Consider the following 53,351-nt stretch of genomic DNA (forward strand, 5'->3'; position numbering starts at 1 on the left):
AAAAGCACTGTCATGGTCGAACTTTGTTTTGCTCGCGTTTGCGAGATGCGCGCGGACGCTTAGCGGCATTACCTCACGGTAACTTTTTTGCGACTCAAAGTCCAATGGCTTATCGGCTGCGGAGGCACGTCTCTGTCAGCATGGATGGTTCATTCTCGCCACCCTGGTAGATATCCGAAGCTTAGAAGCCTCACACTGTCTCATCCGGCGTTTGAACCGCTGACAGAGCATCACGCTTTTTCCACGGGCTTGTTGACGGCAGCTCCGAAAAGCCGCGTCTGCCCTCGGGGAAGGATCGATGTTGTCAGTGTGCCGCTTGCGCAGCGTTGACAAGCCAATGCGGGCCCTAAGCTTCGGACGTCTTTGATTCTATCTCAGTTTCTTGTCGCACTCCAAGTCGAACAAGTAGCGGAATCAACAAGTCTCCAATCGAGGTTGTCCCGCGACGTTTCATGCGGGCCAACTCCGCGAGCGGTTTTGCTTCGCCAGAATAAACTGCCGTGGGAAGCCGCTTGAATGCTTCGTTCATGTCGGCGACGGTTATGTCCAATGGTGTTCGATGTGTGCGATGGAATTCATGCAACTTGAACAGGAGATAGTCGCGGTCAATCCCTTTACCACGCCAGACCTGCCTTCCACTGACGATCTGAAATACCATTCGGTTGGCACGGTTTGCCATTCGGCAGTTTCGGTCTTGCGTCGAGATCTTTCTCCTAGACCAAACGGCGGACAATCCGCGATAGTAGGGATGGCACTTGATCAAGTTTTTTGCCAGCAGAATGCAGGCGGCGCGCAGACGCCGATTACAACTCTTGGCGACAGAATCAGACCGATCCACTTCGTCACTTTGGTAGCGTGAAGGGTACAAACCGGCGCGACCATTGATCGCCGTTGCCGATGCGTAGTGCTCGATGGGGCCTGCCTCACCGGCGTACTCGGCCGCCGAAACAACATTAATGCCCTTGACCGACAACAGTAAGATATACGGCGTTTTAGCGAGAAAATGAGCAGACTTGCGTTCCGTCTGGATGATCTGATCGGAGAGTACCTCGCGTAGTTGAAGCAACAGTTTCCACTGCTGGGTCAGCAAGTTCGCGAGCGGATCGGGCTCGGCTGCTTGGAGACTCCATGCAACGATCTTATCAAGAGTGCGTTCTTGAAATCGAATCTTGTTCCTTCGGAGGTGCTTTGCCAATCCAGCCTGCTTAGCCTTTTTGATCGATTCGGCGGATGAAAAATGTTTTGCGATTGGCAACGCGACAGAATGATGAAACAACTTGTCGTCTTCCCAAAGGTCAGCGTATCCTGGCATTGCTTGATGTAGGAGAACTCTGATCTGCACATTGAGTCTCGCGCGTTGCTTGACAAGATTGCGGCGGAACCGGGAGAGTCTCTGCAGTGATCGGTAGGTCTCGTTGATCGGCAAGACGGAAAGACCATACCCGTTGATTGCAGCGTGAAAAATCGCTTCCAGATCATTATCATCGGTCTTACTGTCGGGATGGAGTGTTTCACGATAGTGAGATGACGCGAATGGATGAATGATTCGTGTGTCGTATCCCGCTTCCCGGAAGGCACGCTGAACAGGCTTGTGATACACACCGGTCATCTCCACGGCGACAATCGAGTCGACGAGCCCCTCTGCTTGGCATGCGGAGTCAACTTGCTGCACCATCGCGTCGAGCGTTCCACGATGGTGCTCAACATCCGCCGGTTCGATGATGACCCTACCGAAAAAGTCACAAAGCATCCATTTTGAACGCCGCTTTGCGCAGTCGACCGAGATGACTCCAAAGTGCGTCGGTCCGGCATTCTCGACTCGCTCCTGAATGATGCCATTGGGCTTACCGATGTACCGGCGTTTAGACGAACTTTTTGTTCTTTTTCGTGTAGACTTGGCTTTGGTGACCATCTGAATGTCTCCTTGATTGGAAGTGGGTTAAGTTCTTCCAGTTGAGCATTTGGATGGTCCCTTCTGTTGGTTTTATTGAACCTGGGGGACATACCAGGGGAAAGGGGTTTTATTGGTCAGTGTCGCGCCCCTTCGTGTGCGTTCCGCATTGGGGTGGCTGTGATCACGCACTGCTGGGCTTCGCTTCCCAAAAGAAACCATTCGCCATACGGTCCCAGCCTCTGACGGACCGAGGTCGCCAGAGATGATCTGGTTGCGGTCACTGGGAAATGTTTTGCAAAAATCGACAAAAGGTTGGTCATAAATCAAGTTGCTCGGATAAGTAACAACGTGAGGCATTCCTTTTGTGGAGAGATGAGTGGACGAGACAGTTCGACAGGCGGCACGACATTGGACACTGGCCCAGCCAGCAGTCTCGGCTTTCATCGCCTCGGTGGTCCGTGATTTCCGCGACCGAGACGACGTACTACAAAACGTAGCTGTCGCCGTCATCGAGTCTTTTGATTCCTACGATAGAAATTCGCCATTCATTCCGTGGGCGATCGGAATCGCCCGGCGGCAGGTGGGTCTGTATTTGCGGCGTCGAGGCCGAGATCCGCTGGTGTTCGATGACGATGCGGTCGCTTGCCTTGCTGTCGCATTCAATGAACAGGCACAAGTTCGATCGACGGCGTTCGACTTCCTGCAAGACTGCCTGGGGTCGCTGGATGGTCGTGCCAAGAATTTGATTGGACTGCGGTATCGAGAAGACTTGAAACCGGCCGCGATTGCTTCCCAAACTGACATGAATCCCAACTCGGTTGCGAAAGCGTTGCAGCGAATTCGAGATCAACTCCGACAGTGCATCGAACGCAAAGCACTGGAGGCGAATGTCTCGTGAATCCTGACGATCAAGCACTGATTCACGGACACCTCGACGGCACTCTCACACGTGAGCAGCAAACACAGTTCAACGAGTGGATCAAAGCAGATCCAACGAACGCCCGGCAATTTGCTTCTTACATGATGCTGCATGACCGTTTACGCAGCGAATTCGTCGCATCCGAAAATAGCGAGTTGCACGCGGTGCTACCCGGCAAACCACAATCAAACCGGTGGAACCGACGTTCGTTCGCCTTGGTGTGCACCGCCTGTGCTGTGCTGCTGACCGTTTCGCTCCTGTTGCAATCCGTCGATGCACCTTTGGCTTCTGCCGCGATGATTGAGTTGAATCGAATCATCAAGGCAAATGATCTGCCAGGGGATCGTTCGTTCGTGATCTCAGTCCTGAACGTAGTGATCCCGCCAAAGCATCAAGACCCGAATTCGCCTGAACGGCGCAGACCGCCCAAGCCATCGCTGGACGGAGCGGTACTCGATGTTCGCGGGTCGGACCAGTTCGTGCTCAAACGCAACACCTCACCAGGTGAATTCTTCGTCACCGGCAGAAACGAAACGACAAGTTGGGCCGTGCGACCGGACGGTCCGGTTCGATATAGCGATGATCTGACTCGATTTGCTCGAGACCTTCCTGGCCACGAAGACGGGTTGCCAATCAACAATCTGCACGACGGACTCGAAGCGTTGCGCACCGCTTATCACGTTGAATTGTTGCCACGCAAAAATCCCGATCCAACAACCGATCGAGACGGTGAAACCTACCGACGCATGGTCGCCGTCAAGAAACCGGGCTTCCGTGGCGCAAGCCGAGTGCAGATTCGTTACGCCGAATCGAGCGGCAAGATTCATGAAATGCGGTTTGAAAAAATGTCATACGGCCCCGAGCAAATCACGTTGACGATGACCGCGACACATGAGCAGACGCTTCCCAACAACCATTTCGACCATTCAGCCCATCACGGCCCCGAGCGGGTCGTGGATTTTGAGTAAAGACCGATGAAACGTTTTCTTTGGATTGTGATCGGTGTCGCCGTATGCCTGAGCACGACGCATATCGCATTGCAGGTGTGGGCGCAGTCGCCGAACGACCGGCAGCCACGCATGAATCGAGTCGGCAAACCAAAAATCAGCGACACAGTCAAAGCGAATGTGTATGCCGACAACTGGTTTACGTTGTACATCAATGGCGAGCATGTCGCGGTCGATTCGATCAAGTTCATGCCGCACAACGTGGTCAGCGTTGATATTCTGCCTGCATATCCGATGACGATCGCCGTGATGGCAAAAGACAACGCCAATTCGCAAACCGGCATGGAATACGCCAACACCAATATTGGCGACGCCGGATTCATCTTGAAGTTTGGCGACGGCACGGTGACCGATGCGACTTGGAAAGCCAAATCATTTTCGCACGGCCCGATCAATCGTGACACCAAGAATCCGAAAGTGAGAAACCTGGCGATCCCCGAAAACTGGAACGCGATCGATTTCGACGACAAGACCTGGGGCCATGCGAAGGAATATTCGCATCAGCAGGTTGGCCCAAAAGAACCCTTCTTTCAGCATGATTTCAGCGGCGCGCGTTTCATTTGGACCGATGACATCGAACTCGACAACACGGTCATCTTCCGCCATTTCGTCGCCGCCCCGCCCGATGGCGTGTCTCGACCCGACTTCTCCAACCTGAACAACATTGTCCCGAATTCTCCGACACGATGGCCACAATGATGAAACCAAGAAACACGCATAGGATCAACCAAGCTCCATGCCGCTGCATACTTGCAATCGCGATGATGTTGGCGATGCCCAGCATACTCTTGGCTCACGATGGCCCGCACCAGGGCGATGCAGAAACGGACAATGAATCAAGGACTTGGACCGTTGGTGACTCCGGTGCTCACTTGCATGGCACGTTTGTCGCCACGTTCGGTGATCAGGTCCAACTTCGCAGCGATGACAACCGTTTGATCACGCTCAAGATGGATCGGTTGAACGCCGCAGACCGAGCCTGGGTCACAAACCGTTTAGGAGCAATCAAGACCCTCAACCAACCGCGTCAACTGCGCCTGGTGATACAGAACACGCCTAACAACAACGCACTTCACTCGAAGGGTGGAGCCAAGCTCGTGCCATCGATCCGCGAACACTTCCAGCCATTTTCAGACTCGTTGAAACTGCGTTGGGACGATGACTACTTGTATGTCGGTTCCAGCGGAATGCCCGACCACCTGATGATGATCGGCATCCGTTCCTGGCAACAACAGGTTCCGATTCCTCAACAGTACTTCGGTCAGAACGCCTGGCGAATTCCATTGAACCCGGTTCCGGCGAAGCAGCCGATGTCAACGAGGAACGATTTCCTGCGCGGAGCGATCGCACTTGCCGTCAACGGCGTCCCCATCTTCAACCCGCTGAACAACCGAGGCGACGATGCCCTGCTGTTCGGTGAACTAGATCAGTACGGAGGTCACTGCGGGCGGGCGGACGATTATCACTACCACATCGCTCCTGTTCATCTCGAGAAAACAACGGGCAAGGGGCAACCAATTGCGTACGCCTTGGACGGCTATCCGATTTTCGGATACCAAGACGAAACGTCGAATGATTTCGCCCCGCTCGATTCGCTCGGTGGCCACAAAGATGCAAGCGGCAAATACCACTATCACGCGACCAAGACCTACCCTTATCTCAACGGTGGGTTCTACGGCGAAGTGACAAAGCGAGGTGGTCAGGTCGATCCGCAACCGCGAGCCGAACCGATCCGGCCAGATTTGCGTCCAATGCGCGACGCAACGATCACCGACTTTACGCAGCCGACACCGGGAAGTTATCGCCTAGTCTACGAAGTGGGCGGCAAGCAAGGCTCCGTTTCCTACACACTCGCCGACGACGGTTCAGCTGAGTTCACGTTCGTCGGCACCAACGGCCGCGAAACTTCCCAGAAGTACCCACCGCGTAATCGCCAACGCGACGGACCACCGCCGCGCAATGATGGCCCGCAAGAACGTGCCCCACGACGGCCGCCCCCACCACCGCGTGACGGGCCGGAAGCAGGCAACAGGTGAATCGTTGACCCGCCGGTCATGCTTGACGCGAAATCACCGGGGACAGACCTCAACGAAATCACCGGGGACAGACCTCAAACGCGAAATCACCGGGGACAGACCTCAAACGCGTGGGGTTTGACGCGGGATGCGATAGGGGCTCTACTGGGGGTCTGTCGACTGAGGTTGCAGGGTAAGCGCCTTTTCTGTGGGCTGGGTCGCGGACGCAAGAGCTCCGCTCTCGGCAAATGCCCGAAATGGGTTTTGCAGGAGAAGTGCGCTATGGCCAGACTCTCTCGCGGTGAAGTGATCGATCCCAGTGAAGTTTCGATCGTGCACGTCATCAATCGCACCGTCCGTCGCTGTTTCTTGTTCGGCGATGATCCCATCAGCGGCAAGAACTTTGACCACCGCAAGGTCTGGATCGAAGAACTGCTCGAGCACTTTTCGGCCTGCTTTGGCATCGATCTGCTGTGCTTTGCGATCCTGTCGAACCACTACCACCTGATCCTCCGCTCGCGGCCGGATGTTGTCGCGAGTTGGGATGACAGCGAAGTCGCACGCCGCTGGCTATTGATCTGTCCCCTGCGCAAGGTTGATGGCAAGCCCGCAGTGCCGACCGAGCCCGAATTGAATTCGATTCGCAACTGCCCGGTGAAATTGGCAGAGGCGCGGCAGCGGCTGAGCAACATCTCTTGGTGGATGCGGTTGCTGAACCAACGCATCGCACAACGGGCGAACCGCCAAGAAGAGGAGATGGGTCGATTCTGGCAGGATCGCTTTCGCGCGATCCGAATCATTGATGAAGAATCTCTGATGGCGTGCGCGGCTTATGTGGATTTGAATCCGATTCGCGCCGGACTGGCCGAAACCATCGAAGCCAGCGATCACACCTCGGTGCAACGTCGCATCGAAACGCGCCAGCAACTCGCGGCAGCCTCGCAGGACACAAGCGTTGAAACCAATTCAACAGTTTCCCAATCCGACTCAGCGCTTCCGACCCTCACTCCCGAGCAACGGCGGGACAGATTCCTTGCTCAGCTCACAATTGACGAAGCCAAAGATCCAACCGGTCCGGTCGCTAGTCAAACGTCATTTCGCTGTAGCGACAAAGGATTTTTGTCGATCAGCACCGATGCCTACTTCGAACTACTCGATTGGACAGCACGCCAGCTCCGCCCCGACAAACCCGGATCGACTCCGGCGGACGCACCACCGGTGTTGAAGCGGTTGGGGTTGGGGAAACCGGCCTGGCTAGCGCTGGTCGCCAGTTTTGAAGAGCTGTTCTGTCATCTGGCCGGCCGCTGCGATCGAATTGACGCCGAGCGAAGTTATCGCACCGGACGTCGATTTCGAGTTCGCCCCAGCGCCCGCAAGTTGCTGACGTCAGCTGCATAGAACGTCGCGACATTCTTTCGGCGGAAAACTCAGCCCACTAAGCCGAGCTAACGCGGGTACCGGTACGCGCCGCGGGTGCGCAGTGCTCGAATTTGCGGGACCATCTCGCCTTCAATCAGGTAAGACGTCCCAGAGATCGCGTCTGTCGTCCTGGATTCTCCGAGCGGGGAACGACAACTGCTCGCCAATGGGCCCTGTCCCCAGTTGAACACTGTCCCCAGTTGAACAAATGGGCTCTGTCCCGGGTCGTGAACAAGAACCGGATTGCCGATACGCTTGGCAGCGAAATCTCACTTTCCGAACTAGGCCTGCAGTTGCTACAAGTGGATAGGCCGTCGTTTGTTGACGCGGCATTCGAACCGCCCCTTCTCAGAAACACGATTGACTTGGGAGCTCCAGCGATTGCCAACCGTCACTCAATCATGCTGGTCACCGTGTTGCTGTTTTCCATAGCCGACTTCGGCGGTTCAGGCGCAGGTGACTGCCAGGGGCAGGACCAGGCGTTGTATTCAGCGGGCGGTCTCGATCCATACGCTTTCCCTTCGGAATACGGCCCGTCATCAACAATCCCGTCAACTGCCACCTACACTGCAACTGATCCCACGGTTAAGTCCGCCTCGCACACCTTCAGTTCGGCATCGAGTCAGCGTTGGTGTGTCGACCTGTTGCCTGAGGGGTTGATTTATCGCCCCTACTTGGCTGGGCCCAAAGAGCCGCGAACGGGGATTCAGTTTGCCAATGTGGATGACGACTGGCAGTTTGATTCGTCGATTGGTGGACAGTGGGGTTTACTGCGAATCGGGAACCAGGACCCGGCGTTCCCGCTCGGCTGGCAATTGGACATCGAAGGTGCAGCTCAATTCCGCCACGACAGTTTTGCATCACAAGACATTTTGACGACCGATATCCGATTTGGCTTGCCGTTGACGTACAGCCGCAACAATCACAAAACCAAATTGTCGGTTTACTTTTTGCGTTCCGATCCGAGTCGCGAATTCTGGGACACGATCGGTGCAATTAGCGACGACGAATTTTTCGAACGCAAGGCAATCGTGCTTGGACACTCGATCTACCTGTCCGAAAAATTCCGGATCTACGGTGAAGGAGGCTATGCGTTTTCTTCTCAAGTCAGTGACAAATGGGAGTTCCAGTTTGGTGCCGAGTGTGCACCGGTGCTCCAAACTGGGATTTTAGGTGCCCCGTTTTTGGCGGCTAACGCATTGCTACGCGAAGAAGTCGACTTTGGCGGGATCTTTACTCTGCAAGCCGGCTGGGCTTGGCGAAAGCGTGCTGGCCGACTGATGCGGATCGGGCTTCAATACGCCAATGGCAAAAGCAATCATTTCGCCATTCAAGATTGGCATGAACAACAGGTCGGATTTGGGATCTGGTTCGATCCTTAAAAATCAGCGACGAATATCGAATATAGCGCCTTTACGCAATGACCGGCGCAATGACCGGGGACAGACCTCAAACCGTTGGGATTTGACGTCAACGCCCGCTGTGACGGGAAAGACTCAATCCTGCTCGGCCCAGCGATTGCGATGAAACGGGATACAACAGCCGGTTTGGGATTGAAGAGCCGATTGCTTTGCATTCTTAGTTGAGGTCTGTCCCCAGGCATCTTCCACCCAAGCGTTCATCCTTTTGCACGGGTGTGTCGAACCCGGGGGCATGGGTTGAAGTAAGCCCGATTGAGGGACAGAAAAATGAGGGCAGAAAAATTGGCCTGCAAAAGGCGAGGGGGGGACAGAGCACTTTGACCGACGAGTAGATACCTTGACGATGCTAGCATTTGCTTTCACTGCCGCTCGTGATGCTCTGTCCCTGATGTGATGGAAATTCTGTTTTGGTTGGGATTGGGCTGACGGTCTCGCCCGACGCCTGCCCGGTTGTCGTCACCGGCGCTGGCGATCTACAGTTTCCAGCTGGAACACTTGCGTGTGATGAACTGCGAACGATCAAGCATCAGGAACAATGACGATGGCGATTCGATGGGGACTATTGGGCTGTGGCGACATTGCCAACAAACGGGTTGCCGATGCGATCTTGGCCGACCCGAACAGTGAATTGGTGGCCGCCTGTCGCCGCGACGAATCACGGCTGAAAGAATTTGGCCGGCAATTCGGCATCACTCAACTGACCACCTCCGCAGAGGAACTGATTGCCCGAACGGATGTCGACGCAATCTACGTGGCGACGCCGGTGAACCTGCATTGCCAGCAAACCATCGCCGCCGCCAACGCTGGCAAGCACGTGCTGGTCGAAAAACCGATGGCACTCGACCCGGTTGAATGCCAGCAAATGATCGACGCTTGTGAGACCGCCGGAGTGACGCTGGGTGTTGCTTACTACCGCCGATTTTACCCCGTCGTGCTACGAATCGCCGAATTGATCTCGGCGGGAACACTGGGCCGGCCGCTTTCAGTTCTGGCAACCACCGGCAACCCCAACCGCTTTCCAGCTGATGACTGGCGGGTGATCAAATCGCTTGGCGGCGGCGGCCCGTTGATGGACATCGGCAGCCATCGACTGGATCTGTTTTTGCAGCTGTTTGGCGAGGTCAAAAACGTGCAGGCCTGTTGTGCCGATTCACCCGATTACGAAGCCGAAGACGTGGCGACGCTGCTGGTCCAGTTTGCCAATGGTTGCCACGGCGTTTTGCAGTCCTATTTTGGCACCAGCGAAACGCCGGACCGCTTGGAAGTGATCGGTACCGAGGGCTACGCGAGTACGGAATCATTGAACGAGGGCGAATTGAAAATCGTCACCGTCCAGGGGGCTCGCAGCGAGTCTCATCCTCCCCACGCCAACTTCCACGCGCCGCTGATCAGCGATTTCAGCCAAGCCATCCTCAGCGGCAGACCGCCAGCGGTTTCGGGTCCGACGGGCAAGCAAACCAACGACATCATCGCCGCAGCCTACGCGATCTAGAGTTTTCCGGGGCTCGGCCAGGCAGTTGCGATTTTGCGTGAGACATTCGGGTTTTCCAATCCCGAAGCGTCCGTTATTGCATCAACGGCCCGTGACAGGTCGCGTTTGCGATAAGAACACAGCGTCAAAATGCGCGCGCGTGGCAGGGTGTTTGAGGAAAGTCTGCATTCAGCCTTGCCATCGCTGGGTGGTTTCGACTATTTCGCAATAGCTTGAAAAAAGGCTCTCACCGTGCCCCAACGCGGAACCTCGCTGCGGAATATCACTGATGGATCAGGAACGAGACACAATCGGCAACTCGCAAAATCAACAGCGCGGGCGATTTCGACCTCAATTGGGCGAATCTGGACCGCCGTATCGCCGTCCACCCACACCACCACAGGGGACGCGGCCTGCCGCCGAACCTTTGCCTACCCTGTTTGAGCTTCCGGATCGAACTCCTGAAGCACTGCTGCGACGACGCGGCGGCCAAGCCAGTGTGCACCACGCTCATAGCGGGCCACCTGCCAGCCACGTCGATCCTCCGTCGGGTGATCGTAGCGAATTGCAGACGAGCGGCCCCAACAGCCCCACACGTTCGGACGCACACGCGTCACGGTTCGATTTCCGTGCTTTGGATGACGAAGCGGCACTGCCCGCCACTGCGGAATCTGTCGAGCCCACCGAATCAAAACGGCCTGCGTTTTTCGACGGCGCGTTGCAGGAAGTCACCAACAATGTCAAATCCTGGGGTGCCTGGTCGGCGATGATTTTTCTGTCGTTGATGATGGCAACGTTGGCCTTTCTATCTGGACGCGGAATGCGATCCGCCGATAGCCCCGAGCCTCGGTCTCAAGTCAGCCAAGTCGCCCCAAGTGACAGCGGCGAACTGTCCGAATTCGTGGTGGAAATCACCGACGACGTCGAGGGTACGCTCGAAAAGATTCAGATTGGAACCGGCGAAGCCGAAGCGGCTCGCATGGCGGCACAGCAAGCCGACAGCGACACGGAAGCCCTCGCCCAAGTACCGGGCTTCGACAACGCCGCAACCAAGACCAACGACGACATCGCCCCCGGCGCACCGCTTGACGGCTTGGCCGACCAACCCGTGCCGCCGGTTGCAAAAGCGACCAACAGCGTGGTCGGCTATCGCAGTCAAGACAGTTCAGCGGCAGAGGCCGAGCAATCGCTGGCCGACAGCTTGCCGCCGGCAACGCTCAGCGAATCGGAATCGCCATCCCACGAATTCCGTTACAGCAATACACCTCACCCGATCGGGAATTTTCTCGAGATCTTGAAGTCCTGGGAAGCCGCCGAGTAGCCAACTCGAATCGCCAACTCGCGGATACGACACCTCAATTGATCACGCACGAATAGATCCATGAAATCCAATCAGTCGTTCATCGGCGCTTACGCGCGCAGTCGTCGTACCACCAACGCTCCTGAAATCGCCAGCGACATTTCGCCGGTCGAAACCAGCGAATCGTCGATCCCCGTGAGCCCGCTCAGCCCGTGGAATGATCCAAGTGCGGAGCAAGCGATCTTGGTGACCGGATCGGTCGGCCAGCAGACACAGCAGTGGCTCGAACAAGCCGAAGGCCAAATGCTGCGGATCGACACTCCGGTCGTCCCCTTCCCGGTCCCTGCGGTAGACAGTGCTCCTGAAGCCAGTGCTCCTGAAGTAACGCTGGAGCCTGACGCAACGGTGCAGCCAGAGATCACGATCAAGCGAGACACGGCGACCGCAGGACCACCGGCCGAGCGTTCTACCGAGCGCGTTCCTGGCCGTTTTAGCGAGCCAACGCCGGATGCGACGAAACATCAACACTCCGGCCCGCCGGCGCCCACGCAGCGGACTCTGCCGGCTGAGCCCGCGGTCACGAAAAAATCACCCGCGCCGCCTCAACCGATGTCGACTGCGACGGCTGCTGTGAACGAGATGCCGCGCCAGCCTGTCAAAACACCGCCCTTGAAAATGCCGGCGGTTGAAACCTCCGTCTCGGAAACACCGGCTGTCAAATCCCATCCGGCGCCTTTGCCGCATTCCCAACCCACACGCCCACCCGAACCGACTCCTCCGGTCCGCCGCTGGTCCGGCGCGGCTTGGGAAGTCGACGCGTTTGACATTCCCCAAAACGTGGTCGATCTGTTCTTTAACGAAGCCTTCTTCCGCACCATCGCTCAACACATGGGCCAATCAGTCCGCGCGGGTCTGGGCAGCGTGTTGGTGACCAGCATGACCGGCGGCGAAGGACGCACAACGGTTGCGATCGGCACTGCGATTGCCGCTGCCGCATCCGGTTTACGTGTGGCGCTGATCGACCTGGATTTAGAATCACCCAGTTTGGCAGACCAATTACGAATTGAAATTGAAGGCGATTGGGTTTCGGCAATCCGCAACGGCGAGACGCTAGAAAGCGTCGCGGTCGCGTCGCTGGAAGACAATTTAACCTTGCTTCCGCTGACCGAATTAGGCCAGCGCGAGTTGCCGATCACGGCGATGGAAGTCGATCGCCTGCTCGGCCGTTTGGACGGTTGCTTTGACTTGGTGATGTTTGACGGCCCGGTGTTCAATTCCTGGGCCACGGCACGAATCGTCAGTGCTGCCGATTCAGGATTGATCGTCCGCGACGCACGCAACACCGACCCACAGGCCGTCGCCGACGCCGCCGAACAATTGCGACGTCATGGCATTCAAGGCATCGGCGTTGTCGACAATTTTGTCGACCTGCCTAACGAAACCATTTCCAAAGCATGAGCGAACATTGACTGGCGGATCGTCGTGGATCGCTCCGCCGATCCAACGTTGGTTCGCGGAGCGAACCACGACATTCAGTGACGGCTCGGTCCAAAGTGATCATCGCTGATACACATCCATCGACTCGCGACCATCGCGGGTGATCATTGCTCGCCACTGGTGGGGATCGAATTTGTCGGCGGTACGCACCGATCCATCCACCATCGCGTAGATCAGCGGGTCAACCGTCAAAGGCTTTAGCAATTCGGATTGCTCATGCATGTCTTCGGGCTTTGTCCACGGCACACTTTCTTTACAGCCGACTAACAAAATCGTGTTCGCTGTGCCGTCCGCAAACTCTTTTAACTTGACACCACCGTTGGTACCCAACGCCCCCTGCTCTGTCGCGTAGCCCATGTAGTTGGTGTTGCCGACGGGTTGATCGGCGTCGGCAAAGGGACTGCGATAGATCCCTGGCATCTTCTCCAGCAATTGCAAATTGCTTTGGCTATCCCAGGGCTGGTCGAACTTGTACTGCTCGAACAATTCGTTCTGATCGATGAACGGCAGGATGGCAACACGCCAGCTGAAGGGCTGGACGTCTTCCTGTTTGTTGACGCCAATGTATCCAGCCGACTTGTTGACCGATCCTGGAAAGGTCTTGTAGGTGTCATTGAAGTTGTGAAATGCAATCGCCAGCTGTTTCAGATTGTTTCTGGAACGCGTTGCTGCGGCCGAGTTTTTGACAGTTTCCATTTGTTCCAGGTAATACTTGGGCCCCATCGTCTTGGCTTGAAAGATCATTAGCCACGCCTGCATCAGCGGTGAATTGGGGTCTGACATTTGGTCACCCAGCACCTCGCGCATCTCCGCGATGTCGGTCGGAATTTTGCCCAGTCGCTTGAGCAGAAAATGAGAGGGCACACGCACGTTCGGATCCTGTGAGAGCCCGGCGTGGAAAGGTGGCGTTTTCGCGAAGGGATCAAACCGAAACTCGGCTTGGTCTTTTTCGGGAAACTCCAAATACAGCGTCCTCCGTTGTTCGCTCGATTCATCATTGAGAGTCAATGACAGACTGTCATTCTTCACCATCAGTCCCACGAATTCACCGTAGGACAGTTTTGGGTCCTCTCCGTTGCGAACCACTGCACAGTAGAACTTCATCTTGTCAACCACAAACAGCATCGCCGGTCCATCCGCAGACGCTGGGATCGAACCTCTGTCCGACACTTGTCCTTGAGCGTCTAACGGGATTTGCCAAACGCCTTGCAACCGCTCCATCGTCGCGGCGGAATGCTCCGCCGCGCGTTGCTGCCGCGCCGCTGCAGACCGCGCTGGCGATTCATCGACCGTCTTCGGTTGATCGACCTGCTCGAGTTCATCGGCGGGCTGTGAGGAGGTGTCTTGGGTGACTTCTAACTTGGCTCCGTCGATCGGCACTTTGACAACCGTGCCATCGGGATAGGTGATCGTCAGGAACATGCCCAACATCAAACCGACGAGCGTCCCCAGCAGCCCCAATCCGATCGCAACGGTGATCGGCACCGTGCGTTGATGCCAAGCCTTGGGACGCGTGCTGGTTGATATCAGCAAAGGTCGCGTTTGCACTTCGGCGACCGTTGCGGTTTCGACAAGCTTCACTAGGTCATGACCCGCGGTCCAGTTGGCCAAGCTAGCGGCCACGTCACTCGGATGCGGCGGCCGTCGATCGGGATTTTTGGCCAACATCGAATCGACCAAGCGAACCAATCCGGCCGGGCAGTCCGCTAACGAGCCCGCCAAGCTGGGCGGTTGGTCGGAAACGTGCGCCGTCATCTTGGAGAACGCGGTTTGATGATCCGCGTCGGCAAACGGCGCCTGCCCGGTTAACAAATGAAACAACGTGCACCCGAGCGAGTAGATGTCCGAGCGACAATCGACGGAGCGACCATCGGTGACCTGTTCGGGCGACACAAAGTCGGCGGTTCCGATCGCTTGGCCGGTCCCCGTTAATTCTGCGGCGGCGAATGAGGACTCGGGCGTGGTGTGGTATTTGGCGAGCCCCAGATCCAATAGTTTCACTTCGCCATTGCGGCTGAGCATGATGTTGGACGGTTTGACGTCGCGGTGCACAAACCCTTGGTCGCTGGTGTACTGCAACGCCGCAGCGACTTTACAACCGATCTCGCAGGCATTCGCAATCGACAGCGGACCGACGCGAGCGACTAAGTTGCCCAGATCCAAACCGTCGATGTATTCGGTCACCAGCACCGCCGTCCCCTCGACTTCGCGGGCATCGTGGGCGGTGACGATATTGGGATGACTGAGACGACCAATGGCCTGCATTTCGGCATCGAATCGATCACGCATTCGCTGGTCAGCCAAGCGATGGTTGGCCAACAATTTGACAGCGACCGGGCGACCGAGTTTGGTGTGCCGTGCCAAGTAGACTTTGCCCATCCCGCCGCGTCCGATCGGGCGCACGATTTCATACTCGCCGATTTGTTGTGGAAACGTGTCGATGCCCGAGCGGGTGACGCTGCCATCGGCATCATGGGCTGACGAGCCCGCCAGCGCGGCCAGCGCATTGGCCATCGCCCGTCTGTATTGCGGTTCGTTGACCAGGTCGGCGTGCTCGTCGCCAGCGCGTAGATCCGCGATCAGGGAGTCGTCGGCGTCATCGACGGTTTCCAGATCTGCCATACAGGCCTGGCACTCGCTGAGGTGCTGGAACAATTCCTGACCTTCCTCGTCCGGCAATCTGCCTTGGGAAAACGCACGCAATCGTTCATGGCTGGGGCACTCGGTGGCTGTCATCATCGTATTCTCCGCGGCATTGGGTTGCGATTCAAGCATCGGTTGATGCGGCTAACTGATGAACGCAGGGGTCTGACACGACTTTTTGAGAAACTTCGCCGCCGGGAGCGGAATGGTTAGACTGGTGCACATGAACAATGCCCAGCCCGATCGCCGACCGCCTGAACATCCGACGCTGTCGTCGCTGTTTTTGCAGGGGATCCAACAACAGGATCCCCAGCAGTGGAGTCGGCTGGTTTCGGTTTTTGGACCGATCGTTTATCGCTGGTGCCGAACGTCGGGAATCTCAGAAGCCGACAGCCCTGACGTCGTGCAGGACGTGTTTGCCTCGGTCGCGCGGGGGATCAGCCAATTCGAACGACAAAAGGAATCCGGAAGTTTTCGGTCTTGGCTGGCGACGATCACCCGCAATCGAGTGCGCGATTATTTTCGCCGACTGGGGCAACGCGAATTAGCCGAAGGCGGGACGGAAGCTTGGCAACGCATCGAGCAACACGCCGAATCGTTGGATGAATCGATTCAAGGCGATTCAATCCACAGCCCGCTGGTCCGCCAGGTCTTGCAATCGGTCAAAACAGAATTCGAAAGCAAAACCTGGGACGCGTTTTGGCTGACCACGATCGAAAATCGAACGGCGGGATGGGTCGCCGAGTCGACCGGGTTGTCCGTTGCGAGCGTCTATCAAGCGAAATCACGCGTGCTGCGACGTCTGCGCTCACGAATCGCAGAATTACCCTGATTTTGTCTCAAGTTGTCGCCCTCTGCGGTCGCTTTGACATTGCCGATCGCCACCGGTTTCCTGTATTCCCGGAGATCAGTATTCCCAGAGTCAGTGCTGTGTCCCATCCAGAATTTTGGATGACGACGCAAACCGATCAGTTTTTGACCCGATATTGGACCTGCGAGGCACGGATGCGCTCGGCGAAACCGTTTATCGACTCCCGAATTTCTCAAATCTTGATCCGCCGCTGCGCCGTGGGACTGGCAACCGCCTCGATCGTGTTGGTGGGCTGTCGAACCAATCGCCCACTCGGATCGATGGTCCAAGTGACCGAGGATCCGGCGGCGGTGTTTGCCGACGTGCCCGCACCCAAACAACGCCTCGCGACAGCAACAACCGGCAAGCAAGCCGACGCTGACACCCAGACCAAATCCGCCGCGCCGGCGACCACCGCTGCAGCCGGCCTGATGGGGACATTGAAGCAGTCCCATTCGAGTCAAGTCAGACAAACCGCTGCGGTCGGAATGCCCGAGGTGTTCCGCGAGGAATCACAGCAAACCTCGGCCGAACCCTCTGCCCCGGCCAAGCCCTCTGCCGCGACCGCATCCACCGCCAAAACTACCGCGACCGAAACCACAACTCAAACGGTGGCTCGCCCGCGCTCGAGCGGCATCTCCACTTCCCTCTCGGATCTGAAACCGGTTGTCGTTGACGATCCCGACCCAGCGGACCTGGAATCAGACGCCATCACCGGTTCGCTAGACCCGTCTTCCAAACAGACCGTCGGCAGCCTGGTCTCGGCTTCGCTGACCGACCTGAGTTCAGCGGACGGAGCCCCGACCGCACCGTCCCATCTTGCTGCCACGACTGATGTCGTTGCCACGGCTGACCCATCCGACCAAGGACGATCCACGGCACAGCCACACGCCTTGACCGCTGCCCTGCAACAGTCACTGGCAACATTGCCGGCACTGCCTGACACGCAAACAGACCCCAACGGTCCCGCTCCCACGCGGATCGGTTCCAAGTCGGACTCCGATCACCTCTCCCACGTCGGCGACTTGGATGATACCCAGCCGAGTGTCGCGATGAATGCCGACCTGGTTCGACCGGTATCCCATGACACCGATCCTGCACCCGAAAACGTCGACGGTTTGAAAGCCGATCCCCCCGCCCCAGAACTCAGCAACGATGCCCTGTACGCTCAATTGATTGAACGGCTGGTTCGTCCGGTGGACGGTGAAACACCGGTCGAAAAAGAGCGTCGACAAATCACGGCGCGGCACTTGATGGTGCTGGCCGGAGACCCGAATGCTGCCACACAACAAATCGACGGGCTAAATGAAACGGAACAACGGTATTTGAAAAACCAATTGTTAGGATTGTGGACCATCGTCGATCCCGAGGGACATCCATCGTCTAGCCGGCGCATTACCGAAGCTCTTCCCATGTTCCGCGAAGCAACGCGTCACATGGCTGCTGCCACGGATTCATTGGCACTGAACCATCTGGAGTTCTGCACCGAGATTGAAGATTACGGCCAAATCAAACCGTTCGCCGGAAACCGCTTCATTGCCGGCCAGCAAGTGATTCTGTACTGCGAAGTCGAGAACTTTGCCGCCGCGCCGAAAGACGACCAATTCGAAACACAGCTCCGCGGATCGTACGACATCTACGATGATGCAGGCACTAAAGTGATCGGGCAACTGCTGCCGGTCGACCAGCAACGCTCGCGCAATCGACTGCGAGACTACTTTGTTGCCTACAAGATGAACCTGCCCAAACAGTTGCCCCAAGGCACGTACCGGTTAGAACTGACGTTGGAAGATGTGGTTGGCAAAAAGTACGGCCAATCCAACATCCCATTCGAGATCAAACCCTAGCGGCCAGGCCGTCGGTTGGCGCGGAATTTTTCGAACACGTCGACTAGCGCCCAATCGAAACTCATCCGATTTTCGGCGGCATGGCGCAGCGCTTCTTGATTGGCTTGCTCGGCCGTTGCTGGCCCCGGCGGCTCTATGCGTGTCAGCACCCCGATCAACGGCGATACGACCAACAGTAACAGCGACATCACCACCACGATCTGCGCGGACCGGCGTTTGCTGCGGGTTCGTACCGAGGCATCGGATGCCCGCCGCAGGACTTTGTCACGGTGATTCGAACTGGGCGTGATCGACCGTCCCAATGCGGCGATCTGCTGCTCCACTCGCAGCAGATCGGCATCTTCACCATGGGGTCGGCCCGCTGGATTTGGATGAGTCATCGGCTGCTCCCAGTGAGTGTCGCACCGGATTGAGAGCGTGTCGGATGGCTCGGGCCAAGTTTGCACGACAGTTTTTCGAGTGCATATCGATAGCGACTGGCTGCCGTCGACGGCGTGATTTCGAGCACCTGGGCAATTTCGACAAACGTCATCTGTTCCCAGATCTTCAACACCACAACCTCGCTTTGCGCACCGGGCAATGATGCAAGTGCTTTCCAGACCTGTCGTTTTTGGTCATCCGATTCGACCACGTCACAGCTACGCCCGATCAGCCGTTCGGCGATCGAACCGATCGAGGACCAGCGAGAACGAGTCCGCAAGATCACCAGGGCCTCGTTCCGCACCATTCGCAACAGGTAATGCCAAGGCCGGTCGGCTGCGACCAACAGTTTGGGCCGGGAAGCAATTTTGACCATCGCGGCGCTGACGACATCTTCGGCGTCATGTTGACGACGGGTGATCGACGCCGCAAACCGGATCAGACGATCGGCTGTCAAATCATAAAGCGTCGCCAACGCCAGCGAGCGCTCAGACGAACTCTGTCCGGCTGCGATCTCGCGAGCGGATTGTCGAATTTGAGCGTTTAGCGGGGCATCGTTTGGCATGACACAGGCCATGATGCGCCCCAACGCGTGATTTGTCTAGAAAATCATTGTGAATTCCAGAATTTGGCAATTTACCAGGGCTAATTGCCAAACGGCTGGTCGCCGGAAGCATCCTTTGACGACGCAACAGGCGGTTTCGCGTCCTGATCGGCCTTCAATTTGACAATCAGATATTGCGTGCTGCCAGTGCCAAGTACCTTGATCTCCGCGGGGATCGGATCCGACCCCTCGCGGGTGAACGTGAACTTGCGAACCCCCTCGGGCAAGACAAACACGGGTTTAACGTCCCAATTGCCAACCAACGCATGCCCGACGAAATCGCCATCGATTCGAATCTCGATCGGACGCACGTCCTTGCCAGGGAGGATGGTGTCGCCGACTCGCACCATCGACTCGGTCCCTGTCATCAATCCGCCTCGCATCGCTTGCTGCGACAGCGGAGCGACAAAGACGACATGAACGGTGGAGTGCCGTGAAGGAACAACATCGTCAGCCATACTAATCGCTGGCGAAAACGAAAGCAGGGTCAGTGCGACGGCAAGCAAGCGAATCATAGTCAACTCCGGTGAGAGGGCACAGGCAACACGTTCGACCGACACGTGCCGCTGAATGAACCAGCAGTTTAGACCGAGTTCAAATCGATCTGCAAATTCACGATGCTCATCTGGATCGGCCATGCGTTTTGAAGCCAGCGCCTTTCCTCACAACCCGAAGCGTGAGCGAGGGATTTCGGGTGTTGGCGGGATCGGCTACGGAGCACGCCGCTTAGACCGACAGCAATGTGTCGCCTAGGAACGCGGCGGTTTGAGGTTGATAGAAATAGTTCAGGTGGTGAACGGTTTCCGAGTCGCCAAAATCACACAGACGCGGCGCCGAAATCTTGATCTCGTCAGACAGATCGATCATTGATGGGGTGTCAACGACCAGATCATTGGCGCCGTCGAACAGCACACCGGCTGCGGCATCCACGATGCGATCTTTGCGAAACCGCTGCCAAAATTTCCAACCGGGATCACTGGGCTGAAAATTGGATCGAATCGCGTAGTAGCGATCACCAGCGGGCGCCGAACTCTCCAGCAATCGTCGCAGTTCTGGATTGTTGCCGACACGTGACATGGCAAATAGACCGGGGATCATCGCCATCGCTGCATCCGCGACCGGTGTTCGTGCCGCCAATCCGGTGATCGACGTCAGCACACGCAATAACACTTCGACCACGGAAAACACGGGGATCGCGATCGCGGTGAGACCGGCTACCGTTTGCAGTGCTTTGGAAACCTGAGTCAGCAGGTGAATCGAATCACGAATGTTTGGCCCCGCGGCCAGCCCGGTTCCCGATAGCGGTGATCCGACAAAGACGGCTTTGTCGCAGCGATCGGCAAAGGGATCAAATGTTTCGCACCACCAACGGGTCACCAATCCGCCGCGACTGTGACCGACCAAATCAATCTTGGCGCGACTGCCGGCGATCAATCGCTGAAAATCCATCGCGTTCAAGATCGGGCCGACCGCCAGTGTCGGATGGTCAAAGGTGAACACGTTGCCGGCATAACGCCGATCCGCCCGCTGCAAAAATTCGACCCCATGATCGGTCGTCGATAGACCGGCAATCATGTTTTCGCTGTTGCTGAATGTTCCATGCACAAACACCAATGCGTGGCCATCCTCGGGGAAGTCAGATGGCAGCAACGATCGCGTTTGAAAATCAAACCGACGCAAACCTCGCTGCGGGGTCAGCTTGTCGTCACGACGGCTTAGAAACCGTGTGATCTTGGACGGCGGCAAGCGTTCGAATTCCATTTCGATGGCATCCAACGAGCCGCCGGTTCGCACCGCCCCTGACGAGCGATAGTCGCCCAGTTCCAGTACGGACCCTGCCGTTTCTTCCCATTCCAACACCCCCTCGTCGTCGGTCAGTTGCAGACGAACGATCGGTGAAAATTCGGACGGGCGTGATTCTGTCGCTCCGCGGACGCGTGAGCCATCGGCCAAGTCGCTGATCGCACGAATTTGACTGCTCCCTGCGGTCGCGGCACGAGCCATTTCAAAAAAGCGAGCATCCATAACTATCCATGGGGGCCAGAGGTCGCATCGGAAACAAACAGCGGCAGCGGCGTGACTCCGTTCCGCTGGCGTGCGCTGACCAGATCGATCATGGCACGAAAGGAGCGGTTGCGTCGCTTGTAGAAGTGTTCACGGCCGGAGTCAATCGCGGCGGTAAATCCTTGGCCGCTGGTCAGACCAACACTCTCCAGCGGCACCAACTGTCCGCGGTCAACGAAACCTTTTAGCTCGGCATAGGTCTTGCGCCCCGACACCCAGCGCTGCGTCAATTGATCGTCGGCCACTTCGCCGGCATCGCGCTGGGCAGGTAAGTCGTCGGTCAAAACGTCAACAAACTCGCGATGGGCTTTCAAGTCTTTCCAGTACCCTGGGAACACGTGTCCGTGTAACAGAAACAAAACCGGATGAATCTCGATCCATTCCAAACAGGATGCCAACAAAATGGCCAGATCAACACAGGTCCCAAATCCACCGACCACGGTTTCACTGGGCGTGCGCAGTCGCTGAGTGAATTCGCTGTACGATGGGGGTGGATTGATGTAACGCAGTTTGGATTCTAACAACAGCGCCGACCAAATCGCCTGGACTTGGCGGTCGACACCGACCCAACATGCATCCCCGCTGGCCAATCCGTCATAGCTTTGATAGCCGTCAAACCCGACCGTGGTTCGGTCGACCAAACAACGCAGGTAGTTGTGCGCGACATCGATCGTTTTTGCCACCGCCGGATCACGCGGCTGAACAAACGAGGGCAACCAACCGAGCTGTGCGTCATCCAGCGTCCATTGATCGACCGGGGCCAACCAGACCGAATGCGTGTGCCGGTACAACACTTGGTCGTGCCAACTGACGTTAACGAACAGACTGGTTTGGATGCGTTCGCTAAGACTGCGAAACAAACGACTGGTCAGTGGCAGTCGGACACCGGATGCCGCTGCGTCAGCGTGCTGGTTGGAACGGTGCCGATGGCGATTCCCGGCATCGCATCCCGCCAAATCGTATCGCATCGAATCGCCACCCAGACTCAATCGTGTGCGAAAGGGAAAGGTTTCGGATCCGACATGCAATTCGACGTCGACATCAATGTCATGAATCTGTGACAACGTGCCCCTGGCCGTTTCGGTTGCATCACTGTCGGCCTCTGGCGCTGCGCAGAACCATTCAGGGTCCAACCGAAACGTGAATTCGTCAAACACGGTTTCGCCGTTGTGCAACGATGAATAGTTCAACTGGGGTTTGGGCCGCACCGTCACCTGCATCAAATCGGCGGCGCGATCAAGCGCCGGGTCGGCAATCCTGGCAACGTCCGCAACGGCGCAGCGAGTCTTGGTACCAATCGTTGATTGCTCGCTCCGCCATGACTGGAACGCGTCAAATCCGCCGGCGGCGACCAACGAATCGGCGGACCACAGAATGATGCTGCTGCCACGGATCCGGCGTCGATAGCCGGCGACCGACTGCCAGGCACTCCAAAATCCGCTCAATCGGTTCCAATCCGTTTCGATACAAGTGCGGTAAAAATTCAGAAAGAACAGTTCTGCCACGGCGTCGTCAAAGGTGTGCTGAAATCCGATCGCCGAACCCGCCCCGCGGCGGATCGTCATCGGCGCTAAACGCGCGCCTGAATTCCAACAATTGAAGCCGACAAACAATGGACTGGGAGATCCCTGATTGAGTGCCTCGGCGATCGTCTCGGCGCGAACCTCGGAAGCCTCGCCCGAGGGGTCGGCCAAAAACAGTCCATCGCGCACCCCCGCCATTTCGCTGCGCAGCATCCGCCGACCCGAACGAGTGTCGACTCCGGTCACATGGATGACATCGGGGGCCTGTGATTGCAACTGCTGGCGCAACTGAAGGTCCGTGGGATTTTCCAACACGCCACCGGTTGAGTGCGGCATCGCTTGCAAACTGCCGGTGACCAACGACCGTTCGGCTGAGAAATCAAAGTGACGCCCGAGTTCGCCGGGTGCGGTTTCAATGATCTGGTAGTTGCGCGGTCGACGGGTTCGTTTGCGGCGCCGGACCGCTAGATGACGAACAATCAGAATCGGGTCGTCGTCACGATAGGGCTTTGTCGCCGCGGCCAGGACATATTCCCAAGGCAGAATCCGGGCTTCCCAATGCTGGTCGGTCGGCGAGTCGGGAACGGACACCTCGACGATCCCACGCAGTCGTTTAAGTGCCCGAGCGTTGATCCCCAGACCCCTCAGATCACGTTGCAAGCGGACGGTTTGACGCTGGCGAGATGCTGGGTCATCGGCCCAGCGATGGCGTTGGCGTACGACATAACTCCAGCGCATGGCAAACGCCTGCAATGGTGTCCCACATGCAATGCGGCACACTTCACTGTCGCCGGTGCGCAAGACAACGTCAGCCATGGGTTCCCAGCGGTCGGTGGAGGTTTGGATTGCGATCGCATTCAACGTAGCTGGACCGGCCAAGGTTCAGACCGTCTGCACTCCGGACCGACGGAACCAGGGCGGGATCCGCTACGATCGCACCCAACTGTAGCTGGACCGGCCACGGTTCAGACCGTCTGCACTTCGGACCGACGGAACCCGGGCGGGATCCGCTACGGGAAGCAACGCGATGGAATGATTCACGACTCCCGCGGGCGAGAGCGTGAAACAACTATAGGTTGGGGGAAGCAGATCCCCTGAGCGATCGGCGAAATCGACGGCGTTTTTTTGCCGATCCGCGTGGCACATTCGCTACGACCCGGCGCTGGATGTGCCAGGCCGGGCCGATGATTGATGAAATCATCGAGCGATGACAGAGACTGCGCCAGGTTGCACCTGGCCTACTGGATTAGCGGAGACGTTGCTGCAGTTCGCTGGTCAGGTCGTCGATTTTGACGCGTGTTTGTTCCAGTGAATCACGATCCCGGATGGTCACCGTTCGATCGCTTAGCGATTCACCATCGACGGTGATGCAGTACGGCGTGCCGGCTTCGTCTTGACGGCGATAACGTCGCCCCACCGCACCTTTGTCGTCGTAGAAGACGTTCATGTGCTGTTTCAGCTCGCCGTAGATCTCCTGAGCAACCTCGGGCATACCATCTTTTTTCACCAGCGGGAACACCGCGGCTTTGATCGGCGCCAGCCGTGGGTGCAGCTTCATCACCGTGCGTGTTTGCAGATTGCCTTTATCATCGGGCGCCTCGTCTTCGGTGTAGGCTTCGCACAGGAATGCCAGCACGCCGCGATCGGCACCGGCAGACGGTTCGATGACGTGCGGCACATATTTTTCATTGGTCGCTTCGTCTCGATACGACAGGTCTTTGCCGCTGCCGCGGTACTTTGGTTTCCCGTGCTCGTTCAATTCGACCTGCATCGGCTGGCCCTCGGGCGCATCGGGATTCAGCTTGCCTTCCATGTGGCTGCGCAAATCAAAATCGCCGCGGTGCGCGATGCCCTCGAGTTCGCCATACTCACCCGGCGGCAAAAACGGAAACGCGTACTCGATGTCCGCGGTGCCGACACTGTAGTGGGCCAGTTCCTCGGTGTGATGCTCGCGCATGATCAACGACTCGCTGGACAATCCCAGTGCGGTGTACCAAGCCAGACGACGATCACGCCAGTATCGGTACCACTTCTGGGACTGATCGGGAGGACAGAAAAATTCGATTTCCATCTGCTCAAATTCGCGCGAGCGGAACGTGAAGTTACGCGGCGTGATTTCGTTGCGAAAACTTTTGCCGATCTGGCCGATCCCGAACGGGACTTTCACCCGTGAGGAATCCAGCACGTTTTTAAAGTTGACAAAAATTCCTTGGGCCGTTTCCGGCCGCAGGAACGTCGTGTCGTCCTCTCCACCGAGAGCGCCCAAGGTGGTTTTGAACATCAGATTGAATTCACGCGGCTCGGTCAGCGTGTCCAGCGATTTGGCATCGGGTGCCAATACCATGGTGGTGTCATCCAACCGATCCAGGGTCAATGATTCGTCCGCGATGGTCAGTTCATCTGCGTTTTTCGGACGCAATTTAAAGAACTTCATCGCCCGCCGGCGGACTTCGTCCAACTCCTGCTCGGCTTCGGCAAGCGTCGTGACGAATACTTTTTGATCGCCACGCTCGCACCAACGACCGCGAACTTGATCAAATCGATAACGTTTTTTCGACTCCCGGCAGTCCACCATGTGGTCGTGGAATAGATCGTAGTGCCCGCTGCACTTCCAAACTTGGGGGTGCATGATGATCGTGCAATCCAGGCCGACCATCTCGAATGGCGAAGGGGCATCGGCGGGAGCGACCAAATCATTGTGGCCACTGATCATGTCGTGCCACCACGCATCTTTTAGATTGCGTTTGAGCTCCACGCCCAGTGGGCCGTAGTCCCAAAATCCCTGGACACCACCGTAAATCTCGCTGGATTGGAATAGGAATCCACGTCGCTTGCAGAGCGACACGATTTTGTCCATCGATTTCATGGGAGACGTCGTCAAACAGATTTGGGAGGGCGTGACCGGGAAAGAAACGGGGAATGTACCCGATCACCCGCCGCTGTTAATAGCGTGACGTGTTTCCATAGGGCAACGGCTGGGCAATTTGCGTCGCGGCAGCGTGGTGGGCCGCGTCCAGGTCCGAATTCAGTTTCTGGCTGATCGCGGCAACGCGTTCGGCAATCATCGGTTGGGAATTGTTCAGCGCCAACGCGTGCTGGTAGTTCTGCAGGGCCTGAGGCAGGTCGCCGGTGGATTCACGCAGGCGTGCCAACGCCAGCCAGGCGCGAGAATTGTTTGCATCTTGCTGCACAGCGTCCTCCAAGTATTTCAGAGCGGTCTGCGGCTCGCCGGCCTCCTCGTACAATCGCGCCAATTCCACCCGAGGCTGCGAATCCATCGGATTTTGTGACGCCCAGTTTTTGACCAGTGCAAAGGCTTTGTCCGGGCGCCCGGTGTCCATCAGCAACACTGCCAGACCGCGGTGGCACTCGATATGGTTGGGATCATGGTCCAGACATTGGTTGTAAAGTGCTTCGGCGTTGGCATACAACGCTTCGTCGTTTCGCTGCTTGGCCAACTGGTGGGTTGTAGCGGCTAGGTTGTAATAACCGTCTGGGTTGGTGGGATCGTCAGCCACCACCTGCTGAAATTGCTGAAGAGCCGCTGTGTACTGCCCTTGTTCGTGCAGCTGGGCCCCTAACGCGTTTTTTCCGCTAGCGCTCCAATGACATCCGGCCGATGAAAGAAACGGTGCGGTCGCGACCAGCAGAACCGCTGCGCGCAAACGAAAGCTAGAATTGCGGTGAAAAAGCAATTTGCCACCTGTTTGGGTGGTCTTGTGATTAACTGCTGGGAGCATTGGGCTGCCATCCTGACATTTGTCGGCCGCTGACCCGGTTGGGATCCGAAAAGAATCCCAACGGAGTTGGCAACGTGAGTAGAAGGTCGCATCGTGCAACCGAACCGTATCAACCCGGGTTGAAACTACGCAAGAGAGGAACTTTCGTGTCGCCAAAATCGTCGAATGAGTCCTGTGCGGACGATTGCCGTGATATCGAGCGCGGTGCAAGCCGATTAGGATCTGCCTCTGGACCGCGCAAACCCCGCGAAAAACGTGTTTTTCATTGCGGATCAGCTCGCTCCAACTACACTTCGTGCCAGGTACCACCGCGCAACAGCGCAGACCCCCTAGCTTATCGATTTTAAAATATTTGACCCCAAATGGGTCACCTTCCGGCGGCCCAAGCATTGTCGCCGGAATCCCCCAATAAGTGCTGCCCTTACAGACTGACTGCCTAGTTTGACAGGCATAATGACGAGGCCTCTGGATGACCTTTCGTAAACCATCTCGCTCCCTTCGCACGCATCTCGGCCGCCAACCGGAGGTGCATTCTGATGACTTAGCGTCGTCGGCCGGTTCCAATCGGATCGGTAAGGGTCGGCGCAGCCGTAAACGTCGCGATGAAAAACGACGTTCGCTCATGGAGAATCTGGAAACGCGGCAATTGCTGGCCGGACCAGAGTTGATTGGTATTCAACCCAATGAGGGCGATTTGTTGGTCAACGGTGACACGTTGACGTTTTCGCCAAAGGAATTGGTGTTTCGATTTGACGACAACACGCAAATCGACGAGAGCACGCTAGATGCGATTCGCATCACCCGCGCGGGGGAAGACCGAACCTTTGAATCGGCATCGGTCACTAGCGATTTGGGGACCGCCGGCCAGGCGCTGTTCGAATTCCGTGCTCGGCAATCGGGCAGCCTTGGAAACGGCATCACGCTGGAATTCACCGCGACCAACCGCGCCGGATCGTCCGCCCCGATCATCACCACCAGCGACCGCAGCGTCACGATTGATATCAACACCAACCCGCTGCAGCCCACTTTGGCGCGCGATTTGGTCTCGGCAATCAACAATGACCCGAACGCCAGCAGCCTGATCGAAGCGATCCAGGTCAGCGGCCCCTCGGGCCAACGCGTCGGCATCAATGACATCGATGGAACAACGCTGGTCTTGGACGGCGCCAACGCGGCCCAAGCGGTGACCGATTTTGGCACCAACGGCGATGTCCGCGTACGGTTGATCTCGCAACTACCCGGTATCGACGGTCGTGGCACCAGTGTGGTGGTCGAGCAACGGAACTTTGGTGGCACCGCCAACCCGGTCGTCGTGGTCAGCGGCCAAACGGTCCGCGTTCAACTGAACAGCTTCGTTGGCGACCCTTCGACGGCCAACGACTTTGTCCAAGCGCTCAACTCGAATCCCCAAGCATCGCGACTGGTTCAGGCCACGGTGCAAGAGGGTGATGGGCAGACCGTGATCGGTAGCCGCGCGATCAATTATTCGCCGATCACCTTGAGCGGTGTTAGCGATGTGCTGGTCCAGCCCGGGTTTGTCGGCCTAGGGGATTCCTCGCGCGAAGTGGTCTTCCGCTTCGCCGAACCGCTGCCCGACGACATCTATCAAATTGACATTTTGGGATCAGGCACGTTTGCGCTGCGCGGCGAAGACGGCGAGGCGTTCCAAGATGGCGAAGACCTGACCCGGATGTTCAACATCAATTTGGGTCCCCAAGTGGTCGCCGTGGTGCCTGAGCCGGTGCGTCGGCAGAGTGATGGCACATTGAGCGCCAACACTGGAATCGTGGAAGTCCATTTCAACGATGACAATCTGTCGCAGACCCAGGCCCAGAACGTCAACTTCTACCAGTTGATCTTCACGCGTGATTCGGTCGACAACCGCGACGATGAAGTGATCCGTCCGGTATCGGTCAGCTACAACAATATTACCAACATCGCCACGTTGGATTTCCAGCGTCCGCTGTCGCGTATTCCCGACCCGGACAACCCTGGGGAAATGCTTAGCGGCAGCGCCCGTTTGCGTATCGGCACCAGCGAAAATTTGCCCTCGGCGCCAACAGCGATCAACCTGCCGGCCGTCGGCACCAATGGTCCCGACGCGGCGGGCGACAACTTCCAAGACGCGTACAACCTGAACGCGACCTGGTCGCTAAACAATGCCTCGACCACTCGTTCGGCCACGCTGACGACCGAGATCAAGAACGAAACGGCGTTCGATTTGGATCTGCCGGGTCCCGACGTGCCAGGCACACGAACCATTCGCCCGGACGATCCGAGCCGCCTGGATCGCGTGGTGCCATTGGATTACGTGCGTCAGTTCGCCGACACCGTCGATGGCATCTCGGTCATCGAATATGACTTTGTAGCCAGTTGGTTGGGTGACGACCCGAACCGCCCCGGCATCAACGCCGACACCAACTACTTCAACATCATCAGCGAGCAGCAACAGCAGCGTGTCCGCGAAGTGATGTCGTTGTTCAGCGAATACTTGGGTGTAACGTTCATCGAAGTCGCCGATCGCGACCCGGCCGACATCGGTGGTTTTTCAATCGCCGTCGGTGACCTGTACGGTGGTGATGAACGCGAAGCCAGCGCCCAAGGCGGACTGGCGGTGGTCACCCGCGACCGTGATGGCGATGGCAACGACGATTTGGTCGTGATGGACTTCCAAGATTTTGATGAGTCCACCGATGACCAATTCGGTGGCGAATTCTTTCGCGGGGCGATGTTCGGTGTCGGGCAACTATTGGGCTATGGATACGCCGATGATCTGCCGCAACCGACCACGCAAAGCACGGACTTTATTTTCCAACCGGGAACCGATAACGAACCGGCGTTCCCCAGCCCCGCCGACATCGTTCACGGCCAGTATCTGTACCGGCCCGACAGCACCGATGTGGACATGTACCGTTTCCAGATCGACCAAGCCGGTTCGGTCAGCATTGAAACGATCGCCGAGCGATTGGCGGACGCCAGTTTGCTGGACACGCAACTGCGGATGTATCGCCAGCTGCCCAGCGGACAGTACGAACTGATCGCTCAGAACGACGATTACTTCAGCAACGACTCGTTGATTCGAATCGAAGATCTGAATCCGGGCACCTACATGATCGGTGTCAGTGCAGCGGGCAATGACTCCTATGACCCCGAGATTCCCGGCACCGGATTTGGTGGGCTCAGCCAAGGCACCTACGAACTTCGCGTCGACTTTTCGCCGGCTGCGGTCAGCTCGCTGACCGACACCACCGGGGTCGCGCTTGATGGCGATGCCGATGGCACGCCGGGCGGCACGTTCAACTATTGGTTCACGCCATCGGATCCCTCGGAGACGTTGTATGTCGACAAGGGCAACGTCACGCTGAATCAACCCACCGGTGCGATCCCATCGAACTTGGGCGACATCGCATTTGTCCAAGCGTTCCAAACGCGGACCATCGGCTACGTCAACAATGGCTATGCGGAAATTGACAAAGCCGTCGCGGACGCCCGACGGATTTCGGAACTGCGTCAACAAACGCTCAACGGCACGTTCAATGAATTGAATCAACTGCGGCGTTCGACCAACCCGGCCGACGTACAACGCGCCGCGGCGATCACGACCTACCTGACGGAATTGGACCTGACGGTTCGGGTGCTCGGCAACGGCGGACGTGACGGATTGGTCGAAACGTTTGGCGATAACTTTAGCTACAACATCGGCTTCGGCAGCAACGGTCTGCCGCTGGAAGACGGTTCGGATCTGGAAGTCCCTGCCGGCGTTCAATTGATTTTGGACTCCGGTTCGATCATCAAATTCAGTGACGCCCGACTGGCTGTCGGTAGTGTGGCCCCGACGATCGACTTGAGCGGTGCCAACCTGCAGGTTTTGGGCACGCCAACGATTGTCAACAGCAACGGGCTTCCGGCGCGTGATGTGGCCGGCGCGATCATCCCCGGCAGCGTGATCCTGACCAGTATCAACGATAGCTCGGTCGGCACCGGCAACCTGACCGGCGTCCGCCCCGCACCGCTGCCCGGTGACTGGGGTGGCATCGATTTCCGTGGCGATTTGGACGCGGCCGATGAACTGCGGATCAATCCGGAAGACGAAGGGATCTTTGCCAACCACATTCAATTTGCCGACATGCGCTACGGCGGCGGTGCGGTGTCAATCGGTGGCCGCGACGTGGTCGTTTCGCCGATCGACATGGCAATCACTCGCCCGACGATCATCAACAGCTCGATCACCAACAGCGCCGATGCCGCCATCGCGGCCTCGCCGGATTCTTTCCGCGAAGACCGATTCACCGATCCCAAATACCAACAATCGGGACGCTTTACGCCCGACTATGAACGTGTCGGTCCGGAAATTCACGGCAACACGGTTATCGACAACAGCATCAACGGTCTGTTTATACGACTGAGTACGCGGAGCGGCCAGGAACTGGAAACGGTTTCTACCAGCACGCGTTTTGACGACAGCGACATCACGCACGTGTTGACCGAAAACCTGGTGATCTCCGGAACGCCCGGTGGTCCCATCCTGCAATCCGGTGCGCCTTCGTCGTTCCTGATTCGCTTGACCCCGGTTCTCGGCGATGGCGCCGTTCCGGCCGGTTCCTACGTGTACCGACTGACCAATGTGACCGATTCGAATTTGGAATCGGCCGCCAGCGATGCGACCGTCGCGGTGACCACCACGGGCACCGGTGGAATTCGATTGCAACAATTGCCGACTGTCGCCCCGGGTAGCGCGACCGTCTCGCGTCGTCTGTATCGGGCCACGATCGATCCCACCACCGGACAACCGGGCGCGTTCGAATTGGTCGCCCAGCTCAACGCCAGCGCCACCACCTACACCGATCGCGCGGCGATCGGCACCGCTCCATTGCAGTTGACCGCCAGTCCGTTGCGCAGCCGATTGGATGCGAGTCTGGTGATCGACCCGTCGACGGTCTTGAAGGTCGATTCGGCGCGCATCGAAGCGCGCTTTGGTGCCAACCTGATCGCCGAAGGCACGTCGGGCAATCCGGTGGTGATCACCAGTTTGGAAGACCAACGCTATGGAGCCGGGGGAACCTTCGACACGGGTGACCGTGGTGTCAATGGGGAACTCAACCCGGGTGATTGGGGTGGCTTGTACATCGGCCACGGATCGACCGCCAATATCGACAACGCCGTGATCGCCGGCGCCGGTGGAACCACTCGCATCGAGGGTGGTTTCGCATCCTTCAATGCGATCGAAGTCCACCAGGGCGACCTGCGACTGACCAACAGCCGTATCGAAAACAACGCCGATGGACGTGGCACGCTCAATGACACCCGCGTCGGTCGCGGCGACAACGCCCCCGGTGCGGTTTTCATCCGCGCCGCCACACCGATCATCGTCGACAATGATTTCATCGACAACGACGCCGCGGCCATCACGATCGATGTCAATTCATTGAACTCGACCGAAGTCAACGATTCGGGGCGTGCGACCGGACGAATCGGCAACTTTGAAGTGGTTGGCAATAGCGGCCCGTTGGTCGAAGACAATACGCTGACGCGCAACGACACCAACGGCATGGTCGTTCGTGGTGGCGAACTTGTCACCGAAGGCGTCTGGGATGACGTGGACATGGTTCACGTGGTCACCGATTCGGTCGAAGTTCCCAACCAACATATCTATGGCGGACTGCGATTGGTCAGTGACGCCCGCGGTTCGCTGGTTGTCAAATTTGAAACCGCCAACGAAGGCGATCCAGCGGGGATCGTTGTCGGCGGTTCCCTGCTCACTGCGGCTGATGAGTTCCGCGACATTGCCGATCGCATCGGCGGTGCCCTGCGACTGGTCGGACACCCCGATTTCCCAGTCGTCTTGACCACTCTGCAAGACGATTTTGCCGGTGCCGGATTCACCATCGACGGAATGGCCCAGGTCGACACCAACAATGACGGCATCATCGGTGGCGATCTTAGCGATCAAGCCGGCACCTTGCCGACCGGCCCCGAAGTCAACTTGGGAACGACAATCGACAACGACGTCGACCCCACCATCACCGGTTCGTTTGGGGCCACCATTGGAGACGCCGGAGAGGTAGGATTCGCTTCCGGTGGCGGCAGTGCGGTCACCGTCGAAGACTTGCAGAACAATCAGCAATTGATCGGCCAAGACTTTATCTTCCAATACAACACCTACCTGACCAGCGGCGGCACGTCGGTGGCGCTTGCGGCCACAACGATCACCCAGGCGGCGACGTTGATCGCCGACGATGTGGTGGAAAGCCGTGGTACCTACGCCGGTCCCAACGGCGATGTGGAATGGATTGCGACCAGCTCGTTCCGTGACGGTGTCGCCACCCTGTTCACGTCCTTGGAATTGTCCTCGGCGACCGCGTTTGGTGACATCCGCGTGATCAGCTACCTGGACGAAGACGTGCTGGGCATTTCTGACGATGTCCTGTACACCACGGGCACACCGGGCGAAAGCGATTTCCGACTGTACACCATCGACGGCGCACTGCGTGTCGGTTTCTCGCACGGCGGTTTCTACGCCAACGATGGCCAGAACCAACAGAACGCCGTTTACGAAGGTTGGGCAGCCGACCAGTACAATGAACTGGAAACCCAGATCATTGCCGGAACGCAAACCTTCTCGATCGCCGGCGACATCGACTTGGTCGACCTGCCGGGATCTCCCGATGCGACCTTTGGAACCGTCTATGGCCCCAACGATGTCACCACGGCTCACTCGTGGCTGCTCGATTCCGCGGCTTCGTCCGCCCAGGTCACGAACTTCCTGGAATTGATCGCCGCCGACCCGGTGCTCCGCAATCCGCGATTCCAAGTCGAATCGGGTAAATGGAACGGCGTCGTGATCCGTGAAGGCGCCGATGATCGCAACGTCGCGGCAGCGGCCGAACAAGAACCGGTGCGAACCACCGTGTTCGACACCAACTCGATCCCTAGCCAAGCACAGTTCTTGGGCGAAATCGCTCCGGATCAGCAATCGGGTGACGAAAATCGTCGCCTGGGATTTGTCGTCGACGGCGTGATCGCCACCCGCGACGACGTGGACGTGTATTCGTTCATCGGCGAAAGCAACACCGAAGTCTGGTTGGACATCGATCGCACCAGCAACAGTCTGGACACCGTCATCGAGCTGATCGATTTCAATGGCCAAGTTCTGGCGGCGTCCAACGATTCGTTGTTGGCCGAACGTGATCCGTCGACCGGATTGTATGTTTCACCGCGTTTGGACCCCGATGCCGCCCAACCGCTGACGGTCAACGAAGATCGACTGTCGGTACAGCGGATCACCGTCGACCAAGCCATCGATTTTGCCACCGGCGGAAACCTGACGCTCGGTTTGGTCACCGGATCGGGCTTGACGGTGAACGTCGACGCGTTGGATTTTGTCGCCAACCCGGCTGGCTCGATCGCCGCAGCACTCAACAGCACCTTCTCCGCGGAACTCGGCTTTGTCACCACCCAGCTACTCTCGCGTGGCGCCAGCGATGACTATGTGGTCGAAGTCCACTTCCAAGCCGAATTCTTCACCGGTCTGGAAGTTCCCGAAATCCGGGGCACGTCCAACCCCGTCAGCCCCTCGATCGCACCGCTCGAATTTGAAACCCTGGTGCAAACCTCGGTGCTGCAGGACACGTATTCTTACAACGCCAAAGACGCCGGGATGCGAATCCGGCTGCCCGGTGAATCGGGAACCCGCAACCTGTATCACATCCGTGTTCGCAGTAGCAACACCCGTGACGGCGCCGATTTCAATACCCTGATCAACGGCGATGTGCTGGGCGGTTTGACCCAGGGCAGTTACTCGATGCAGGTTCGCTTGCAAGAAGCCGACGAGAGTGCCGGCACGCAAATCAGCCTGTCCGATGTTCGCTACGCCACCAACGGTGTGCAGATCATCGGTCAACCATTGCACTCGCCGCTGTTGGGTGAAGAGTACGAAACGACCGAATCAAACGAAACCGCCTCCGAGGCGCAACGTCTTGGGTACTACGGCACCGATTCGGACGTCGGCATCGAAGCCGGTCCGTTGCAGAGCGACCGTTTGGCAAAATCGTTCGCCGGCGAAATTGATTCGGCCACCGACGTCGATTGGTACCAGTTCGACATTCAGTACGACAACCTGACACGCGACGGCGCGCCGCTGCTGCTGTCGACCGTGATCGATTTGGATTATGCGTCCAATTTCGCTCGCAGCGACATGGCCTTGTACGTTTTCGATTCGACCGGAGCGTTGATCTACACCGGCACCGACAGCAATGTCGCCGAGGATCTGCCGGCGTCTCGCAACAGCAACAGCACCGACGATCTCAGTCGTGGTGGTGCGGGCACGGAAGACCCGTTCATCGGTTCGGTGGAACTGGGCGAAGGCACGTATTACGTTGCCGTTGCCAACCAGACCCAAGTCCCGTTGGCGATGGACCAGTTCTTTAACCCCGCTAGCGCGAACCCGCTGGTCCGCTTGGCACCAATCCAAGCGATCGATCGCATCGCGGTCGACAACATGAGCAACCGTGTGTTGTTCGATGAAACCTCGATCGTTCCCTATTCGATGGACGACGTGGTGGTGTACGTCAACACCAGCTCGGGTCTGTTCGCGGTCAATCCGTTCACCGGCCAAAACTACGGACAGGTTGGCAACTTTGGAAGTGACGACATCTACGACGTCGCCTTCCGCAGCAACGGCGAACTGTATGCCTACACCGGATTCGGTGACCGGCAACGCAGCGACACCAGCTGGTTCTATGTCCAGATCGATACCGGGACCGCGGCGCTGGATCAGATCAGCACCGGTGCCGGGATCACCACCTATGGCGATACCGTCGTCGAGGACAACAACAACCCGCAAATTCTGGACGCCGTCGCCAATGAGGGCGTGTTTGTCGAAGCCCTTTCGATTCGCGAATACAAAAACACCGAACGAGGTCTGTTTGTCGGTAGCCGGCCGATCTTGAACGGATCCTCCGGGCTGGAGTATCGCCAAAACGTGCTGTGGGAATTCAGTCCACAAACCGGTTTGGCAGTCGGCCCGTCCTACAACCGTTTCTTGAGCAACGCCGGTGCGGGCACGATCCCACGTGAAATCGGCCAGATCGACACGACCGCCCCGGCCACAGCCCAATCAACTCAGTTGGGTGTTTCCAACGTCTTGGAAATCGGTGCCAACGGTTACGCCCAGCAAACGATCGTTGATGGCGACGTGTTCACGTTGGTCAGTGGTCAAGACACCACCACGTTCGAGTTTGATTTCAATGGCGACGTCGCCGCCACCGGGGCTCCGATCCTGGACGGCGACACGCTGACCATCGGTTCGTCGATCTTCGAGTTCGACACGGGTTCACGATTGCGGATCAATCCGGTGACGGCCAACGGTGGACTTAACAACGGCCAAACCGTCACGGTCAGTGATGTTTCAGGATTCAGTCAGACGTTCGAGTTCATCAACCAGGGTGACACACCGTCGGGCAACAACATTCCGATCGTGATTCGATTGGCAAACGGCCAGATTCGTGCGACCAATACGATCGCAACCAGTTTGGGTCTGGCCATCCAAGCCAACATGCCCACCGTCACGGCGACCGTGCTGGGATCGGATGTGGCCTTCGGACCGGGAACAACGTTCGTCAACAACGGTGCCGGATTAGCGGCGGTCGGCAGTGTCGGAGTCGCTCCCGGAAACATCACGATTGCGATCGACGAATCGGCCAGCAGCAGTGAAATCATCGATACCATTGTGACCGAGTTGACCAACAACTCGATCGCGGTGACGACCAACGGACCAACCTTTGCGGTTCCCGGTGCCAGTTCCATCGAAATCAATTCCCAAGCCTTGGTCGGCGGCGGAACCAGTGGCGTGGATGTCGGGCGGACAGCGATCTCGATCAGCTTGACCGACACCGCACCGCAGATTGCACAAAAAGTGGCCGACGCGATCAATGCGGTTGGCGGCAATGCCAACGCCACGGCACAAAACCGTAGCGTCGGAGTCAGCGGTGGATTCATCGCCAGCGCCAGCGGAACGCTGGTCGCCGGTGGCGTTCCGGCCGGTGGCACCGTCACCGGGGTGGAAATCCTGGGCAACGACATGTACGCGATCACCGATGCCGGTGGCCTGTTCCGTGTCACCGATGCCGAACTCACCAATGGCGGAAACCAATTCGTCAACGGCAACCGTACCATCGGCACCTACGTGCAAACCGCGACCGATTTGTTGCGGGTCGGATCGAGCTTCACCGGTTTGCGAGCCGGTCCTAACAGTGTCGACGGTGGAATTTATTCCAACGTGCTGTTCGGGATCACCGCATCGGGTGACATCTACGCGTTCAATTCGCTGGGCGAACTGCTGCCGTATTTCGCCGGCGGACGCTCGATGATTTCCACCGGCATTGCCAATGCCGAAGGCTTGGATTTCAGCACGCTCGATTACAACCTGTGGCATTACACGAATAACCGCAGCGGTGACGCCGGACACGACGGCGGCACCTCGTTGGCATTCACCTACGAGACCTCGTTCCAATCGAACTACGACAGCGTTGCCGAATACCCGACCAACGTTGGCCGCCGCGACGGCCAAGGTGTCAACAACACCTACAACTTCCCCGGCGGTGCCAAAGGCCAGGTGCAAAGCAAAGAGTTCTCGCTGGAAGGCTACTCGCCCAGCGATGTTCCGATGCTGTATTTCAACTACAAGATCGAAGCCGATGGTGGAAACAGCACCGACGCGCTGCGAGTGTATGTGATTCAGCCCGATGGCACCGAACATGGCGTCGCGCTCAACACCACCGGTCGTAATTCTGGTGCCAGCGACGACGAATTTGATGATCCGCAAGCGACCGCGCCTTACAACGACGTGATCGATGTCGACAAGCAACAGCTGTTCGACAACACACCCACCTGGCGTCAAGCCCGTGTGCCGCTCGCGGAATTCGCCGGCCAAGCCGGGCTGTCCTTGCGAATCGAATTCGCAACGGCCGGAACGCTGGACACCAACTCCAGTGCGATCCGTGGCGTGGCGGCTGCCGATCTGGTCGAAGGCCAAACGCTGGTGGTCAATCGCGAAACCTTCACCGTCGACTTCCCGCCGACGTTGGTGGCCCCGGCCGGCACGCTCCTGGCGTCGACCTACGCCGCCGATCCGGCTGCCCGAGCGACGTTCCAACTTGATGGGCAAACCTATGTGCTCAACGATGGCACCCGCACGATCGACAGCAGCCCGCTGAACCCGGCGGATCCGCTGTCGCCACCGACCGAAATTTCGATCGACCTGACATCGTTGCTGACCAACACGCAAACGATTGCCGATCTTTCGTCGGCCGACATCGCAGCGATCATCCAAACGGCTGTGGCGGCGATGCCGCCATCGACGCTGATCACCTATCAAGTCGCCTCCAACGGAAACGCCGTGGAGTTTGGCGCCGCCGACGCGTTGATCACCGCCGAACCCAACCTGGTGACGGTTCGCAACGCCGACCCGGCGCCGGCCAACCCGATCAATGTCCGTGCCGGCATGTCCGCCAGCGACGTTGCGACCGCGATCCAAGCGGCCCTCACCGAGCGATTCCTGTCGACAGCGTTAAGCGCCAACGGGTTGGACTACATCCCGACATCCAATGCGATTGTTTCGGTGCCCGGTTACACGGTGGACAACTACGGACCGTTCGCCAACACCTCGCTGCGCTACGAAGACGACTTTGGTCTGACACCGGTCCAAGGCTCACGCGACAACGATTTCGAAGGCGTCTACCTGGACGACTTTGTCATCGGTTTGGCCGAACGCGGTGAACAGGTCAGCGACCAACGTGCCGCCGACGCACCGCTGGACACCGCGTTTGTCACCGACCAGCGGTTCACGTTCCCACAACCCGACGATCCCCGCAGCAATCTGGTGACGGGATCGTATCAAGTGGAGATTCGCGATGGCAGCGAGTACATCACTTCCAGCAATCTGTCACAGTTCCGCACCTTCGACAGCAACGACCGCCTAAGCGATGCGTTGTCGATTGTTGCCCGCAGCAGTGACGAGATCCTGGACGGTCAAATGTTCTCGATCACCGACGGACGCGCCACGGTCGAGTTCGAATTTGATTCCGACAACGTCGTCACACCTGGCCGCGTGCAAATCCCGTTCGAAGCGGAAATCACAGACCCGGTGACCGGTGTGCTGCGACCGCAAAACGCCACCGAGGTCGCCAAGTCCATCATCGGTGCGATCAATCGTGTCGATGTGCGGAGCGTGCTGGATATCCAAGCCGTCCCCAGCAGCGGATTCGAAAACGAAGTCGTTCCCACCGCGGGCATCAAAGAAGTCGTGCGACTGGACCCACGGATCAACTTGATCGGTGACGTCGTGGTGTCCGATGCGACCCGCTCGTTGGCCGAGATCGACCAGTCCAATCTGCGTGGCGATCAAAACCGCGAACGAAGCGCCCAGGGCGTGATCATGATCGAGAGCAGCCGGTTCCTATTCAACCAGGAATATGGCATCGACATCTCGCACAACGTCACCACGACGGTGGCCGGAAACGACACCCCGTCGATCGTCCGCTACCCACGCAACCTGGTGGAACTGAACACCGAAGACCTGGTTCCCGGCGTGGTCGTGCAAAGCAATATTTTTGCCTTCAACAGTGTCGGCGGATTGCAACTGCAAGGTATCGACGACACGTTGCAACAAACCAATGGCGACCCGGTCCCGATCGAGCGGATTGTCAACAACACGATCATCGGTGGCAGTGTTGCCACCGGCGCGACGGCACCGCCGGAACGATTTGATGGCGTGTTGTTTGACCAAGGCCGAATCTCGTTTGCCGATGCGGTCGTCGAATACGAACCCAACGCCGGTGGCTCGCCACCTGATCCGATTCACCAGACCCCCGATGCGGCACTGGGCATTCCCGACTGCAACGGTCGCGGCCCCGAACCGGCGGACGGCCAGTTCGCGGTTTCGCTGGGACTCGGTGGAACACTGACGCTACAGTTTGTCGACAACTACTTGACCGGCAGCGGTGATTCACAAGCCGACTTGGCTATCTTCGAAACCGGCGAAATCGAATCGGTCCGGGTCGAAATCAGCCGTGACGGCACCAACTTTATCGACGTCGGGATTGTCGGCGGCCTGACCAACCAATTGGACATCGATGCGTTTGGTTTTGATGCCGATGATCGATTCTCGTTCGTGCGTCTGACCGATCTGCGTCAGGGCGACACCAACGTTGCCTCCTTGGGTGCGGACATCGATGCGGTCGGTGCAATGAGCTCGGTGCCTGTCGACCAGTTCACCCCCGGCGGCGTCGGCATCAACATTGTCGGTGGTTCCTCGCCGACCGTGCTGAACAACGTGATCTCCAATTCGGAAACCGGCATTTCGGTGACCGGTGGCAACGGCGGATTCGTCTCCGGCGGTAATTCCTATTACCAGAACACCAACAACACCAGTGCCGGAGTCGGCCTGGGCACGCTGCCGCAAGTGCTGACGCCGACCGAATCGGTGTTTGTCGATCCCGGCAGTTTCGTGTTCTCGCCCGCCTCCGGTGCACGCATCATCGATAGCTCGATCGATTCGTTGCCTGACCGTGCCAGTTTGACCACTGTCCGCAACGCGATCGGAATCGATCCGTCGCCGGTGTTGGCGCCTCGATTGGACGTCAACGGTCAACTGCGAGTCGATGATCCCAATGTCGAGCCACCAAGTGGATTGGGCGAGCGGGTGTTCAAAGACCGCGGTGGTTTCGACCGTGGTGATTTGACTGGACCACGCGTGACGCTGTTGTCACCGTTGGCCCCGGGAATCGGATTGGACGCAGGCCGCACGACGGTATTGGGTGCAGCACCCCAAGCATTCGAAATTCAATTGGTCGATGGTCTGCCGCCGGCCGACATCGTTCCCGGTACCGGCATCGACGACCGCTCGGTTTCCAGCGGATCGCTGATCCTACTCAAAGACGGCGTCGCGCTAGTCGAAGGAACGGATTACCGATTCGCCTACAACCCCAGTACCAACATCATTCGGTTGACACCGATCGCCGGTGTTTGGGAACAGGATTCGACCTATGTGATTCGCATGGTCGACAGCAGCGATGCGATCGTCCAAGCCGGTGATGGCGACATTTACAACGACGGCGATCGATTCACCGTGATCGACGAAGTCGGTCAAAGCACCACGTTCGAATATGAAACCGGTGTTGGCATCGAACTTTCCTCGGGCCTAACCACCGCGACCGCTGATGGGATCACCGTCGAAGTATACGACGGCAGTATCACCCGCCAATTCGAACTGGACAGCAACAATGCGGTGAGCCCGCTATCGATTGCCGTGCCGATTCCGGCCGCCGGTGACGCGACGGACTTTGCCGCCGCACTGGCCGCGGCGATTGACGCCGATCCGCTGTTGAGCTTCACCGCGCGTTCCTCGGGCCCCTTGGTTCAACTGGTCGGCGGCACCCCGCTTTCGAGTGCAACCAGTGCCAGTGGATCCGTTCAGGTGTCCGGCCAGATCGGCACCGACATCGGGTTCGGTTTCCAAATCCCCACCATTGGCAACAGCAACCTGGCTCAAGTGAACGATGGAGATTCGATCATCGTTCGCCTCGGTGCGGTGAACGAAGTGACGTTTGAGTTCGACACCAACGGTTTGCTCAACGACACCAGCGCAACGGCCGTCACAATCTCTGACAACGCGACGCTTGATCAAGTCGCCGATGCACTGGTCCGATCCATTGGCGGATCGGGATTGGGATTGGCTCCGGAAAACGTCGGCTTTGGTCGCGTGTTCTTGGGCGGTGACAACACCTACTCGATCGATCTGTCGAATTCCAACTTGGTGCAAACCGGATTGGCCGGCGAAGAGGCATCCGTCGCGGTCGAGATCCCGATCGATCTGCCCGCCGAACAGATTGCCGCACTGATCCAACAGGCCATCGACAGCCAGAACCTGGCTGGGATCGAATCCTCGCTGGTCGACGTTCGGGTCTTCTTGGAAGGCACCCGCGGCGTGTCCGGGGTCGGAGCGGTCGACAGCGTGATCGTGCAAGACCAAGTCGGTAACCAACTGCAAAGCAATCAAGCCGACGGCCGCACCGAGCTGACGATCTTTATCGGCACCGGCTACGATTATGGCGATGCACCGGCACCCTATGTCAGCTTGATGGCTGACGGCGGACCACGGCACCGCGTCGATCCGTTGCTCAGCTTGGGCAACGAAAACACCGCTGATTCGGATGCGGAACTGCCAAACGCAGACTCCGGTGACGACGGCATCTCGCTGCCTTCGTCGTTCCAATCGGGGTTCTCCTCGATGATCGGAATCTATCTCCGCAATCTGGACGCTGGCCAAGCCAGCGACAAACCGGTTTACCTGGACGCCTGGTTCGACTGGGACCAAGACGGCTTGTTTGAAAGCCAGGAACGTGTTCGCTTCGGCACCACCGGAACGAGCCTGACGCCGATCTTTAGCAACACCACCACCAACGTCTTGATCGATGTTCCGGCATCGGCACTGACCGGTGAAACGTATGCTCGGTTCCGCCTCAGCGAATCGGCGACACTGGGACCCAACGGCGATGCGGAAAGTGGCGAGGTCGAAGATTATCGAATCTTTGTCTCCAACAATCCGTTCCAAAATCCGACCAACCGATACGATGCCAACGACAACGGCACGGTCACACCGTTGGACGCCTTGCAGGTGATCAACGCCTTGGCTCGCAACGGTTCAACCAGCGGCGAAGTCGACTTGGAAACCAACCCTGTCACCACGCCGCCCTATCCCGATGTGAACGGCGACGGTCGATTGACTTCCAGCGATGCGTTGGCAATCATCAACGAACTGGCGCGTGTGAACACAGCCAGCGGCGAAGGCGAATCGGTCGGAACCAACTATGTGGCAGCCGTGCCAGGTGTGTTGGCCAGCGGTTCCACCTTGCTTGGCGACATGCTGATCCACCAAGCGGTCACGAGTGATTTGCTCGCTTCGTCACGTCCGGCAGAGCCCGAACAGGAACCCGCCGAGACAGCAGATGTGTCGACCGTGCAGCCAGAAGCTAGCAAGACCAGCGTGTTTGATTCGCCAGAATCGATCGGATTGGATTCAATTGTCGATCAATTAGCTGCCGACACCGCAAGTGTCGCGGATGAATCCGACGAGCTGAAAAATGGAGTCGACGACTTTTTCGCAACGCTATAGCCGAGCCTGACCAGGCTCTGTCGGCAACCCGCCGCAGTAGGCTTAGACCAAACGAAGGAATCCGTTTGGTCCAACAACGTATGATTCACCGACTCCAGCGCACGAATCGCGCCAGGTCGGAAAACCTACACACTCGTAGCGCCGCGCCCTTGAGGCGAAACGGTTGAAGTTGTGCTTTTTTGGTAACCCGATGCGTGAGCGAGGGATTTAGCCGGTTGACGGGATCCCTCGCTAACGCGTCGGGTTACCAAAAACCAATGCCCCACGCGAAAGCGCTGGCTTCAAAACTAACGCGTCGGGTTAGGAACAAACAATGCCTCACCCAACAAGTGCAACTTCAAAACTCATGCATCGGGTTAGGAATTTGTCGTGCCTGATGCAAAAGCGTAATCTCAACTCGCCAAACCGCCGGCGGCGTCTGACGGTGCAACCGCTGGAGTCACGTCAGCTATTGGCCGCGGATGTTCCGATCGGGGCCACACCGACCGACACCGGCGAGTTTCTGCTGGGGACCGTGACCGTCACGCCGGTGTTTTTTGAGAGCGACGGGTCGATCGATCCCAACACCCAGAACTGGAGTGCGGCGGAGATTGATGCGACGCTTGTCAAGATCCGCGAGAGTGTGGATTGGTGGACCGATCTGCTGGCGACGCAAACGTCAGTGCATTCATTGGAATTCGTGATCGATGACACCTACGCGCGACAACCCGTCGCCACCGGCTATGAACCGATCGATCGCAGCAGTTCGACGTTTGAGCGTTACACCGGAGACTGGTTGACGGATTTGGGCTATGGCGACGCACCGTCGATCGAACGCGCCATGCACCTGTTCAATGACTCCCAACGAGTCAAACATCAAACCGACTGGGCGTTCACAATGATCGTCGTCGATTCGTCAGACGACGACGGCTTTTTCGCCAGCGGTGGATTCAGCGGCGCATTCGCCTACCCGGGCGGCCTGTTCTATGTGGTCCCCTCGGAACGTCCGGTGTCGACCTACTCTCACGAATTGGGGCATCTGTTTTGGGCCCGCGACGAGTACCCCGGCGGTGGTAGCTGGACCGACCAACGTGGCTACTACAACGCCCAGAATCTGAACGCCGCAGACAATCCGACGCCCGGATTTGTACAGGAAGACAGCATCATGCGTGGCGGAACCGTGGCCACGCGAGCCTGGAACGCACTGGAAAGCCCCGAGTCGACGCTGGCGATGATCGGCTGGCGGGACAGTGACAACGACGGGGTGTTTGACGTCCTCGATGTTCCCATTGAACTGGACGCGGTGGGCTGGTTTGACCCCGATACGTCGATGTATTCATTGCGTGGGTCAGCTGCTGTAGCGACCCTGGCCAATCAAAACTCCGCGGGCAACCAGAGTGACATCACGTTGTCGCGGGTCAGCGAGCTGCAATACAAACTCGATGACGGCAACTGGCAGGTGGCACTGTCACCCAATGCGCCCCAGGTCGATTTTGATCTGCAGTTCCAATTGGACACGGCCTTTGAACAAATCCAATGGCGGGCGATCGATACCGCCAACGGCGCTGTCAGCGAAATCCTGGTGTCCGATCAGAAAACGCCTGTCTTTTCCGGGGTCGGCGGCGGATACGTGTACGCCGACGCCAATGCCAATGGGCAACATGAATGGAACGAACGGCTGCTTGCGGGCACCCCCTTTGTGATTCGTCACAGCGACGGACGAGAACTGTTTCGCAGCCAATTCAATGCCGCCGATCTGCCCGAGGGTGTGATCGGTTCGATCAACGGATTGACGTTCACCAGTTTGGGTGACGACACCGATGGTCGCGCCGCAGTCCGCGAGACAGCAGATGGCGGCGTTTCGGTCATTCACGGCTACGATTCACAATACGGCGAGTGGAATTCGAATTGGGGCGCGCGACAACAACTGCAGGTCGCCGGTGCGGAAAGCGGGGGTGTGGTCACGGTCGATTTCACCGGCCTGGACACCGGCACCTACGGTCTAGAGAGTGGCAGCTACGCTCGGATGGAAGCGTTTGACCAGCAGGGCAACTCGCTGGGGCGTGCCACCAGCCCGCTGGTGCTTGCCGACCAACCGGGACAACTACAGATCCGCGATCCCCTCGGTCGAATCGCCAGCGTGAAAATCTACGGGCACGCAGAAACCGAAATCATGGTTTCGGCGGTCGCCTTCGGCCAGTCGCCGGAAACGGTCACCGGCCCCGGCGGTGAATTCTCGCTCAGCGGGCTCGCCGATGGGTCTTACACCGTGGAGTTGGTTTCCCAGGAATTGATCTACGAATTTCCCACGACGCCGATTCCATTCCAAATCAGCGGCGGATCGGTCGGTTCGCTGGGATTCGCCGCCAGCCGGATCGACAGCCCCCGCTACAACGCGACGCTGCCCGGTGATGTCAACGGCGACCTGGAAGTCACCCCACGCGACGCTTTGACGGTGGTCAACGACCTGGGAATCAACGGCAATCGCGTCCTCACCGCAGCAGAAACCGGTGGCTTTTACGTTGATGTAAACAACGACGGCATGGTCTCGCCGCTGGATGCGCTGCGAGTGATCAACCTGCTGCAACGCCGCGCCACCGGCGAATCGGAGCAACCGCTGCATCTGACCGACTCAGCACACCCCACCCAATCGGACTGGATTGCCAATCCGCTGCATCAAGCCGCTGTGGATCAGGTATTTCTGCAGAATACGCCTCATTTAGAACCCAATGGGTACCAAACGCCCAACCGGGCTGATTCGAAAATGTTGAACTCTGCGGGCGCCGACGGCTCTGGCCAAAGTCTGGGCGGCCAACAACCCGATAGGACAGCTTGGGCGGACATTTTGCCAACAAGTCGAACGGAGTCTGCGAGCGATGCAGACGGTTTTACTTCGGAATTTTTGCCTAAACTCAGCAAAATTCGTCGTGAATTTGCTGAAAACGATTCATCGGTTGAACTGTTTTGACCGGATTTATAGGAACTTTGACGGGTTTTTAGAATCTAAACCCCCGTCCAAAGCAGACCAAAAAGCCAGTTAATCAGATCGTTGATAAAGCGGGACGGGTAGATAAGATAGGGCCAATATTCAGTTTGGCGAGACTTCAACCCCGCTTGTCGCTGAATATTGGGGACACTGTGCCGCAGTGTCTCTTGCTCCTCCGATCCGCCATTCGACCCAATCAATCAAGTCATCGGCAATCCACGTTCTACTTCATCTTTCCGGAAATCCAGATGAAAAGCCTGCGTCAGTTGCTCCGCCGCCGTTTGCATTCCTCGAGTGCAGACCGTCCCCAGCCGCGTCGAGCCGCGAAACGCCACAGCGGCGGCCAGCTGAGAAGACAACTCAATGCCCAAGCACTGGAGCAGCGACAGCTGCTGGCCGGTGACATCGCTGTTGCCCACAACTACTGGAACGGTTTCGACGTCAACCAAGACATGCAGATCTCGCCCAGCGACGCGCTGGCCGTGATCAACTACTTGGCAACCAACGCCGCCCAGAACGGCCTTGGCGAAGGCGTCCAAAGCCGGTTGTCAGCGGAAGCCGAATTGGTGGAAGACTTTACCGGTCGCAAGGTCGACGTCAATGCCGACGGTAGCGTGACGCCTAGTGACGCACTGAGTGTGATCAATGCGTTGGCACGTGGCGAACAAGCCGGCGAGCTGGTCGAGTACCTGCTGACCGCCCGTGATGCCGACGACAATGAACTAAACGCGACCAATGGCGTGATCGAAGTCGGTGTCGGCCAGGAGAACTCGTTCTTCTTGGAAGTCGCCTACAACGACCTGCGGGGCTTTGGCGATGACCTAGGCGCGTTCTCGATCTTCCCAGACCTGGGCGTGACCCAAAGCGGCGTGCTGCGTCCGGTATTGCGTGAGACTCAGCAGGTGATCATCAGCGAAGAAATTCGCGTGTCGCAATCGGGCTCGTTGACAATCGGACGCGAAGGCACCACCGACACCGTCGAAGTGACTCTGGGTCAAATCCAAGGCGGCTTTGCCAGTGCACTCTCTGATGCATTGGTCAGCTTCGGAATGGACGCAAATGATTTCAACATCACCGAACCGCAAGCCCTGAAAGGCGATGACGGTTTGGATCTGGGATTCGAGATCCACTACACCGCTGTTGATGCCGGCAACCAAGACATCCCGGACCTGACGTTCACCCCCAACTTTGACAACGCGGTCACGACCACGTTCCGCGAGTTCGCGCCGTTCTTGGCCGATGGCACGACCCCCAACTCGGATGCCGTGCGATTCAATTTGGACACACGCAGCCGCACGCTGAACGACAACGAACGATTCTACGAATTGCTTAACCGCGGCACCTACACATTGGCCGATGGCTTCACCGACATCGGTGGCGTCGGCGGTGCATTCCCCAACGGGGTCCGCGACGTCGATGACAATGGCCAGTTGGTCGAACCCTTTGATGCGTTCCGCATCGAGGTCTACATCGCATCCCCACTGACCAGCCCCTTGGTCGTTGATGTGAATCCGGGTGCAGGCGTTGATCCGCTGACTCTGTACGGCAGCAACGATGTGGTTCCTGACGATCTGATCCTGATCGATGACGATGCCCGTGTGACCTTCAGCACCGGCGCGGTCTCCAACACTCCACCGGTCCTAAGCATCTCTCCGCTGACGAGCACTGCTTCGGAAGATGACGCGGACAGCTCCATCGACCTGCTAGACGGTGCCAGCGATGCCGAGGGCGACACGCTGTCGGTTGACAGTTTCACCTTCACCGGTGGCGACCAATCCGGTGTCACGCTCAACGGAAACAGTTTGGACCTGAACCCGGCGGCCTACAACGCGTTGAAAGTCGGCGAATCCGCTGTCATCACCGCCACCTACAAAGTCAGCGATGGCACGGCCACCACTGATCAGTCGATCACGATCACCATCAACGGTGCCAATGACGCACCGACGGTCAGTGCCGAAATCACTCGCACGGCCAGCGAGAACGCCAGTCAATTCAATGTGGATCTGCTGGAATTCGCCAGCGACCCCGACGGCGACACGCTCGATGCCACCTCCATCACGGTGCGTGCCGGCAGCGATGATGATTCCGGCATCACGATCGATGACACCAACAACCAATTGATCGTCGACCCCAGTGCCTACGCGGCATTGAACGCCGGCGAAAGCGCCACTGTGATTTACGATTTCACGATCTCCGACGGTAACGGCGGCACCGTCGCTCAAGTCGCTACGATCACGATCAATGGCGACACCCCCAACCAACCCCCGGTCGTCAGTGGTCCGGTCACGGTTTCGCTGTCCGAAGACGATGCCGACCAGACATTGAACCTGTTGAACAATGCCAGCGACCCTGACGGGGACACGTTGGAGGTCAGTGGTTTGACCTTGGTCAGTGGCGATGCCAGCGGAATCACGGACAACGGCAACAGTCTGTCGATCTCGCCAGACGCTTACAACGCCCTGGCATCCGGTGACACCGAAGTCATCACCTATAACTACAACGTGATCGACAACCGCGGCGGCAGCGTCGCTCAAACGGCCACGATCACCATCGGGGGTGCCAACGATTCGCCCGTCGTCTCTGCGGTCGTGACCGCGACCGTGACCGAAGACGATGCCAGCACGCCGGTCAACCTGCTCACCGGCGCTTCGGATCCGGACACCGGCGACACGCTTTCGGTTGACAATCTGACACTGGTTTCCGGTGACGCCAGCGGGATCTCTGGATCCGGTAGCACGCTGACCATCGATCCGTCACAGTACAACGATCTGGCCGCCGGCGACTCGGAAGTCATCGTTTACACCTACGACATCATCGACAACAACGGTGGCTCGGTTTCCCAATCAGCCACGATCACGATCACCGGCGTCAACGATGCCCCGACCGTGGCCGCTCCGCCAACCGCCACGTTCAGCGAAGACGATGCCAACGGCAGCTTGAATCTGTTGGACGGTGCTAGCGATGTGGATACCGGCGACGTCCTGTCAGCTGACAACGTGACCGTCGCATCGGGTGACGCCAGTGGCATCACCATCAGCGGCAACTCGCTGGTCGTGAACCCTTCGGCCTACAATAGCTTGGCCGCCGGTGAAACCGAAACCATCGCTTACACCTACAACGTCATCGACGGTAACGGCGGATCGGTCGCCCAATCGGCAACCATCACGATCAATGGTGCCAACGACGCACCCGTCGTCTCCGGTGCGATCTCGGAAACGTTCAACGAAGACCAGTCGACACAAACCGTGTCTCTGCTGCAGGGTGCATCCGATCCGGACACCACTGACACGCTGGCCGTGGCAAACGTCACCGTCACCGGCGACGACAGTGGAATCACCCGCTCAGGTGCCACGCTGACGATTGACCCAAGTGCCTACAGCAGTCTGAACTCCGGCGAACAAGCCGTCATCGTGTTCACCTACCAGGTCACCGATGGCACCGCCAACGTCAACCAGACCGCGACGGTCACGATCGAAGGCCGTGACGAAGGGTTCCCGGTTGTCTCCGGACCCATCGAAGTCTCGTTTGACGAAGACGACGCAAACGGCACGGTCGACCTGTTGGCCGGTGCATCGGATCCCGACGGCGACGCACTGAGCGTCATCAACGCCTCGGTCACCAGCGGTGACGCCCGCGGTGTCACCATCGATGCCGCCAACAACCGACTGGTGGTCACCCCAAGTGCCTACAACGATTTGGACACCGGTGAAACCGCCGTTGTCGTCGTTTCCTACCAAATCACCGATGGCACCAACGCCGTGGATCAAACCGCGACCGTGACCATCGTTGGCGAAGACGAACCGATCATTACCGGTTCAACCATCGCCGGCCAGTTGTTCATCGACCATGTGGAAAACATTGCCGATGTCCTAAACGGTGCGGCCCCCATTCGCAACGGCGTCAAAGACGCTGGCGAAGAAGCTCTAGGCGGAATCACGGTTCGTCTGCTCGGCGTCACCTCCGCTGGTGAAACCGAAGTCGCAGCAACGGTGACCGATACCGATGGCGTTTACGAATTCACCAATGTCGCTCCGGGCACTTACTACGTCGAATACGAAGTCCCCGGTTCGGTGGAATACACCGGCAGCCGTCGCGGTCAAGTCGTGGTCGGCAACCAGGGTGGCCAAACCCTCGAAGGGCCGGATCTGGATGCCATCGCATTGATCGGCGTGCAACACCGATTGGACTTGCTGGCCAAGACCTATCTCGATCAGGGCATCATCGACACCGGTAACTCGCCACTCATCCTGGGCGGCGGATCCGTCCAACTCGGTGCCGATGGCAGCCAGTCGATGTTCATCGCCGGTGAAGGCTTTGATGCGAAGTTTGCCGAAGTCGTGTTGAACGACAATCGCGATGCCGCACTGCTGACGATCATTGATTCCAACGATCAAGTCGTCTCGACTCGGCTCTCGGCGGATCAGTTTGTGGTCACCGGCGACGGCCAAGGACTGCGGTTCTTCGGCGAAACTAGTGACTTCAACTTTGCGGCAACCTCGGACGATTTGGTCCGTGACGAATTCGCCAACTACCGCGATGCGATCGACCAAGCATTGGCCAGTGGCGTCTAACCCGGACCCGCTGCGGCTGCGTTGACGCTGGCCATTTGAATCGTTCAACCGTCGGTGACCTGTCACCGACGGTTTTTTTATTCCACTGACCCCGGGGCATCCCCAACTCGTGCATCGCATCCGCCTTCGTCGCCCCTGGACGCGCACCGTCGGTGACCAACCACCGACCGAAAAAATCGACGTGCCGGATGCGGATCCCGCGACGGTCCAAGCGGGCACGAGCGTCTGTTATCGACGCGCATTTAACCGCCCTACCGGGTTAACCCCCGACACCACGCTGTGGTTGTCGATCGGCATCCCCACCGGCGACAGCCTGCGAGTCAGCCTGAACGGCCACACGATCCAAGCCCTGACCGCCATCCAAACTGCCCAGCCCATTCAACTGGACCTGACCGCCAAATTATTGGGCAGCAATGAATTGGTGATCGAACTGGAATCCGAACAAGCGGCCCTGTGCGGGCTGACCGCTGACGTCGCGCTGTTGATCGAGGACTGACCGATGGGCTGCACACGGCGAGTTGCTCCGGGGCTGAACGACCCGCTACCATGGTTTGATCAAGAGCGATGACCGCGACCTCGCCGATTTGAATTTGTCAGGAGATCTTCGATGCCGTCCCGTCAGTCGACCGCGAAACGACTGCTCCCGCCCTACGGAAACCGACTGATGTTGGTCCTGTGGATGGCTCTGATTGGCGTCACCAGTGGTTCCCTGTCAGCTTCGGATCGAGATGAAATCCGTTTCCGCAAACTCCTGCAGGGGCGTCACGACAACGGCCGAATGATCGCGATGCGTGCGATCGGAACGGATTTCCAAAGCCGCAGCGCGGCGCTGCCGGTGGTCATCGAATCGCTGACCGCATTGGTTGATGATCCACGTTTTGCTCGCGCCGAGAAACAGGGACAACCCGTGCTGCCGGATGGGGTTCGCCTGATGATCGAATTCGTCGGCACCATCGACCGCCCCGATGCGACCGACGCCCTGGTCCGTCTACTGAATTGTCCATTCGATTCGTGGTCGATGGCTGCGGTTCAAACGCTGTGCAAAAACCAACATCACACGGCCTTGGACGATGTGATCGCACTGGTCGATTCGGATTACTTTGACCGGAACTACGGGTTCCGATTCGCGCTCGCGCGCGGCTTGATTGAAATGAAACATCCCGATGCATGGGAGGCGTTGGCCAAACTGTATGATCGCGTGGAAGGCCAACTCGCTCATCGGTTGCATCAACAGTTTGAAAAAGTCACGGCCGAAGATTTCAAAGACGATGCGGATCGATTCCAAGCATGGCGAGGACGTGTCGGGCTGTCGATTGCCGAACAGGATGCCGATCCTAGCGAGGTCGTCCAAGCCTCGGCCACCGACCCGCCACTGCCCCAACGCATGGGTTTGGCACCGTCACAGTCGGCGGCGTCCTACCTGCGTGAGCGCCACCTCAAACCATCGAAATACTATGGGATCGATATCTACGCCAAACGACTGTTGTTTGTGATCGACCGCAGCGGCAGCATGAAAACCCCGGTCGGCAACCAGTCCCGATTTGAGCACGCCAAACAAGAACTTGGCACCGCGATCATGGGTCTGGACGAGTCCTGTGAATTTAGCATTCTGGTGTTCGATAGCGACGTCCGACCCTGGCGCCCGACACTGGTCCAAGCGACCGAAGAAAACAAACGCAATGCACTGCGTTTCATCGACTATCTCTCAGCCGGCAGCAGCACCAACACCTATGCCGCACTGCGCCAATCGCTGGACTTTGATGAACAGCTCGAAGCCGTGTTCATGTTGACCGACGGCAAACCCACCTCGGGACAACTCGTTCATCCCTCCGCCATCTTGATCGACATTCTCCGCCGCAACGAAAGCCACAATATCACGCTGAACACCATCGCCATCGGCGTCGACCCCTTGATGCAAGGTTTTCTCCGCAAGTTGACCGAACCCAGCGAAGGCGAATACCGCGAAGTCAACTAGCTCAAGGCCTGGGGCTGACCCTACCAGGCTATCGACTCCCGTCGCTCCGCGACTCAATCGCGCGTGTTCCCTAGCCGTCCCCTCAATCGCGCGTGTTCCTCTGCCGTCCCTCAATCGCGGAGCGATGTCATTCGTTAGCCAGGGGTGAAACCCCTGGATTTAGCACCCCCACCGGCGCAGTCGCGGAGCGCCGACATTCTCTACCGCCCCTCCGGGGCTTGTTGATGTTCTTTGACGCTCACGGCCTGGGGCTGACGCCACCAGGCTATCGACTCCCGTCGCTCCGCGACTCAATCAAACGTGTTTGTCAGCCGTCCCTCAATCGCGCGTGTTCCCCAGGCGTCCCCTCAATCGCACGTGTTCCCCAGCCGTCCCCTCAATCGCGGAGCGATGTCATTCGTTAGCCAGGGGTGAAACCCCTGGATTTAGCAACACCCAACCGCGCAGTCGCGGAGCGACGGCATTCTCTACCGCCCCTCCGGGGCTTGTTGATGTTCTTTGACGCTCAAGGCCTGGGGCTGACGCCACCAGGCTATCGACTCCCGTCGCTCCGCGACTCAATCGCACGTGTTCCCCAGGCGTCCCCTCAATCGCGCGTGTTCCTCTGCCGTCCCTCAATCGCGGAGCGATGTCATTCGTTAGCCAGGGGTGAAACCCCTGGATTTAGCACCCCTCAACCGCGCAGTCGCGGAGCGACGACATTCTCTACCGCCCCTCCGGGGCTCGTTGATGCTCTTTGACGCTCACGGCCTGGGGCTGACGCCACCAGGCTATCGACTCCCGTCGCTCCGCGACTCAATCACACGTGTTCCCCAGCCGCGACTCAATCACGCGTGTTCCTCTGCCGTCCCCTCAATCACGCGTGTTTCTCAGCCGTCCCTGAATCGCGGAGCGATGTCATTCGTTAGCCAGGGGTGAAACCCCTGGATTTAGCAACACCCAACCGCGCAGTCGCGGAGCGACGGCATTCTCTACCGCCCCTCCGGGGCTCGTTGATGTTCTTTGACGCTCAAGGCCTGGGGCTGACGCCCAATA

Annotated in this window: 24 protein-coding genes and 1 pseudogene; 16 read left to right on the forward strand and 9 right to left on the reverse strand. The window is 58.1% G+C overall.

Annotated elements, in window-relative coordinates; all coding sequences use genetic code 11:
- Positions 1–346: 346 nt before the first annotated feature.
- The gene (locus NHH03_RS19360) at positions 347–1,912 is read right to left on the reverse strand and encodes an IS110 family transposase (RefSeq protein ID WP_253158707.1); all 1,566 of its coding nucleotides are present in this window, start codon (positions 1,910–1,912) and stop codon (positions 347–349) included.
- Between the two features lie 358 nt (positions 1,913–2,270).
- Between NHH03_RS19360 and NHH03_RS19365 the strand changes: the two genes are divergently transcribed.
- The 9 genes and pseudogenes from NHH03_RS19365 to NHH03_RS19405 all read left to right on the forward strand — a co-directional run bounded on the left by NHH03_RS19365 (position 2,271) and on the right by NHH03_RS19405 (position 12,904).
- Entirely contained in the window at positions 2,271–2,792 is a 522-nt protein-coding gene (locus tag NHH03_RS19365; RefSeq protein WP_253158709.1) for a sigma-70 family RNA polymerase sigma factor, read from the forward strand.
- Complete coding sequence (locus tag NHH03_RS19370; RefSeq protein ID WP_253158711.1) at positions 2,789–3,781, forward strand: anti-sigma factor family protein; 993 nt, start codon at positions 2,789–2,791, stop codon at positions 3,779–3,781. The genes NHH03_RS19365 and NHH03_RS19370 overlap by 4 nt, the downstream gene beginning before the upstream one ends.
- 6 nt (positions 3,782–3,787) lie before the next feature.
- The gene (locus tag NHH03_RS19375; protein WP_390895595.1) at positions 3,788–4,519 is read left to right on the forward strand and encodes a hypothetical protein; all 732 of its coding nucleotides are present in this window, start codon (positions 3,788–3,790) and stop codon (positions 4,517–4,519) included.
- A pseudogene (locus NHH03_RS19380) lies at positions 4,516–5,772 on the forward strand (YHYH protein); the annotation flags it as partial. The gene NHH03_RS19375 and the pseudogene NHH03_RS19380, both read left to right, overlap by 4 nt.
- 345 nt (positions 5,773–6,117) lie before the next feature.
- Entirely contained in the window at positions 6,118–7,233 is a 1,116-nt protein-coding gene (locus NHH03_RS19385; protein ID WP_253158713.1) for a transposase, read from the forward strand.
- Positions 7,234–7,481: 248 nt separating this feature from the next.
- Positions 7,482–8,636: a DUF1207 domain-containing protein gene (locus NHH03_RS19390; RefSeq protein WP_253158714.1), complete on the forward strand. Its 1,155-nt coding sequence runs from the start codon at positions 7,482–7,484 to the stop codon at positions 8,634–8,636.
- A 580-nt stretch (positions 8,637–9,216) separates the two neighbouring features.
- Positions 9,217–10,167 (forward strand): Gfo/Idh/MocA family protein, encoded by a 951-nt coding sequence (locus NHH03_RS19395; protein ID WP_253158716.1) that lies wholly within the window; start codon positions 9,217–9,219, stop codon positions 10,165–10,167.
- A 268-nt stretch (positions 10,168–10,435) separates the two neighbouring features.
- Positions 10,436–11,467, forward strand: a complete 1,032-nt coding sequence (locus NHH03_RS19400) for a hypothetical protein (protein ID WP_253158718.1) — start codon at positions 10,436–10,438, stop codon at positions 11,465–11,467.
- Positions 11,468–11,527: 60 nt separating this feature from the next.
- A complete protein-coding gene (locus NHH03_RS19405) occupies positions 11,528–12,904 on the forward strand; it encodes a nucleotide-binding protein (protein WP_253158720.1) in 1,377 nt (458 codons plus the stop codon).
- A 99-nt stretch (positions 12,905–13,003) separates the two neighbouring features.
- Here the strand turns inward: NHH03_RS19405 and NHH03_RS19410 are convergent, their stop codons facing one another.
- Positions 13,004–15,718: a protein kinase domain-containing protein gene (locus tag NHH03_RS19410; protein ID WP_253158722.1), complete on the reverse strand. Its 2,715-nt coding sequence runs from the start codon at positions 15,716–15,718 to the stop codon at positions 13,004–13,006.
- Between the two features lie 73 nt (positions 15,719–15,791).
- On the opposite strand from NHH03_RS19410, the gene NHH03_RS19415 reads away from it, so the two are divergent.
- Positions 15,792–16,418: a sigma-70 family RNA polymerase sigma factor gene (locus NHH03_RS19415; protein WP_253158725.1), complete on the forward strand. Its 627-nt coding sequence runs from the start codon at positions 15,792–15,794 to the stop codon at positions 16,416–16,418.
- A 119-nt stretch (positions 16,419–16,537) separates the two neighbouring features.
- A complete protein-coding gene (locus NHH03_RS19420; RefSeq protein ID WP_253158727.1) occupies positions 16,538–18,283 on the forward strand; it encodes a hypothetical protein in 1,746 nt (581 codons plus the stop codon).
- Here the strand turns inward: NHH03_RS19420 and NHH03_RS19425 are convergent.
- The 7 genes from NHH03_RS19425 to NHH03_RS19455 all read right to left on the reverse strand — a co-directional run bounded on the left by NHH03_RS19425 (position 18,280) and on the right by NHH03_RS19455 (position 26,634).
- A complete protein-coding gene (locus NHH03_RS19425; protein ID WP_253158729.1) occupies positions 18,280–18,663 on the reverse strand; it encodes a hypothetical protein in 384 nt (127 codons plus the stop codon). The genes NHH03_RS19420 and NHH03_RS19425 overlap by 4 nt on opposite strands.
- Positions 18,660–19,268 carry an RNA polymerase sigma factor gene (locus NHH03_RS19430; protein ID WP_253158731.1) on the reverse strand — a complete coding sequence of 203 codons (609 nt, stop codon included), beginning with the start codon at positions 19,266–19,268 and terminating at the stop codon, positions 18,660–18,662. Before NHH03_RS19430 ends, NHH03_RS19425 begins: the two co-directional genes overlap by 4 nt.
- Positions 19,269–19,348: 80 nt before the next feature.
- A complete protein-coding gene (locus tag NHH03_RS19435) occupies positions 19,349–19,945 on the reverse strand; it encodes a hypothetical protein (protein ID WP_253158733.1) in 597 nt (198 codons plus the stop codon).
- Positions 19,946–20,033: 88 nt separating this feature from the next.
- Positions 20,034–21,332: an esterase/lipase family protein gene (locus NHH03_RS19440; RefSeq protein ID WP_253158734.1), complete on the reverse strand. Its 1,299-nt coding sequence runs from the start codon at positions 21,330–21,332 to the stop codon at positions 20,034–20,036.
- A gap of 2 nt (positions 21,333–21,334) precedes the next feature.
- A complete protein-coding gene (locus tag NHH03_RS19445) occupies positions 21,335–23,710 on the reverse strand; it encodes a hypothetical protein (protein WP_253158736.1) in 2,376 nt (791 codons plus the stop codon).
- A gap of 430 nt (positions 23,711–24,140) precedes the next feature.
- Positions 24,141–25,751, reverse strand: a complete 1,611-nt coding sequence (locus tag NHH03_RS19450; protein ID WP_253158752.1) for a glycine--tRNA ligase — start codon at positions 25,749–25,751, stop codon at positions 24,141–24,143.
- An 85-nt stretch (positions 25,752–25,836) separates the two neighbouring features.
- On the reverse strand, positions 25,837–26,634 hold the full coding sequence (locus NHH03_RS19455; RefSeq protein ID WP_253158738.1) for a tetratricopeptide repeat protein: 798 nt from the start codon (positions 26,632–26,634) through the stop codon (positions 25,837–25,839).
- A 469-nt stretch (positions 26,635–27,103) separates the two neighbouring features.
- Between NHH03_RS19455 and NHH03_RS19460 the strand changes: the two genes are divergently transcribed.
- From NHH03_RS19460 to NHH03_RS19480, 5 genes are all read left to right on the forward strand, one after another.
- Positions 27,104–42,805: a GEVED domain-containing protein gene (locus NHH03_RS19460; protein ID WP_253158740.1), complete on the forward strand. Its 15,702-nt coding sequence runs from the start codon at positions 27,104–27,106 to the stop codon at positions 42,803–42,805.
- A 376-nt stretch (positions 42,806–43,181) separates the two neighbouring features.
- Entirely contained in the window at positions 43,182–45,752 is a 2,571-nt protein-coding gene (locus NHH03_RS19465; RefSeq protein ID WP_253158742.1) for a dockerin type I domain-containing protein, read from the forward strand.
- 266 nt (positions 45,753–46,018) lie between these two features.
- Positions 46,019–50,341: a cadherin-like domain-containing protein gene (locus tag NHH03_RS19470; protein ID WP_253158744.1), complete on the forward strand. Its 4,323-nt coding sequence runs from the start codon at positions 46,019–46,021 to the stop codon at positions 50,339–50,341.
- Positions 50,342–50,450: 109 nt separating this feature from the next.
- On the forward strand, positions 50,451–50,837 hold the full coding sequence (locus NHH03_RS19475; protein WP_253158746.1) for a hypothetical protein: 387 nt from the start codon (positions 50,451–50,453) through the stop codon (positions 50,835–50,837).
- 111 nt (positions 50,838–50,948) lie between these two features.
- Entirely contained in the window at positions 50,949–52,316 is a 1,368-nt protein-coding gene (locus tag NHH03_RS19480) for a VWA domain-containing protein (protein WP_253158748.1), read from the forward strand.
- Positions 52,317–53,351 lie beyond the last annotated feature (1,035 nt).

It is taken from the genome of Stieleria tagensis, assembly GCF_024129865.1.
GTDB classification, from domain to species: Bacteria; Planctomycetota; Planctomycetia; order Pirellulales; family Pirellulaceae; genus Stieleria; species Stieleria tagensis.

Coding starts and splice junctions, on each gene's coding strand:
- NHH03_RS19385 (WP_253158713.1), top strand. CDS start 6,118: ATGGCCAGACTCTCTCGCGGTGAAGTGATCGATCCCAGTGAAGTTTCG.
- NHH03_RS19400 (WP_253158718.1), top strand. CDS start 10,436: ATGGATCAGGAACGAGACACAATCGGCAACTCGCAAAATCAACAGCGC.
- NHH03_RS19455 (WP_253158738.1), bottom strand. CDS start 26,634: ATGCTCCCAGCAGTTAATCACAAGACCACCCAAACAGGTGGCAAATTG.
- NHH03_RS19465 (WP_253158742.1), top strand. CDS start 43,182: ATGCAAAAGCGTAATCTCAACTCGCCAAACCGCCGGCGGCGTCTGACG.
- NHH03_RS19420 (WP_253158727.1), top strand. CDS start 16,538: ATGACGACGCAAACCGATCAGTTTTTGACCCGATATTGGACCTGCGAG.
- NHH03_RS19460 (WP_253158740.1), top strand. CDS start 27,104: ATGACCTTTCGTAAACCATCTCGCTCCCTTCGCACGCATCTCGGCCGC.
- NHH03_RS19410 (WP_253158722.1), bottom strand. CDS start 15,718: ATGCTTGAATCGCAACCCAATGCCGCGGAGAATACGATGATGACAGCC.
- NHH03_RS19470 (WP_253158744.1), top strand. CDS start 46,019: ATGAAAAGCCTGCGTCAGTTGCTCCGCCGCCGTTTGCATTCCTCGAGT.
- NHH03_RS19425 (WP_253158729.1), bottom strand. CDS start 18,663: ATGACTCATCCAAATCCAGCGGGCCGACCCCATGGTGAAGATGCCGAT.
- NHH03_RS19360 (WP_253158707.1), bottom strand. CDS start 1,912: ATGGTCACCAAAGCCAAGTCTACACGAAAAAGAACAAAAAGTTCGTCT.
- NHH03_RS19450 (WP_253158752.1), bottom strand. CDS start 25,751: ATGGACAAAATCGTGTCGCTCTGCAAGCGACGTGGATTCCTATTCCAA.
- NHH03_RS19430 (WP_253158731.1), bottom strand. CDS start 19,268: ATGCCAAACGATGCCCCGCTAAACGCTCAAATTCGACAATCCGCTCGC.
- NHH03_RS19445 (WP_253158736.1), bottom strand. CDS start 23,710: ATGGCTGACGTTGTCTTGCGCACCGGCGACAGTGAAGTGTGCCGCATT.
- NHH03_RS19405 (WP_253158720.1), top strand. CDS start 11,528: ATGAAATCCAATCAGTCGTTCATCGGCGCTTACGCGCGCAGTCGTCGT.
- NHH03_RS19375 (WP_390895595.1), top strand. CDS start 3,788: ATGAAACGTTTTCTTTGGATTGTGATCGGTGTCGCCGTATGCCTGAGC.
- NHH03_RS19415 (WP_253158725.1), top strand. CDS start 15,792: ATGGTTAGACTGGTGCACATGAACAATGCCCAGCCCGATCGCCGACCG.
- NHH03_RS19440 (WP_253158734.1), bottom strand. CDS start 21,332: ATGGATGCTCGCTTTTTTGAAATGGCTCGTGCCGCGACCGCAGGGAGC.
- NHH03_RS19395 (WP_253158716.1), top strand. CDS start 9,217: ATGGCGATTCGATGGGGACTATTGGGCTGTGGCGACATTGCCAACAAA.
- NHH03_RS19480 (WP_253158748.1), top strand. CDS start 50,949: ATGCCGTCCCGTCAGTCGACCGCGAAACGACTGCTCCCGCCCTACGGA.
- NHH03_RS19435 (WP_253158733.1), bottom strand. CDS start 19,945: ATGGCCGATCCAGATGAGCATCGTGAATTTGCAGATCGATTTGAACTC.